This window comes from Geodermatophilus sp. SYSU D01176 (assembly GCF_054050015.1).
In genome coordinates this window covers 1-55,607 of the sequence record NZ_JBJGYN010000026.1, presented here as the reverse complement: position 1 = coordinate 55,607, position 55,607 = coordinate 1, and the positions used below count along the sequence as shown (strand labels likewise).

Annotated in this window: 56 protein-coding genes and 1 pseudogene; 22 read left to right on the top strand and 35 right to left on the bottom strand. The window is 70.1% G+C overall.

What is annotated here, in order from left to right; translation table 11 throughout:
* Positions 1-409: 409 nt before the first annotated feature.
* The 11 genes and pseudogenes from ACI78Z_RS15050 to ACI78Z_RS15000 all read right to left on the bottom strand — a co-directional run.
* Positions 410-1,384: pseudogene (locus ACI78Z_RS15050) on the bottom strand (recombinase family protein); the annotation flags it as partial.
* 56 nt (positions 1,385-1,440) lie between these two features.
* On the bottom strand, positions 1,441-2,130 hold the full coding sequence (locus ACI78Z_RS15045) for an ImmA/IrrE family metallo-endopeptidase (protein ID WP_457037343.1): 690 nt from the start codon (positions 2,128-2,130) through the stop codon (positions 1,441-1,443).
* A 19-nt stretch (positions 2,131-2,149) separates the two neighbouring features.
* On the bottom strand, positions 2,150-2,524 hold the full coding sequence (locus tag ACI78Z_RS15040; RefSeq protein ID WP_457037342.1) for a helix-turn-helix domain-containing protein: 375 nt from the start codon (positions 2,522-2,524) through the stop codon (positions 2,150-2,152).
* A gap of 76 nt (positions 2,525-2,600) precedes the next feature.
* Entirely contained in the window at positions 2,601-2,924 is a 324-nt protein-coding gene (locus ACI78Z_RS15035) for a hypothetical protein (RefSeq protein WP_457037341.1), read from the bottom strand.
* Between the two features lie 18 nt (positions 2,925-2,942).
* Positions 2,943-3,761, bottom strand: coding sequence for a replication-relaxation family protein (locus ACI78Z_RS15030; RefSeq protein WP_457037340.1), 819 nt, complete (start codon positions 3,759-3,761; stop codon positions 2,943-2,945).
* A 124-nt stretch (positions 3,762-3,885) separates the two neighbouring features.
* Positions 3,886-6,045 carry a type IV secretory system conjugative DNA transfer family protein gene (locus ACI78Z_RS15025; protein ID WP_457037339.1) on the bottom strand — a complete coding sequence of 720 codons (2,160 nt, stop codon included), beginning with the start codon at positions 6,043-6,045 and terminating at the stop codon, positions 3,886-3,888.
* A gap of 400 nt (positions 6,046-6,445) precedes the next feature.
* Complete coding sequence (locus ACI78Z_RS15020) at positions 6,446-6,613, bottom strand: hypothetical protein (RefSeq protein ID WP_457037338.1); 168 nt, start codon at positions 6,611-6,613, stop codon at positions 6,446-6,448.
* 62 nt (positions 6,614-6,675) lie between these two features.
* Complete coding sequence (locus ACI78Z_RS15015) at positions 6,676-7,221, bottom strand: MT-A70 family methyltransferase (protein ID WP_457037337.1); 546 nt, start codon at positions 7,219-7,221, stop codon at positions 6,676-6,678.
* Positions 7,218-7,445 carry a hypothetical protein gene (locus ACI78Z_RS15010; RefSeq protein ID WP_457037336.1) on the bottom strand — a complete coding sequence of 76 codons (228 nt, stop codon included), beginning with the start codon at positions 7,443-7,445 and terminating at the stop codon, positions 7,218-7,220. The genes ACI78Z_RS15015 and ACI78Z_RS15010 overlap by 4 nt, the downstream gene beginning before the upstream one ends.
* Complete coding sequence (locus tag ACI78Z_RS15005; RefSeq protein WP_457037335.1) at positions 7,445-7,786, bottom strand: hypothetical protein; 342 nt, start codon at positions 7,784-7,786, stop codon at positions 7,445-7,447. Before ACI78Z_RS15005 ends, ACI78Z_RS15010 begins: the two co-directional genes overlap by 1 nt.
* Positions 7,787-7,914: 128 nt before the next feature.
* The gene (locus ACI78Z_RS15000) at positions 7,915-8,796 is read right to left on the bottom strand and encodes a helix-turn-helix transcriptional regulator (RefSeq protein ID WP_457037334.1); all 882 of its coding nucleotides are present in this window, start codon (positions 8,794-8,796) and stop codon (positions 7,915-7,917) included.
* A 466-nt stretch (positions 8,797-9,262) separates the two neighbouring features.
* On the opposite strand from ACI78Z_RS15000, the gene ACI78Z_RS14995 reads away from it, so the two are divergent.
* The 9 genes from ACI78Z_RS14995 (at position 9,263) to ACI78Z_RS14955 (ending at position 22,265) form a co-directional block, all read left to right on the top strand.
* Positions 9,263-11,941: a type I restriction endonuclease subunit R gene (locus tag ACI78Z_RS14995; RefSeq protein WP_457037333.1), complete on the top strand. Its 2,679-nt coding sequence runs from the start codon at positions 9,263-9,265 to the stop codon at positions 11,939-11,941.
* The gene (locus ACI78Z_RS14990; RefSeq protein WP_457037332.1) at positions 11,938-13,401 is read left to right on the top strand and encodes an N-6 DNA methylase; all 1,464 of its coding nucleotides are present in this window, start codon (positions 11,938-11,940) and stop codon (positions 13,399-13,401) included. Before ACI78Z_RS14995 ends, ACI78Z_RS14990 begins: the two co-directional genes overlap by 4 nt.
* The gene (locus ACI78Z_RS14985; RefSeq protein WP_457037331.1) at positions 13,398-14,771 is read left to right on the top strand and encodes a hypothetical protein; all 1,374 of its coding nucleotides are present in this window, start codon (positions 13,398-13,400) and stop codon (positions 14,769-14,771) included. Before ACI78Z_RS14990 ends, ACI78Z_RS14985 begins: the two co-directional genes overlap by 4 nt.
* The gene (locus ACI78Z_RS14980; protein ID WP_457037330.1) at positions 14,768-16,882 is read left to right on the top strand and encodes a GmrSD restriction endonuclease domain-containing protein; all 2,115 of its coding nucleotides are present in this window, start codon (positions 14,768-14,770) and stop codon (positions 16,880-16,882) included. The genes ACI78Z_RS14985 and ACI78Z_RS14980 overlap by 4 nt, the downstream gene beginning before the upstream one ends.
* A gap of 9 nt (positions 16,883-16,891) precedes the next feature.
* Positions 16,892-19,222, top strand: coding sequence for a hypothetical protein (locus ACI78Z_RS14975; protein ID WP_457037329.1), 2,331 nt, complete (start codon positions 16,892-16,894; stop codon positions 19,220-19,222).
* An 8-nt stretch (positions 19,223-19,230) separates the two neighbouring features.
* Complete coding sequence (locus ACI78Z_RS14970; protein WP_457037328.1) at positions 19,231-20,841, top strand: hypothetical protein; 1,611 nt, start codon at positions 19,231-19,233, stop codon at positions 20,839-20,841.
* A gap of 131 nt (positions 20,842-20,972) precedes the next feature.
* On the top strand, positions 20,973-21,392 hold the full coding sequence (locus tag ACI78Z_RS14965; RefSeq protein ID WP_457037327.1) for a hypothetical protein: 420 nt from the start codon (positions 20,973-20,975) through the stop codon (positions 21,390-21,392).
* Positions 21,382-21,822: a TIR domain-containing protein gene (locus tag ACI78Z_RS14960; RefSeq protein ID WP_457037326.1), complete on the top strand. Its 441-nt coding sequence runs from the start codon at positions 21,382-21,384 to the stop codon at positions 21,820-21,822. The genes ACI78Z_RS14965 and ACI78Z_RS14960 overlap by 11 nt, the downstream gene beginning before the upstream one ends.
* Positions 21,819-22,265, top strand: a complete 447-nt coding sequence (locus tag ACI78Z_RS14955) for an HIT family protein (RefSeq protein ID WP_457037325.1) — start codon at positions 21,819-21,821, stop codon at positions 22,263-22,265. Before ACI78Z_RS14960 ends, ACI78Z_RS14955 begins: the two co-directional genes overlap by 4 nt.
* A 2,087-nt stretch (positions 22,266-24,352) precedes the next feature.
* On the opposite strand, the gene fdhA is transcribed toward ACI78Z_RS14955, so the two are convergent.
* From fdhA to ACI78Z_RS14935, 4 genes are all read right to left on the bottom strand, one after another.
* Positions 24,353-26,116 (bottom strand): formaldehyde dehydrogenase, glutathione-independent, encoded by a 1,764-nt coding sequence (gene fdhA / locus ACI78Z_RS14950; RefSeq protein ID WP_457037324.1) that lies wholly within the window; start codon positions 26,114-26,116, stop codon positions 24,353-24,355.
* A 148-nt stretch (positions 26,117-26,264) separates the two neighbouring features.
* Positions 26,265-26,516 carry a helix-turn-helix domain-containing protein gene (locus tag ACI78Z_RS14945; RefSeq protein ID WP_457037323.1) on the bottom strand — a complete coding sequence of 84 codons (252 nt, stop codon included), beginning with the start codon at positions 26,514-26,516 and terminating at the stop codon, positions 26,265-26,267.
* Between the two features lie 194 nt (positions 26,517-26,710).
* Positions 26,711-27,103 (bottom strand): tyrosine-type recombinase/integrase, encoded by a 393-nt coding sequence (locus tag ACI78Z_RS14940; protein ID WP_457037322.1) that lies wholly within the window; start codon positions 27,101-27,103, stop codon positions 26,711-26,713.
* 147 nt (positions 27,104-27,250) lie between these two features.
* Positions 27,251-27,445 (bottom strand): helix-turn-helix domain-containing protein, encoded by a 195-nt coding sequence (locus tag ACI78Z_RS14935; RefSeq protein WP_457037356.1) that lies wholly within the window; start codon positions 27,443-27,445, stop codon positions 27,251-27,253.
* Between the two features lie 17 nt (positions 27,446-27,462).
* On the opposite strand from ACI78Z_RS14935, the gene ACI78Z_RS14930 reads away from it, so the two are divergent.
* From ACI78Z_RS14930 to ACI78Z_RS14920, 3 genes are all read left to right on the top strand, one after another.
* The gene (locus ACI78Z_RS14930; protein WP_457037321.1) at positions 27,463-27,732 is read left to right on the top strand and encodes a hypothetical protein; all 270 of its coding nucleotides are present in this window, start codon (positions 27,463-27,465) and stop codon (positions 27,730-27,732) included.
* Between the two features lie 472 nt (positions 27,733-28,204).
* The gene (locus ACI78Z_RS14925) at positions 28,205-28,342 is read left to right on the top strand and encodes a hypothetical protein (RefSeq protein ID WP_457037320.1); all 138 of its coding nucleotides are present in this window, start codon (positions 28,205-28,207) and stop codon (positions 28,340-28,342) included.
* Between the two features lie 184 nt (positions 28,343-28,526).
* On the top strand, positions 28,527-29,693 hold the full coding sequence (locus ACI78Z_RS14920) for an oxygenase MpaB family protein (protein WP_457037319.1): 1,167 nt from the start codon (positions 28,527-28,529) through the stop codon (positions 29,691-29,693).
* Between the two features lie 447 nt (positions 29,694-30,140).
* Here the strand turns inward: ACI78Z_RS14920 and ACI78Z_RS14915 are convergent, their stop codons facing one another.
* Together ACI78Z_RS14915 and ACI78Z_RS14910 are read right to left on the bottom strand one after the other, a co-directional pair.
* On the bottom strand, positions 30,141-32,843 hold the full coding sequence (locus ACI78Z_RS14915) for an adenylate/guanylate cyclase domain-containing protein (RefSeq protein ID WP_457037318.1): 2,703 nt from the start codon (positions 32,841-32,843) through the stop codon (positions 30,141-30,143).
* A 133-nt stretch (positions 32,844-32,976) separates the two neighbouring features.
* A complete protein-coding gene (locus tag ACI78Z_RS14910) occupies positions 32,977-33,357 on the bottom strand; it encodes a hypothetical protein (RefSeq protein ID WP_457037317.1) in 381 nt (126 codons plus the stop codon).
* Between the two features lie 95 nt (positions 33,358-33,452).
* Between ACI78Z_RS14910 and ACI78Z_RS14905 the strand changes: the two genes are divergently transcribed.
* Positions 33,453-34,403 (top strand): bile acid:sodium symporter family protein, encoded by a 951-nt coding sequence (locus ACI78Z_RS14905; RefSeq protein WP_457037316.1) that lies wholly within the window; start codon positions 33,453-33,455, stop codon positions 34,401-34,403.
* Here the strand turns inward: ACI78Z_RS14905 and ACI78Z_RS14900 are convergent.
* Together ACI78Z_RS14900 and ACI78Z_RS14895 are read right to left on the bottom strand one after the other, a co-directional pair.
* Positions 34,396-34,743 (bottom strand): hypothetical protein, encoded by a 348-nt coding sequence (locus ACI78Z_RS14900; RefSeq protein ID WP_457037315.1) that lies wholly within the window; start codon positions 34,741-34,743, stop codon positions 34,396-34,398. The genes ACI78Z_RS14905 and ACI78Z_RS14900 overlap by 8 nt on opposite strands.
* 113 nt (positions 34,744-34,856) lie before the next feature.
* Positions 34,857-35,150 carry a flagellar FlbD family protein gene (locus ACI78Z_RS14895; RefSeq protein WP_457037314.1) on the bottom strand — a complete coding sequence of 98 codons (294 nt, stop codon included), beginning with the start codon at positions 35,148-35,150 and terminating at the stop codon, positions 34,857-34,859.
* Between the two features lie 146 nt (positions 35,151-35,296).
* Here ACI78Z_RS14895 and ACI78Z_RS14890 point away from each other — a divergent pair, with 146 nt between their 5' ends.
* Both ACI78Z_RS14890 and ACI78Z_RS14885 read left to right on the top strand, forming a co-directional pair.
* Entirely contained in the window at positions 35,297-35,830 is a 534-nt protein-coding gene (locus tag ACI78Z_RS14890; RefSeq protein WP_457037313.1) for a class I SAM-dependent methyltransferase, read from the top strand.
* 106 nt (positions 35,831-35,936) lie between these two features.
* Positions 35,937-36,635: a response regulator gene (locus ACI78Z_RS14885; protein WP_457037312.1), complete on the top strand. Its 699-nt coding sequence runs from the start codon at positions 35,937-35,939 to the stop codon at positions 36,633-36,635.
* A gap of 55 nt (positions 36,636-36,690) precedes the next feature.
* Here the strand turns inward: ACI78Z_RS14885 and ACI78Z_RS14880 are convergent, their stop codons facing one another.
* From ACI78Z_RS14880 to ACI78Z_RS14835, 10 genes are all read right to left on the bottom strand, one after another.
* On the bottom strand, positions 36,691-37,122 hold the full coding sequence (locus ACI78Z_RS14880) for a hypothetical protein (protein ID WP_457037311.1): 432 nt from the start codon (positions 37,120-37,122) through the stop codon (positions 36,691-36,693).
* 27 nt (positions 37,123-37,149) lie between these two features.
* On the bottom strand, positions 37,150-37,749 hold the full coding sequence (locus ACI78Z_RS14875) for a TasA family protein (RefSeq protein WP_457037308.1): 600 nt from the start codon (positions 37,747-37,749) through the stop codon (positions 37,150-37,152).
* A 146-nt stretch (positions 37,750-37,895) separates the two neighbouring features.
* Complete coding sequence (locus ACI78Z_RS14870) at positions 37,896-38,612, bottom strand: response regulator (protein WP_457037310.1); 717 nt, start codon at positions 38,610-38,612, stop codon at positions 37,896-37,898.
* Positions 38,609-39,400: a signal peptidase I gene (locus ACI78Z_RS14865; RefSeq protein ID WP_457037309.1), complete on the bottom strand. Its 792-nt coding sequence runs from the start codon at positions 39,398-39,400 to the stop codon at positions 38,609-38,611. The genes ACI78Z_RS14870 and ACI78Z_RS14865 overlap by 4 nt, the downstream gene beginning before the upstream one ends.
* 25 nt (positions 39,401-39,425) lie before the next feature.
* On the bottom strand, positions 39,426-40,025 hold the full coding sequence (locus tag ACI78Z_RS14860) for a TasA family protein (protein ID WP_457037308.1): 600 nt from the start codon (positions 40,023-40,025) through the stop codon (positions 39,426-39,428).
* A gap of 170 nt (positions 40,026-40,195) precedes the next feature.
* A complete protein-coding gene (locus ACI78Z_RS14855; protein ID WP_457037307.1) occupies positions 40,196-41,419 on the bottom strand; it encodes a sensor histidine kinase in 1,224 nt (407 codons plus the stop codon).
* A complete protein-coding gene (locus tag ACI78Z_RS14850; RefSeq protein WP_457037306.1) occupies positions 41,416-41,805 on the bottom strand; it encodes a response regulator transcription factor in 390 nt (129 codons plus the stop codon). The genes ACI78Z_RS14855 and ACI78Z_RS14850 overlap by 4 nt, the downstream gene beginning before the upstream one ends.
* 224 nt (positions 41,806-42,029) lie before the next feature.
* On the bottom strand, positions 42,030-42,689 hold the full coding sequence (locus ACI78Z_RS14845; RefSeq protein ID WP_457037305.1) for a DUF3618 domain-containing protein: 660 nt from the start codon (positions 42,687-42,689) through the stop codon (positions 42,030-42,032).
* Between the two features lie 40 nt (positions 42,690-42,729).
* Positions 42,730-43,257 (bottom strand): phage holin family protein, encoded by a 528-nt coding sequence (locus tag ACI78Z_RS14840; RefSeq protein ID WP_457037304.1) that lies wholly within the window; start codon positions 43,255-43,257, stop codon positions 42,730-42,732.
* 3 nt (positions 43,258-43,260) lie between these two features.
* Positions 43,261-44,094 carry a hypothetical protein gene (locus ACI78Z_RS14835; protein WP_457037303.1) on the bottom strand — a complete coding sequence of 278 codons (834 nt, stop codon included), beginning with the start codon at positions 44,092-44,094 and terminating at the stop codon, positions 43,261-43,263.
* Positions 44,095-44,241: 147 nt separating this feature from the next.
* On the opposite strand from ACI78Z_RS14835, the gene ACI78Z_RS14830 reads away from it, so the two are divergent.
* On the top strand, positions 44,242-45,087 hold the full coding sequence (locus tag ACI78Z_RS14830; RefSeq protein WP_457037302.1) for a siderophore-interacting protein: 846 nt from the start codon (positions 44,242-44,244) through the stop codon (positions 45,085-45,087).
* A 5-nt stretch (positions 45,088-45,092) separates the two neighbouring features.
* On the opposite strand, the gene ACI78Z_RS14825 is transcribed toward ACI78Z_RS14830, so the two are convergent.
* From ACI78Z_RS14825 to ACI78Z_RS14815, 3 genes are all read right to left on the bottom strand, one after another.
* Positions 45,093-45,872, bottom strand: coding sequence for an enoyl-CoA hydratase/isomerase family protein (locus tag ACI78Z_RS14825; protein WP_457037301.1), 780 nt, complete (start codon positions 45,870-45,872; stop codon positions 45,093-45,095).
* A 2-nt stretch (positions 45,873-45,874) separates the two neighbouring features.
* The gene (gene ypfJ / locus ACI78Z_RS14820) at positions 45,875-46,807 is read right to left on the bottom strand and encodes a KPN_02809 family neutral zinc metallopeptidase (protein ID WP_457037300.1); all 933 of its coding nucleotides are present in this window, start codon (positions 46,805-46,807) and stop codon (positions 45,875-45,877) included.
* 77 nt (positions 46,808-46,884) lie between these two features.
* A complete protein-coding gene (locus ACI78Z_RS14815; protein ID WP_457037299.1) occupies positions 46,885-47,742 on the bottom strand; it encodes a formate/nitrite transporter family protein in 858 nt (285 codons plus the stop codon).
* 140 nt (positions 47,743-47,882) lie between these two features.
* On the opposite strand from ACI78Z_RS14815, the gene ACI78Z_RS14810 reads away from it, so the two are divergent.
* The 6 genes from ACI78Z_RS14810 (at position 47,883) to ACI78Z_RS14785 (ending at position 52,439) form a co-directional block, all read left to right on the top strand.
* Positions 47,883-48,296, top strand: a complete 414-nt coding sequence (locus ACI78Z_RS14810; protein ID WP_457037298.1) for a hypothetical protein — start codon at positions 47,883-47,885, stop codon at positions 48,294-48,296.
* 110 nt (positions 48,297-48,406) lie between these two features.
* Complete coding sequence (locus tag ACI78Z_RS14805) at positions 48,407-49,636, top strand: glutathionylspermidine synthase family protein (RefSeq protein ID WP_457037297.1); 1,230 nt, start codon at positions 48,407-48,409, stop codon at positions 49,634-49,636.
* A 74-nt stretch (positions 49,637-49,710) separates the two neighbouring features.
* On the top strand, positions 49,711-50,172 hold the full coding sequence (locus ACI78Z_RS14800) for a nitroreductase family deazaflavin-dependent oxidoreductase (protein WP_457037296.1): 462 nt from the start codon (positions 49,711-49,713) through the stop codon (positions 50,170-50,172).
* Positions 50,173-50,232: 60 nt separating this feature from the next.
* Positions 50,233-51,201, top strand: a complete 969-nt coding sequence (locus ACI78Z_RS14795) for an ABC transporter substrate-binding protein (protein WP_457037295.1) — start codon at positions 50,233-50,235, stop codon at positions 51,199-51,201.
* A 102-nt stretch (positions 51,202-51,303) separates the two neighbouring features.
* Entirely contained in the window at positions 51,304-51,789 is a 486-nt protein-coding gene (locus tag ACI78Z_RS14790; RefSeq protein WP_457037294.1) for a hypothetical protein, read from the top strand.
* Between the two features lie 137 nt (positions 51,790-51,926).
* Positions 51,927-52,439, top strand: coding sequence for a DUF2127 domain-containing protein (locus tag ACI78Z_RS14785; protein WP_457037293.1), 513 nt, complete (start codon positions 51,927-51,929; stop codon positions 52,437-52,439).
* Here ACI78Z_RS14785 and ACI78Z_RS14780 read toward each other — a convergent pair.
* The 3 genes from ACI78Z_RS14780 to ACI78Z_RS14770 all read right to left on the bottom strand — a co-directional run bounded on the left by ACI78Z_RS14780 (position 52,378) and on the right by ACI78Z_RS14770 (position 55,432).
* Positions 52,378-53,439, bottom strand: coding sequence for a winged helix DNA-binding domain-containing protein (locus ACI78Z_RS14780; protein ID WP_457037292.1), 1,062 nt, complete (start codon positions 53,437-53,439; stop codon positions 52,378-52,380). The genes ACI78Z_RS14785 and ACI78Z_RS14780 overlap by 62 nt on opposite strands.
* Positions 53,440-53,535: 96 nt before the next feature.
* Positions 53,536-54,969, bottom strand: a complete 1,434-nt coding sequence (locus ACI78Z_RS14775) for a hypothetical protein (RefSeq protein ID WP_457037291.1) — start codon at positions 54,967-54,969, stop codon at positions 53,536-53,538.
* 85 nt (positions 54,970-55,054) lie between these two features.
* Positions 55,055-55,432, bottom strand: a complete 378-nt coding sequence (locus ACI78Z_RS14770) for a hypothetical protein (RefSeq protein WP_457037290.1) — start codon at positions 55,430-55,432, stop codon at positions 55,055-55,057.
* Positions 55,433-55,607 lie beyond the last annotated feature (175 nt).

Genomic DNA, 55,607 nt, shown 5'->3' with positions numbered 1-55,607 from the left:
GGATCTTCGGCTCGGCGATGCCGTAGGCGCGGTAGCAGTCGCCGGCCAACGCCAGGGCGTCGTCCAGCGTCTCCAGGGCCAGCTGGAACCGGCCTTCGGCGTCTTGCAGGTAGCGCTCGGCGGCCGCCAGGCCCTGGCTGATGCGCGCCTGTTCAGCCTTCAGGAGATCGACCGGGAGGGCACCGGCGTAGAAGGCATGGAGCAGCTTCTGGCGCTCGTCCAGGAGCTGCCGACGGCGCGCCTGCTGCTGGTTGCGCTCGTCGAGGAGCCGCTGGTTGGCGGTGGTGAACTCGGCCCGGAGGTGCTCCCGCAACCGGTCGGCCACTGCCGGATCGAGCCGGACCGTCTTGTAGTGCTCCTCGACCAGGTCCTCCACCAGGTCGATCGGCAGGGCCCGCTGGCGGCAGCCGGTCCGTCGCTGCTGCCGGCCGATACACATGAAGTACTCGTAGCGCTGGCCGTGGCGGTTCGTGACGTGGCTGACGATCAGGCGCGAACCGCACTGGCCGCAGAAGACGCTGCCCTTGAGGTAGTGGTGATGTAGGCGCTGCTTCTCACCGGCATAGCCCTGGGCGGCCAACACGTCCTGGACGGCCTGCCAGAGCTCGGCGGAGACCAGCGGCTCGTGGCGGCCGGGGTACTCGACGCCGCGGTAGACGACAACGCCCTTGTAGTAGGGGTGCTTCAGCAGGCGGCTGAAGTGGCTCAGGACGAGCGCCTTGCCGGGACGCTCCTTGGTCGGGCGGGTGGTCAGGCCGCGCTCGGTCAGTTCCGTCAGCAGGCTGCGCAAGGTCCAGTCACCGCTGGCGTAGGCCTCGAAGGCCCAGCGCATGAGCGGGGCGCGTTGCTCGTCCAGCTCGACGGTGCGGACCTCACGGCCGTTGTCGAAGTAGATGACGTTCCGGTAGCCGACCGGCGCCCGGCCGGTCGTGCCGCCGGCTTCGGCCTTCTGGATCAGGCCCTTGGAGACTTCGTTGGCCAAGTTGCGGGAGTAGAACTCGGCGATCGAGCTCATGATGCCGTGCAGCAGCATGCCGCTCGGCGTCTCGTCGATGTTCTCGGAGACCGAGACGAGACGGGCGCCACTCTTCTGGATGGCTAGGTTGATCACGACGTCGTCAGCCCGGGAGCGGGCCAGGCGGTCGACCTTGTGGACGACGACGTAGCTCACCGGCTGGTGCTCTAGGTACTGCAGCAGCCGTTGCAGCTCCGGCCGGTTGGCGCTGCGGGCGCTCTCGCCGCGGTCGACGAACTCGGCGACGATGCTCGCCCCGAGGGCCTCGACCTTGCGGTAGCAGGCCTGGCGCTGGGCCGGGATGGAGAAGCCTTCCGCCTCGCCGCCGCGCTCGGCCTGCTCCTTGGTGCTCACCCGCAGGTAGACCACCGCCGTGGCCGGCTCGCCGGCCTGCTGGGTGACAGTCGACAGCGGCTTCGAGGTGGTCACACCGCACTCCTCAACCAGGGGCGCTTCAGGCGGGTGTAGGCAGGCGATTGTCCGTCATCCGGCCTTGGGCCCGTCGAGGCTGTCCCCAGGCCGAGGTGCTCAAGCCGGCGGGCCATGGCCGGCGCCGAGACGGCGAACAGCCGGGCAAGTTCGCCCACCCGCTGCCTGCCGTCCGCCCAGGCCCGGTGCACCCAGCGCCGGGGCATCAGCAGGGAGGCGGCGAAGTAGTCGGCCGCCAACTCGGCCTGGGCATCGGCCCTGAGGCCCGGCCGGTCGACGTACAGCTCGTCGCGGTAGCGGTGGTCGATGGTGTGCTTGTACTCATGGGCCAGGCTGAAGCGCTGGCGGACGAGCGGCTCGGAGCCGTTCAGGACGATCAGCCAGCGGCCGGCCTGCCAGGAGGTGCAGCCGGAGACCGGCAGGTCTGGATCGATGCGGACGAGCACCCTGGGCAGCTCGGCGATCAGGGACGCCGGGGTCGGCGGCCGGGTTAGGCCGGCCAGCTCAAGCAGGGCGGTGGCCTGCCACTCGGCGACCTGGGCCGCTTCGGCCATGTCGAGTGCCCGGCGCGGTGCCTTGGCGCGCAGGACGGCCAGGACCGCCCGCTCGCCGTGCGCGCTCAGCCGCGAGGTCGGCAGCGACGTGCCGTCCCGGGCCTGGTTAACTGTTATGCGCCTTCTCCTCATATCTCCCTCCTTTCATTGGTTAGTGCATATCGGGTTCCTCGTCCTCGCCGTCATGTGGGCCCCGGTTTAGGTCGCCGTAGCGGGCGACGTAGTTCGTCACCTCGTCGATGACGGCGTCCGGCAGGTCATACTTGGCCCGCAGGTACAGCGGCAGCGGCGGCAGCTGGTCGCGCGCCCGTTCGTCGAGCAGGCCAAAGACCGTGGCTTCCGGTAGCTCCAGGGCGGCGGCGATGCGCTGCAGGTTCTCGGTTGACGGCTGCCGGACCTCGCCGAGCTCGATGCGGGCAAGATAGGACTTGTGGAGGCCCGTCAGGTCGGCCAATTGGCTGAGGCTGATGTGGGCTTCCTGGCGGCGATTCCTCAGTAACGTACCGAGCGGTGTTTCGTGGTGCATGGGCGGATTTCCTATCTAATGCCTGTATTATCGTCCATTCGTCGCAGGCCTGCAACGATTTTATATTGACTACCGCTTAGCTATAGCCGTCGAAGACATAGGTGCCGCCGTTGTCCGGCGCATCGACGACGTGGTAATGGCCGGCCTGCTCGAAGTCGGCCACCACCGCCGCCCCGTCGAGCCGGACGTAAGCCCGCAGCCAGTCGGGCAGTCGCTGCAGCCGCCGGTCGGCGCCGAGCTCACTCAGCAGCTGTTGGCCGAAGGCCTGGCGGTCCGGGTAGCGGCCGAGGTAGGCCTGGTGGAAGCGCTCGACGTCCTGGCTGCCGGTCCAGTACTGGAAGGCGTCCCAGGCGACGCGCGTCTCCTGAGCGGCCTGGTCTTCTGCTTGTTCGTGGTTCATGGGTCCTCCTTTCGTTGCTTAGTGATCTGGGACGTCGGGCCCATTGGGCGGCGGCCGGCTGTCCAGCTCGCCCCCGGTCAAGGCCGCCAAGGCTTCGGACTGCAGAGCGACGGCATGCAGCTCGGGCGTCAGGCGCGAGGAGTGCAGCAGCCGGCGCAGCTGGGCGGCCCGCCTGTCGCTCGGCACCAGCCAGACCACCCGGGGGAAGGCCTCGGCCGTGGCCGCGACGCCGCCGCGGTAAGCGGTCTCGTATTGGCGCAGCTTGCCGACCAGCGCCGGGGAGTGCTCGGTGCCCCGGTCGAGCTCGACAAAGGAGTGCAAGGCCTCCTCGCCGAGGCCGATGACGACGTGTAGGTCGGGCTTCAGCCAGTCGCCGTCAGGCATCCGGCGCCAGGAGCGGGGCTCGGTCTCCAGCGTCAGCAGCTCGAGCTGTCCCCGCTGCTCGGCCTGGCGGAGGAGGACGTACAGCTCACTCAGCGCCAGGGTGTGGCTGAGGAAACCGTCGCGGACCTCGTAGAGCCGGCGACGCGGTGCTCCTGGGTGGAGCAGCCGGACGCCGGCCGGACCGAGGCCGTAGGTGAAGCCGCTGCTGCCGGCCCGCACCCCGCCGACCTGCCGCTGCAGCCGGGCCAGCAGACCGTGGCGTACAAGGCGGGCCAGCAGGCGCCGGGCGGCCCGGGCTGCCGTCTCGCCCTGGCCGACGTGGAGCTCCTGGAGCTGCCGACCGCTCATCAGGCGGCAACGGTCGATGTCCTGCAGCACTGCCGAATCGCGCGGACTGAGCTCCTGCCGCAAGCGCTCCAACCGCGCCGCCGAGAGGCGGGGGACGGACGTCATGACGGACCTCCGTGCCACACCTCTGTCCCGTCCCGAGAGAGGGGCGAGACCATGCCTGACCAGGGCGAAGTGCCGGGCGTCCAGCACGCGGCCGGAGAGGCGACCGGACACCATGGTCGGCGGCTCATGAGGGCCTCCGACTGCGGCCGATGGGTCGGTCACCACCGCGCGGACCGTCGATGAGGGCCTGCAAGGCGGTGTCCGTCTCCAGGCGGGGGACGCCGTAGCGCTCCCGGCTCAGCCCACGGATGGCCGCCGGGTCGCTGACCACCGGCGGCGCCGGCCGGGTCTCGCCGGACATGTACGAGGTGACGGCGGCCCCGACGCTCAGGCGGAGGTAGACCTCGTGGGCGGCCAGGTGGGTGAAGTCCTCGGGGGTCAGCTCCTTGTGGCCGCGGGCGAGCACCCGGGCGTCGTCAGCGGCGGTCTGGAAGACCACCCGTGTCCGGGCGTTCGCCAGGGCGCCGCTGCGCAGCGCGGGCGCCAGCTGGTCGAGGTGCTGGCAGGCCAGGGAGAACATGACGCCGAGCCCGCGGGCCTGGGCCAGCATGTCGCCCAGGTCGCCGGGGAGGCTGGCGTAGTCCTGGAGCTCATCGACGACGACCGAAACGAGGTGGCGCCGCTCCGGCGGGATGGCCTGGCGGCCGAGGGCAGCCTGCCACAGCTGGTTGAGCAGCAGGGTGCCAAGCAGCCGGGCACTGTCCGGTCCGATGACGCCCTTGGCCAGGTTGGCCAGCAGGATTGGGCGGCGGCTGGAGAAGAGGTCCGGCAGCGCGAAGCGCGGCTCCACCTGGCCCAGGACCGCCCGCAGCGCTGGCCGGGCGGTCAGGGCGCGCACCTTGTTCAGCACCGCCGCGACCGTCTGGGCCTGCGCCTCGTCGCTTAGCCGCTCGAAGGCGGCCCAGATGGGCGAGACGCCGAGTGGGTCGTCGAGCGCCCCGACCACCCGCCGCCGGAAGCCAGGGTTGGTCAGCAGCGGCGGCAGGACGGCCAGGCTCATGCCCGGCGTCCGGGCGAGCGTCAGCAGGCTGGCGTGCAGCAGTTCGGCCAGTCGCGGCCCCCAGCTCTCAGCGTTCAGGCGGGCCAGGACGGTCAGTAGCTGGTCGGCCACAAGCTCCGGGGCGGTACGGGTCGCCAGCGGGTTAAGCCCGACGGGCGCTTCGTCAGCCGGGTCAAGCAGGACGACATCCGCCTGGCGGGCGGGCGGTACACGGGCCAGCACGTCACTGATCAGGTCGCCCTTCGGCTCGAGCACCACGACGGCCCGTCCGGCCGCCATGTCCTGGGTGATGAGGTTGAGCAGGACGGTCGACTTGCCGGTCCCGGTCGGACCGAGCGCCCAGAGGTGCTGAGCGCTGTCCTTCGGCGTCAGGGCGATCGTGCGCCCGTTCAGAGGCTCAACGGCGATGATGCGGCCCGTGGTCGGTACACCGGGCGGTACGGGCAGCAGGCGCGACGGCCGGCGGGCGACGGGCGGCAGTGGCAGCTCGCCGAGCGGCCAAGCCAGCAGCGCCGTCAGCTCCTGCACGTTGCAGGCCAGGCCCCAGAACAGCGGAGTCCGGACGGTGGTCACGGTCGAGGGCTTGACGGGTCGGACGCCGAGCCGGGCGCCGGGGCCTTCCGCGGTGCGCAGGGCGCCGAGCAGCTGGCCGAGGAGGCTGAACCGACGCTCACGGTTGGCTGCCTGGACGGCGATGCGACCGACCAGGCGCCAGCCGGCCTCACCCTGTTTGCTGCGGAGGGCGCGGCGCGCTTCGGCGTCGAGCTGGGCGGGCGCCTTGAACGGCGCGCTGGCGAGGGCCCTGGGCCAGGACTCGCTGAGGACCGGACTGTGCCTGCTTGGTACGACGACCGGCCGCCGTACCGGGCCGAGCAGCCACTGCAAGGTGACTCTCTCGCCCGCGCCGGCCTCGGCGAGGGCGGTGAGGACGGCCTGACTGACGGCCGCCGGCTCGTCGGTCCGCAGCGGCAGGCGGGAGGAGGACGACCACAACCGCCAGGCCGCCTGCGGCTGGCCGACCTGTGGACCGTCACTTGGCTCAAGCGTCAGGCCGGGCACCGTGCTGCGGGCCTGGGCCAGCAGGCCGGTCCGCCGCTGCGGCGGCAGCCGCAGGAAGTGGTCGACATGACCGGCGTGCCCGACGGCCTGGAAGGCGACTGGCCGTTCGCGGTGATCGCTCCCCAGGCCGTGGAAGCACCGAAGCAGGGCTGTCAGCTGCCCCGGCTCGACGACGACCGGGAAGCGGTGCCGGAGCCACTTGGGCATCGCCGCGGCGGCGCTCATCGCGACTGCTCCTTGGGTGGTGGCGTCGCTTTGGGGGTAGGGCTGTCAGACGAAGCCGCCCGGTGGGCTGCTGCGGCATCCGCTTCGGCCCGTGCGCTCGCCAGCTCGATAAGCGCCCGGCTCAGCTTGCGTAGGTCCGGTTCCTTCCGCCGAATTGCGCGAATGCGCAGGCGTCTTTTGTTCGACATAGCTCTACCCCCTCTCGTGTCTTAATGTCATCCGTCGCGGACGTGCGACGATATGAATACCAGTATGCGTTGCAGGCCTGCGACGTTCAATAGTGAATGGCAATTCCACAATACCGAGCGGTCGTTGTCCTTCTCCGATGAAGCGAAACGATCGGAATGTGTCCACTGCGGCCTCTGGGCAGCAGCTCCGGGCAGGAGCCGCCACTGCATGCTCACCAGGAGCGGTGGTTGCGGTAGATCGAGATGCCGGTGACGGTGATGCCGCCCAGCACCACGACGGCGACCATGTAGGGGATGAGTGGGCGGATGAACTCGACGGCCGCCTGGAGCAACAGGGCACCGATGACCAGCAATGCCAGGAACTCCCAGCCGCGCCGCATCTGCCCGGCCTCCCGTTCAGGTCGATCGGCGCCGGACGGAGGGCCCGGCGTCGACCGACGGCTTACAAAGCGACATCGCAGTGCACCTCATTGCCCCAGACGTTCCAGCCGGGACGCCGCCGTCGGGCGAACAGTTCGAGGTAAGGCCCCGGGCTGCAGCGCTCGATGACGGCGTACTGCTCCTCGGGCTTGCAGGAGTGGCCCTGCACCGGGGCGTAGAACCAGGAGCCCTGGCCGCGGAACAGGATGGGAGCCTTGCCCCGCGTCCCGAGGAGCAAGTGCTCGGTCTGGGTGCGCAAGTACTGCCCCATGCCGTAGTAGGGCTTCACCCAGGTCAGGATCGATCGGTAGGTGAAGCCCCACTGCTCCATGACCGTCTTGCCGGCGAACAGGCTGGCGTTGGTCACCCACAGCCAGAGGTGAGCCTGGTCCGCCGCCAGCTGGCCGACCGGCAGCCGGGCGATGGTCTCGACCGACAAGAGCGGGTAGTGCTGGACGGCGCCGCGCCGGCAGCCGCCGACCTGGAGGATGTCCCACGGCGGGTCGGCCAACAGGGTGGCGTAGCGCCCCGGCTGACCCGCCGTGGGGACGGGCTTGGTGTCGGTCACGTGGTGCTACCCGGCGGTCGGCCCGACCGGCGCAGGGCGTCCCGGGCCTGGAAGTACAGGTCATGGATGCGCTGGACCTGCTGCAGGGCGACGAACTCGCCCTGCACCACTTGGCGCCAGGCGGCCAGCCGGGCCCGTTCGGCCCGCACCCGGTACAGCGCTAGGCCGTAGCCGGCGGCCAGCAGACCGATGACGCTGGCGACGAGGATGACCGTCTCGACCATCAGAAGGCCCGGCCGGTGACGTAGACGGCCTCGTCGATGCCGTCGGCAGCGGTGTCGACGATGCGGCGGGCCCGCTGGCCGCCGGTGAACTGGTTGCGGGCCACCGCCGCCGCTTCCTCGTCCTCCAGGTCGGCGACCGCGCGCAGTCCCTGCTGGGCGACGTAGTGGATGCCGCGGATGCGGGCTCCGTTGACGATGGCACTGCCGTACTGCTTGGCAACGCCGTAGGTGACGGCCTGCTCGACAACCCTAGGCATGGCCGGGCGGCCGACCAGCTGCCCTTCGATGACCTGCTCCGCCGGGGTCAGTGCCCGGTGGCGACTGGACCAGATGCCGAACATGGTGGGTCTCCATCCCCTTGAGGCCCGCCCGGATGGCGGGCACCAGGGGATCGTTGATCCGTCGGCCTGCTGTTTGCTGGGCTCAACAGGCGAGGACAGGTGTTGGCGGCGTCAACACTCGCCAGGCCCTACTGGTCCTCATCCCACTGCCAGGCGACGCCGAAGGAGGTGCCGACCTCCGGCCGCTGGAAGTCCGCCGAGACGCAGTGGTTGCCGTCTGGCCGCAGCCGCGTCTGCGGTGTGACGGCATCGGGAGCGAGGGCATCATCGGCCAGGGGCCCGAAGCGCCAGTAGTCAATGGGAGGTTTGGTGCCCCAGAAGTTGACGTGCAGGCTGACCACCTCCGCTCGGTCGGTCACCGTGGCGATGATGTGGTGGGCAGGGGCGGGGTCATGCTCGACGAAGTACCGGATGCCAAACCGGTGGCGCTCGCTGCGCTTGAGCGTCCGGCCAAGGTCGAGCCGCCGCAGGTACACGGTCCGGCTCCGGCCGATCTGGGCGAGGCGCCGCTCGGCGGCCAGGACGCCGCCCCACAGGACCTCGGTCTCCGTCTCGAAGTCGGCGGTTCCCTGGTGCTCCAGCTTGAAGGTGAAGTCCCGTGCCTGGGCAGTCGCCCGTAGCTGGCGCAGCTCCAGCACCTCCTCCGGGGCCCGGCTCTCCCGGAAGACGTAGACGACGTCGAGCCGCTCGATGACGAAGGGGCCGCCGAGGAGCTTCTCCGGCGCCGGCGGGGCCGGGGCCTTGGCTGGCTGCCGCTGCTGGCGGCGCCTCACCGACCGCCGGAGCTGCTCCTCACGGGCACGTTCGTAGGCCGCTCTCAGCCGCGCCTCGGCCGGCGGGAAGCGGAGGGTGAAGGCGCTCCAGAACTCAGCGGAAGGTGCACTGCGCCCCGCCTCCAAGTTGGCGATCGTCGGCCGGGACACGGCCAGGCCCAGACTCTCAGCGAGCGCTGCCTGAGTGAGGTCCTGGCTCTGCCGCCAGGCGCGCAGCTGGTCACCGAAGTCCGACACCCCTTTGCTCCCTCTGGCTTGTGCCGCGCCGTCGGCCAGGCATCGACCGCCCAGCTGGCTAGATCATGGCGGCTGCGACAGGCTGCCGGCGGCCTTACCACTGCGGACTTGCTGGGCGTCGACCGTGGTGAACCAGCCGAACCGGATGAGGCCCAGCCCATCGCGGACCTGTGATGGCCAGCGACGACCAGTCCGGCCAGCAGCCCCGGTCGACGGTCGTGATGCGCAGCTGTCCCGGTAAGCCCGCCGCCGGCCAGTCGGCTTCGTCGTAGGGCAAGCGCCGTGGTGCCCGTCAGCGCCGCATGGCAACAGCTGGCGGTTGTCCGCGGCCGCCGGGCACGTACGTGTCTGCCCGTCACGCACATGGGTCACCGGTCCGACACGCTCGAGAGCCTGCCCGGCGGCGTCGGAGCGCACGCTTATGCTTTCTCGAACGTCTAATGGCCGGTATAATGGGGGAAATACCATGACCAACGAAGCCACCACCCGTAGCGAACGGATTGACCCTCGCCTGAAAAAGGCCGGTTGGCCGGTTGTGTCGCTCAATTCAGTGAATAGTGAAGCGCCAGCCATGCCCACTGCAGTCGAGGAGTGGCCGACCGCCAGCGGTCCGGCCGACTATGCGCTCTGTGTCGATGGTCAGGTGCGCGGCGTGGTCGAGGCGAAGAGGTTAACGGTTGGGCCACAGGGGGTTCTAACCCAGGCGGAGCGCTACTCTCAGGGCATCACCCAAGTGCCACGCTACCAGGGCAAGTACGGTGTGCCTTTTCTCTACTCGACCAACGGTGAGCGCGTATTCTTTGCTGACGTCCGCCATGAACTGAACCGTTCGCGGGAGGTGAGTGGCTTCCATAGCGCCGCCGGGCTGCACGAAATGCTGCAGCGCGACTACGACGGTGACCTAGCCAAGCTCGACTCACTGCCTGTCCACCCCCGGATGCGTTCCTACCAACGGGATGCAAATCAGGCGATTGAAGACGCGCTCCGTAAGCGGCGCCGCAAGATGCTTGTCACCATGGCAACGGGCACCGGCAAGACGCTTATGACTGTCAATGAGGTCTACCGCCTCATGAAGACGGGCGCGGCACGCCGGGTCCTGTTCCTCGTCGACCGCAAGGCTTTGGCCGCCCAGACTGTCCGGGCCTTTAAGAGCTTCGAGCCCGAGCCAGGCAAAAAATTCGACCAGCTTTATGAGGTTTACTCGCAGCGCTTCCAACGCGAAGACTTTGGTGACGATGAAGCGTTCGACCCGACCGTCCTGCCGAAGTCGTACCTGACGGAGCCCAAGATCGGTTCGTCGTTTGTCTACGTCAGCACCATTCAGCGCATGACAATCAACTTGTTTGGCAACGCGGCTGTTTTCGCCGACGGCGAAGAACAGGAAGACGACGCAGAGAAGTTGGACATCCCTATCCACGCCTTTGACTTGATCGTGGCCGACGAGTGCCACCGCGGTTACACTTCCCGTGAAGCGGCCATCTGGCGCAAGACCCTCGACCACTTCGACGCCATCAAGATCGGCTTGACCGCCACGCCGGCGCAGCACACCATGGCCTACTTCGAGAAGCTGGTGTACCGCTACGACTACGAGCGGGCCGTGCGCGAAGGCTGGCTCGTCGATTACGACGTCGTCCGCGTCAAGTCGCACGTGCGCATGCACGGCGTTTTCCTAAAGGAAGGCGACGTCGTCGATAGCGTTGATCCCGAGTCAGGCGAGCAGCAGTTCGATTACCTCGAGGACGAGCGGGCCTACGACACCACCGCCCTAGAGCGCGATATCACTGCCCCGGACTCGAATCGCAGGATTCTGCAGGATCTGAAGCGCTACACCGACGAGTTCGAGGCCGAGCGTGGCCGCTTTCCGAAGACACTGGTTTTCGCCGTCAACGACTTGCAGCACACCTCGCACTGCGACCAACTGGTGTCTCAGGCCCGGGAAATCTTCAACCGCGGCGACGAATTCGTCGCCAAGATTACCGGCAGCAAGAGCGTCGACCGGCCGCTGCAGCGCATCCGCGAGTTCCGCAACCGGCCGAAGCCGATGATCGTCGTGTCGGTCGACATGCTGACAACCGGCGTCGACATCCCTGACCTGGAGTTCCTGGTCTTTCTGCGGCCAGTAAGGTCGCGTATCCTGTTCGAGCAGATGCTCGGCCGCGGCACCCGGTTGGGCGACAAATGCCGCGACAAGGACCGCTTCGTCGTCTTCGACTGCTTCGACGGCACGTTGCTGGAGTACTTCAAAAACACGACGGACATTACGGCCGATCCTCCGGCTGCGGACGCCAAATCGCTGGCCGAAATCATCGACGACATCTGGAACAACCGGGATCGGGCCTACAACACCAATCGGCTGATCAAGCGGCTACGCCGACTCGACAAGGTGATCCCGGGTGACACCCGTGAGGCCTTGGCGGCCTACATCCCGGACGGCGACCTCGGCACCTTCGCCGAGGGGCTGCAGGCCCGTCTGGATAGCGCGTTCCTGCCGACGATGCAGCTGCTGCGCAACGAGGGCTTTCAGGACCTACTGATCAATTTCAAGCGGCCGCCGCGCACCTTCATCGTGGCCCACGGCGTCACCGACACCGTTGAGTCGAGCTGGTTGATCCGGGGGGCCGACGGTCGGGAGTACAAGCCCGACGACTACCTTCAGGCCTTCGAGCGCTTCGTGCGTGACAACGCCACGCACATCGAGGCCCTGCAGGTCATGCTTGACCGGCCGCAGGACTGGAGTACCGATGCCCTCAACGACTTGCGCGATCTGCTGACCAAGGCGCCGGAGCGCTTCACCGAGGCCAACCTGCGCAAGGCCTACGAGGCTAAGCACCACAAGGCCTTGATCGACATCATCTCGATGGTCAAGTGGGCTGTTATCGACGGCTCGAGTCTGCTGACGGCCGAGGAGCGCGTCGCCGCAGCCGTGGCACACGTGGCGGCCGGTCGACTGCTGACCGACGATCAGAAGAAGTGGCTGGAGTACATCCGCCAGCACCTCGTCCAAAACCTGACGATCGACCGCGAGGATTTTGACAACGTACCTGTCTTGGCCAACCGCGGTGGCTGGGGTCGGGCAAATAAGGTCTTCGAGGGACAGTTAGCTGAGCTGCTCTCGGACGTGCACAAGGAGCTAATTGCCGCATGAGTGTTGACGTTGTTCAGAAACTATGGGGATTCTGCCACACCCTACGCCACGAGGGCGTGAACTACGGCGACTATATCGAGCAGGTTACCCTCCTGCTATTTCTCAAGATGGCCGACGAACGCGGCATAGAGTTGCCTACCTACAAGACGGTCGAAGTCCACAGCGGCCGCACGGTCGAAATCTCGTGCGACTGGCCGACGCTGACCAAGTTCAGCGGCAGTGATTTGATTGAGCACTACGATAGCGTTCTGAAGGAGCTCGGCAAGCAGCACGGCATCCTAGGCGAAATCTTCGCCGGCTCGCAGAACCGTTTGCGCAAGGCGACGAGCTTCAAGCAGTTCATCGGCGTCATTGACGAGACTGACTGGACGTCGCTTGACGTCGACGTCAAGGCGGCAGCCTTCGAGGGCCTGCTTGAGAAGGCGGCGGCTGAAGGAAAAAAGGGCGCCGGTCAGTTTTTCACGCCGCGATTGCTCATCCAGACGATGGTTCGCTGCGTCCAGCCTGACCCACGGGTCAGCAAAAGCTTCGCCATTGGCGACCCCGCCGTTGGCACCGGTGGCTTTCTGGTGGCCGCCTACGAGTGGCTCCTGCACCAGACCGGTGGTGCCTTCGAGCGCCAGACGGCCAAGCGAATCCGTACTAAGACGTACTTTGGGACTGAGATCGATGAGCGACCGCGTCGCTTGGCGCTGATGAACCTCTATCTACACCAGGTAGAGCCGCACATTAGCAACGCAGACTCTATCTACGAGGCACCCTCCGATCAGCGCTTCGATGTCATCCTGACCAACCCGCCCTTTGGCGTGAAGGGTGCTAATCAGGCCCCGGACCGTGATGACTTCGTGGTCCAGACGAGCAACAAGCAGCTCAACTTTCTGCAGCACATCCTGACCATCTTGAAGCCAGGTGGCCGAGTAGCGGTTGTCGTGCCTGACAACGTTCTATTTGCGCAGCAGGCCGGTGAGATTTTCAAGGTACTGATGGAGGATTGCGACCTACACACCGTCCTAAGGTGTCCTCGCGGGACGTTCAGTCCGTATACCGAGGGTACGCAGACGAACGTCCTTTTCTTCACGAAGGGGCGACCAACTGAGCGTACGTGGATTTACGATGCTCGGGCAAATGTGCCCAAGGTTACCAAGAAGAGCCGTCCTCTCACTCAGAATCACTTCGCCGAGTTCGAGCGATGCTACGGTTCCGATCCGAATGGATTGGGCTCGCGGACACCAGACGACTCTCCCACAGGCCGTTGGCGCTCATTCTCCATCGCCGAGGTGAAGGCTCATCACTACAAACTTGACGCCTTCAAATGGCTTCGCGATGACGAGCTAACTGGCGGTCACGACCTTGTGGATCCGCTGGAGCTGATCACAGAGGCGATGGGAGAATTGCAGCTTGCGCTCGACGAGCTCGGTGACCTCCAAGCGTTGCTCGACGCGGGCGAGGAGTCCGCGTGAAGATATTGCATGGTGACCGCGTTAGCCTGAAAAGCATCGTAGAGGACACCATCGGTGGCCTCTGGGGGAGCGAGCCTGCGTCCCAGCGTGAAGATGACGTCGACGTCTTGGTTGTTCGAGGTGCTGACTTTCGCCGTTGGGAGACGCGACGGGCCGAGGATGCTGCTCCAAGGCGCATCCCAGCCAAGGCTCTTGATCGGCGCCGCTTACGTCCAGGCGACCTGGTCTTAGAAGTTTCAGGCGGAGGACCGGGGCAGCCTGTCGGCCGAGTCTTGCTGATTGACGAGGAGGCGGTGGCCTCGGCTGCGATGCCGCTGATCTGCTCCAATTTCTGCCGCAAGCTGCGTTTGCGGACGGGGGTGCACCCTGACTTTGTCAAGCGTCAACTCGACTTGCTCTATGCGGCAGGGCATACAGAGCAGTTTCAGACGGCTACAACGAATATCCGAAATCTCAAGGTGGACGACTTTCTTGAAGGTACGGAGGTCTTGCTGCCTGATAGTGCTGAGCAGGAGACTGTCTTAGTTGAGCTTGCAGCGGTCGATAGAGCACGGGACAAGGTTCTGCAGCGTGTACACGCGGCAACTGAGGTGGTCAGTCGCTTGCCGAGTGACTTGGTCCTGGCGGCAGGACTAGGCAAGCTGTCCGAGACCTGGCGTGTTGCTCATGCCAATGAATCCGAATGGGATAACGCTGCGGTCCTGACTTCCTTGCCGAAGAAGCGCCAGCAAGTGCTGCATGACTTCAATGAGGATCGACCACCAGAACTGCCTGAAAGCTGGTCGTGGGTTCCTCTTGCCGCTGTAGCGGAGTCGGTATTGGGTAAGATGTTGGACAAGGCGAAGAATAAGGGAGAGTCGCTTGCGTATCTTCGCAATGTCAATGTGCGATGGCGTGGGTTCGACCTGAGCGACCTCAAGGAAATGCGGTTCGAGGCACATGAGGCGGACAGGTATGGGCTTGTGTCCGGAGATGTCCTCGTCTGTGAAGGCGGTGAGCCTGGTCGTGCAGCTGTATGGCGTGAGACTGCCTCCAATATGCGCTTCCAGAAGGCGCTGCACCGAGTTCGGTGCGATGGGGCGCTCCTGCCGGATTGGCTTGTGTTGGTGCTTCAAATGCACGCGCAGACCGGGCGCCTACAGGACTACTTTACGGGCTCGGGCATTGCTCACTTGACTGGAGTCTCGCTCGCTCGAGTCCCCGTGCCGTTGCCGCCTGTACCTGAACAGCAGGAAATCTTGCGTGTTGTGAACGTGGCGCTCGACCGACTTGAGGCGGTGGAGCGAAGGATCCAAGCGGCGTCGTCAACAGTTGATGGCGCACCTCGAGCATGGCTGGCGCGATCGCTCGCTGTGGAGAGCTCAGCATGAAGGCGACGGAGGCCTCCCTACTGCAGTTCCTTAAGAAGTCGCCGCAGTTCGTGATCCCGATTTACCAGCGAACGTACAGCTGGCGGCGTGACGAGTGCCTGCAGCTGTGGACCGACATCATGCGGGCTGGCCGTGAGAACAGCGTCAACGCCCATTTCGTCGGCTCGGTCGTCTACGTCGAGCAGGGGCTGTATCAGGTCTCCAGCCAGTCGCCGCTGCTGGTCATCGACGGCCAGCAGCGTCTGACGACGGTCACCTTGCTGCTGGAGGCGCTGTCCAGGCACCTCGCTGACACGGAGCCGGTTGAGGGCTTCTCGGCCAAGAAGCTGCGCAATTACTACCTGCTCAACCCACTTGAGGACGGCGAGAAGGCCTTCAAGCTGCTGCTGACTCAGACCGACAAGGACAGCCTGACAGCGCTGGTGCAGCAGCGGCCGCTGCCAGAGGGCGGCTCCTTGCGCATCGCTCAGAACTTCGAGCTGTTCGACGAGCAGGTCAAGACATTGAACGGTGACCTGGCGCCGCTCTGTCGGGGCCTGAGCAAGCTGGTCATCGTCGATGTCTCGCTAAATCGCGCCCAGGACAACCCGCAGCTGATCTTCGAGAGCATGAACTCGACCGGCCGCGAGCTCAGCCAGGCCGACCTCATCCGCAACTACGTGCTGATGGGGCTGGAGCCGAAGCACCAGACTGAGCTGTACGAGCGGCACTGGCGGCCGATGGAACTGGGCTTCGGCCAGGAGGGCTACGGCGCCCACTTCGACTCGTTCATGCGGCACTACTTGACGGTCAAGACCGGTGACATCCCGAACGTCCGGGCCGTCTACGACGCCTTCAAGGCCTATGCCCGGCGGCCGGCCGTGGCTCAGGCGGGCGTTGATGCGCTGGTGGCCGACGTCCACGCCTACGCCGGCTACTACTGCGCCATGGCCTTGAAGCGCGAAAGCGACCAGGCGCTGGCCGAGGCCTTCGCCGACCTGCGCGACCTCAAGGTCGACGTCGCTTACCCGCTGCTACTTGAGCTGTACCGCGACTACGCCACCGACGTCCTGACGCGCGCCGACTTTGTGCGTGCGCTCCGTCTCATCGAGGCCTACGTCTTCCGGCGGGCGATCTGCGCCATCCCGACGAACTCCTTGAACAAGACCTTCGCCACCTTCGGGCGGTCGCTCAAGAAGGACCGCTATTTGGAAAGTGTCCAGGCCGGCTTCCTGCTGCTGCCGTCCTACCGGCGCTTTCCGAACGATGAAGAGTTCACCCGCGAACTAGTGACCCGCGACATGTACAATTTGCCGCGCCGCTCCTACTGGTTGCGCCGGCTGGAGAATCATGGCCGCAAGGAACGGGCCATTGTCGACGAGTACACGATCGAGCACATAATGCCGCAGAACGAGAACCTGTCCCAGCAGTGGCGGCAGGAGCTCGGTTCTGACTGGGAGCGCATTCACGCCGCCAAGCTGCACACCATCGGCAACCTGACGCTGACTGGCTACAACAGTGAGTACAGCGACCGGCCGTTCGTCGAGAAACGCGACATGGACGGCGGCTTCAAGCACAGTCCGCTGCGCCTCAACGACGGCCTTGGGGCGGTCGAGCGCTGGGAGGAGGCGGCCATCGACGCCCGAGCGGCTCGCCTGGCCTGCCTGGCAGCGACCGTCTGGAGCCGTCCGGCGATCGAGAACAGTGTGCTCGCCGCCTACCGGCCGAAGGCGGCGGGGGCTGCTCAGTCGCGCTACAGCCTCGATGACCACCCGCACCTTGCCCTCGGCCGCCCAATGCGCAACCTGTTTGAGACGTTCCGCACGGCCCTTCTCGAGCTCGACCCGAACATTTCAGAAGAGGTCCTCAAGCTGTACATCGCCTACAAGGCCGAGACGAACGTCGTCGACGTCGTGCCGCAGGCCGCCCGACTGCGGTTGTCGCTCAATATGCCGTTCCCTGAGTTGAACGACCCCAAGGGTCTGGCCAAGGACGTTACGAACCTCGGGCGCTGGGGGAACGGTGACGTCGAGGTTGGCCTCGCCAACGTCGACGACATTCCCTACGTGCTTGGATTGGTGCGGCAGTCACTCGATCGGCAGCTTAGTAATGAAGGGGCGGCGGCAGCCTGATTCACGGACATGACTGACGACGCCAAGCCCCGCCACAGCAACGCCGCGCGCGGCACCGCGAAACTGCCGGACCGCGGTGCTAATCCACTCTGGACTGAGGCGGCACGCCTTCGGCATGCAGGAGTGCTGGACGTTAGCCGGATCGTCGCCAGCGCCGCCGCCCAGGGGACTGTGGTCAGGTGGCGGGATGTCGCGGATCTTGCCATGGCCGAGGGCAGGGGCGGGTTCGGCCGTCCGCTGTACCTGCTCGACTTCCTCGAGGCCTTCGCACGGCGGCTTGCACCGCGCTCGGTCTTCGATCCGTATGTCACCTCGCCATTACCACTTGCAGCGCTGACCGAAGGGATCACCGCTGCGGCTGTCGGCGTTGTCCCGCACCGACCGCTGTGGGAACTCGGACGGGCCATGGCGCCGGCTATCGACTGGCGCCTGGGTGATCCGCTCCTGTCACTGCGGCGCGAGCTCCTTGACGGCTACGACCTCGTCTTCGTTGCACCGCCGCTTGGTCTGCAGCCGCCTAGCCGCGCCGCGGCCGAGCTGGCGACACCGGCCGGGCGGGACTTGGCTGGCGCCGTGCTCTGGCAGGCGCGTCAACTGCTCGCGCCAGGCGGACGGCTCGTCTACCACACGACCGACAGCCTGTTCTGGGACGCGGGCAGCAAGCTGCGCCAAGCCTGCGCTGAAGCCGGGCTGCACCTGACGGCGGTCATTTCTGTGGAGGCCGGCTTCGCGCCCGCCACGAACCTCACCTCGTCGCTTGCCATCTTCGAGCAGGACCCTGCTGACGCGCTTTTCGTCGGGCGACTTGACGCTAGGACGCCGATTACCGAGCTCATCGACAACCTGCTGACCCGCCGGCCGAACCCGGCCAATCTCCACCTTGGCGCCCTGACCTCACTGGACTACCCCGGCTGGGGGTCGTTCGTCCTGCAGCGCGAGCTGGCGGACGCGTTCGGGGCCGAGCAGCTGCAGCCGCTCGGCGATCTCGGGATAGTTCGCAGCCTGAACCTGCGCCCCACGCAGCCGTACGGGGCGCCGCCCAATGCCGTCTACGTGCCGACGCTCGGCGCCGGTGCGGTGCGCACCTCCCCGCCAGACCTTGAGGGCAAAAACCTCTACCGGCTGATTGAGGTCCAGCTCGACCCCGCGAAGGCGCGGGCTGACTACGTGGCTGCCCTGCTGTCGAGCCCTATCGGTCGGCGCCTGCGGGAAGCGGTGGCCACCGGCTCGACCCTTCCAAACATCAAGGCCTCGGCGCTTGCCGCCGTGCAGATACCCGTGCCGGCCGTTGCGGTGCAGGATGAGGCGATCAGCGCCGCCAGCCACCTGGCCAGCATGGAAGCAACCGTGGCCCGGCTCCGCGGGGACCTCTGGCGCCATCCTGAGCAGGCGCGGCGGGTCGTTGAGCGGCTGGAAAGCGCCGCGAAGGCCGACCCGGTGCGCCGCTGGCTCGAGGCGCTGCCGTATCCGCTGGCGTCTGTGCTGCAGCGCTATGCCGTGTCGCGTGACCCGGACGCCAGGGTGCAGAGTCTGTTGAACTTCTTCGAAGTTACAGCTCAGTTCGCCTGTGCAGCCCTGCTGAGTGTCTTTCGAGCTGACGCTGAGCTCTTTCGCCAGGTACAGAGGGACCTCAGCAATGCTGCCCCACCGGGACGGCAGCTCTTCGACCGCGCTGATTTTGGGCTCTGGCTCGGCCTTGGGCAGACGCTCGCCCGTAACGTCCGCCGATTGGCCGGTGACAAGGACTACAAATTGGTACTGGCCGAGGCCGCAGCGCCGGCTGAAGCCTTAGTGGGTAAGCTGTCTGAGAAGTCGTTTTGGGCGTCACTAGACCCTGCACGTCACGTCCGTAACCAGCGTGCGCATGGCGGCATCGTCAGTGCCGATCAACTGGCAAGTTGGCTGGGGTCATTGGAAGTGCAGCTCGGGCGACTAGAGCAGGCGGTAGGGGATGCCTTTGAAGACGTCGATCTGGCGCTTGCCGAGGAGGGTCGCTACAAAAATGGCGTGCACACTTACGCGCAAGCGCAGCGGCTCCGCGGGCCGAGCGCCATCTTCGAGCAGTTTGAACTGCAGACGCGGGAGCCGCTGGAGAGTGGCCAACTGACATTCGTGAGCCGCGACGCTGTCATCAGCCCCACGCTGGCCTTGGTGCCGCTAGTGCGTATCGGGCCGTCAGCCAGTCGTACCCGTCACGCCTGCTACTTCTTCGAGTCGCGTCGCGACGGGTCCGTGTCGTATGTGTCCTACCACTTCGAGGATGAGCCACGGATCCAGGTGCGCGACGATGATTTAGAGCATCTCGCCCAAGAATTTAACAGAAAGGCCCCCGGGTCATAATGCTGGATATGGCCCTCCCGCAGCTGCGGGCCTATCTAGGGGACGACTTCCTGCGGTACGTCCTCAACATCCCCGCTGAAGTGGCAATGGATAACTTTGTCAGCCATGCCTCAGCACCGCAAGCCCAAGTAGTGGTGGAGTTAGCGACCCTACTGCAGCCGGCCCTAACCGCGAATGATGACACGGCAGCCATGCAGGTGCCGCTCCTCCTTGGTCAGTATCTTACTGAGGCTGGCCAGGGTGTCCCGACCCTGCTACGGCGGCATGCCGGCGGCGCGCTGCCGCCGCCACCGTCGTCGTCCGATCCGGTCCTGCGCCAATTGCTGACCCAGTTGCAGGAGGCCTACTCGCTGCTGCTACTACCAGTCGACCGCTTCATGCACCGGCCTTCCTTGTCGTCATTGACCTTCAACCATCCAGGTCGTGCCGACTTGGAGGCGGCGGTGCTGGCGGACCCGGCTCTGGGCAAGCTGTTCACGGCTGAGCATGAAGGCTCGGGCTGGATGGGCAACGTCTTCCGGAGCACCGGCCAAGGCGGCAGTGTCCAGCTGTGGGGTTTCGCCGACCAGCAGATTGTCATTGCCTGGGAGTGGGCCCGCCTCGACGTGGCCACGCCCTCATTCGAGGCGGTGGCTGACAAGCTGGCCGTGAGCCTGCGGACGCTGCGGCGGGCAATCCAGGGCAAGTCGACGACCGTGCCCGTCCGGTTGGGCCTCACGGGCGTCCTGCTCCCACCAGAGACCGCTGTTCTGGACTTCGGCTGGGCCAGTATCCGCCGCGTGGCCGAGCAGGATCGGGCAATCATCCGACGGACCGGGCTGGCCGGCACGCTACAAACGACCACGTCGGACGGCACCAACGTGGTCATCGACTACGCCGGTGACGTCGTCGTCAGCTTCGAGGTGCCCTACAAAGTAGTCATTCGGGAGGACGACTTCGATGTCCTGACGCCATGGCCGGCTGAGCTGACGGAACTGCAGGGGCGGGTGTGGCAGGAGCTCGAAAATCTGCGCCTCGGCCTGGCCCTCGAGCAGGAAGACCAGCCGGCGCTGGTGGTCCTCAGTTGGCAGCTGACGCTTGACCCGCTCGCATCGGCGGCCGCACCGGCCTGGGTAGACACCCGGCGAGCGCCGAATCTGGTGCCCCGTCAGTTGACCGACGCTGACGTCGCGGCGTGGCAGAAGTGGTCTGGCCTGCTGCGCCAGCATCGGACGAAGAGCACGGCCATTGCGATCCGCCGTATGTTGCAGGCCTTATCCGAACGGACGCAGCAGGACGACGTCCTGGTCGACGCCGTGGTGGTCTGGGAAAATCTGTTCGGCGCGACACAAGAGACGACGTTCCGCATCACGACGGCTCTGGCCTGGTTGCTCGGTACGGATGCTGACGATCGAGCGGCGCGCCAAGTTAGGTACAAGAAGCTCTATGACCTGCGAAGCAAGATTGTTCACGGCTCCGATAAACTGAAGGAAGCTGCGGTGCCTCCAGCTGCCCAGGAAGCAGTGCAGATTTCCCTGGCGGCATTACGGGAGGTGCTTGCTGTCCGACAAGACCTTCTGCAGGAAAAGGACAGTGCCCACCGGGCCAACCGGTTGCTGCTCGATCAGCGACCGCAGTAGTCGGCGCAGGTGGACGGGCGCTCAATTGGGCGAACGAGGCGGTTGTCCCTATACGGTCGCGCACTTCCATGTCGGATAGGCCATTTCTATAATCAACCCAAGCGGGTATGATGGGGACAGGAGCAACTCTCGTGTCAATGGAGATCAAACTTAAACACCTAGATCACATCCAAGCCATTATTGGTAGGCTTGCTACCAATTCCTTTCTGTTCAAGGGCTGGGCGATCACGCTGGCTACCGCACTAGCCAGTTTTGCGGCAGTTCAGTCGAAAGTTGGCCTTGTGGTCATTGCGGCCGTCTCTACACTTCTTTTCTGGGGTCTGGACGGGTACTACCTCTGGCTCGAACGAGGCTTTCGCAAGCTCTACGAGACATCGGCGGCCTTGCACCCCAGTGCGGTCGACTTTTCAATGAAGATCGATCGGACACGGGCGGCGCGGACGTGGGCACGAAGCTGCGTCCGGTGGCACTTGGTCTCATTTTACGGCGCATTGCTGCTCATGGACCTAGTTGGCATCTACCTGCTGCGAGGGGCTACTGATGGCGCGTAGAGTCTTCTTCAGCTTCAAATACCAGGACGTCAAGCGGGCCATGGTTGTCCGCAACAGCTGGGTGACGCAGACCCGGCAAGCGGCCGGCTTCTATGACGCCGCAGAATTTGAGAAGGTGAAGCGGCAGGGCGACGCTGCCATCAAGGCATGGATTGACAACCAACTGAAGGGCACGTCGGTCACCGTTGTCCTGGTGGGCGCAAAGACCTGCTGGAGCCGCTGGGTGCGATACGAGATCGAGGCGAGTAAGGCTCGTGGCAACGGGCTGCTCGGTATTGACGTTAGCAAGATTGCTGGCCTCGACGGGCGGACTACGGACCGGTGCGGAAAGCTGCCGACCGGCTACCCATTCTACCTCTGGAACAATGACAACGGCTACCAGAACCTGGGCCGCTGGGTTGAGGCGGCAGCCAAGACGGCTGGCAAATGACGACGCAGGACGACGGCTGCGTCTTTTGCCGCATCGCTCGTGGTGAGGATGTCGCGACTGAGGTTGTGGCCGAGGCAGCTGACTGGCTGGCCTTCTTTCCGCTGAACCCGGCGACGCCGGGGCATACGCTTGTCGTCCCGCGGCAACACGTCAGCGACCTGTGGCAAGCTGAGCCACCGTTGGCTGAGACGCTGATGCGGGCTTGCATCGGCGTCGGTCAGGCGATTCAGGCGGCACTGGCGGTCGACGGCATGAACCTTATTACGTCGGCCGGGGCGACCGCCGAGCAGACTGTCTTTCACCTGCATCTTCATCTAGTGCCCCGCTGGCAGAACGACGGCTTTGGCCACATCTGGCCAACCGGTCATCGCTATGAGAACGCCGGCCTAGGCAACGTGGCTGACCGCATCGCTCAGACGTGGCAAGCGCGCCGGGATATGTGACAATGGCGGGGACAATGTCCTACAGCATGCATTACAGGCCCGTCAAACGGGCAGGCGTTGCAGGCGCAATATGGGCATCATGGAACGTGGCCGCAAACTGCCGGGTGATCGGCCTTTGCCAGTAACGGCTCGACTAGGTCGGTGGTCATGGAGTCCGGTCAAGCTGATGGTGAAGCAGGACGAGGGCGGCTGTGGTGATTACACCCATCCGCCAGACCAGAGGCTGACTCTACGGAGCGCCTCGAAGGACGTCCTCGAGGGGCAAGCAGATCGAAGCCCTCGCCGAGCATGTTGACGCAGATGACGATGCGGGGCGCCGTCAAACATTTACGCCAAGGCGGCGCGCTAAACGTTTCGGCGTGCGTCATGGGCCCGCCAGATGCTGCTGACTCGGGCCATTAGGACGTGGCTGTCGCCTTGAGCGAGGTCTTGGCGCAGCCGGGCCACGCTACGCTTGGCGACGGCGAGGTCGGTGTCATCGAAGTCAATGATCGCCGTGTAGGTGATGGGAGAAGTAGCCCGCCCACGGCACCCGTCAAGGATTTGGCGGGTGAGTTCCTAGTGGTCAGCCGCTTACTGCAGTAGGCATCAAGGGAGCGCCATTGTGTCGACGCCCCAGGTAATAAGGCGGCATCTGGCGGTGTGGAACCGACGTTGCCCAAAGTGGCCGGCCTTGAAGGCCGTGGCGAATGATAAGTCTGTCAACTGCAAAGTATTTAGCATCGCGTGTTCCGTTGTCAGCCGGTGGGCAGCGCGTCTCCGGTTCGCCAAGAGCTGATTCGACGCGAACGAAATGCACGAAGCGTTTGCATTCCTCCGGATTGTGTTTACAGGTGTGTCCCAGCCCTTTGACATGTACCAATCGTGTAAGGCGTAGCCGAGATATCTTGTATTCTCTACGCCGCGCGTGTTCAAGTAGCATCAGCGCAAGAAGACTATTTAGAGGATATCTATTCTCGAAGTGCAGGAGGGGGTGCGCAATCGAGACGCGGAGGGTGCGTGAAACCCCGTGCAGCAGTTTGTCTAAAGCCTGCGAGAAGCCTGCAACCTGATAAGCCTGCGCGATGGCATCCAACATCTCATCCTCTGCCTCTTTCGCCGCCGCGCACCACCCGGTGTCATCGCCCCACGCCCAGTGGCGCCATTCTTGCTCGCAGGCCAGACGCGAGCCCGCCGCAAGGCGCTTAGAGGCGTCTGGGGGGAGCTCGTTCACGACGTGGCGCGCACTCGGCAAGCCGGTTGCCACTCTGATGAAGTCCTGAAGCGCTCCGTCGCTTCCGCCGGAGACGAATATGAGCGGCGTTCCCTCGGGGTATGTTGCTCGGATCCTCGGCGGATTGCGTATGAGGGACTCGTAGTCATCTTCTTCCCAGAAGCCTTCAGACCTGAAGTGGCGATATACGGCTCCCGTCTCTTCGCCCCCGTGGCTCTCCAAACAGGTCCTTTCCCGGCCGGCTCCTCCTGCATATACGAGGAGTTTTGCACGGACGGACAATGGGCCTCCACCGCCACTGGGAATAAGCCATGCAACTCGGTTGGGATGCTTACCTTGAATTTCTACTCTCGTGTTCGTGACCAGTCGCACTGGTGAGGAATCCTTAGTTATCCCCTCCCTCCTTAATATGGATCGCCAATGCGTCGCCAGGCGGTCCGCGGTTTCCCGTGGGAAATCTAGCGGCATGGGAATGCCTGGCAAGATTTTGTCTGCCCAGTGGTCCTCTGGCCAGTCATACTGTGTAGGATCAATCAGTCGACTAGGAACCTTAGCCTGCATGGAGAAGGACTGTGCCTCCTTCTCGACAATCCATATGTTGACGCGGGGATTCTTGCTAGCCTCAATCCGCCTTGCTGCGCTAAGGGCAAACGTTACCCCAGCAGCCCCAGCGCCTATGACGACAACCGGCTCTTCGTCACCTTGGAGCCAACTAGCAGGGATGCGCTGCGCGAGCACGTATGCTCGCAGCATTTGATCTCTGAGACTGATTGGATCTGAAAGGCCTGAAACGGCAAAAAAGTGATCGTCAATCTCACAGGAGTGGAGAAACAGCTGGTTGTCCATCTTCTCTCCCCGGTGATGAGGCCTCCGCCTAGTCGAACCGATTCTCTGGTTCGTGCTGCAAGACCCACTCAGGAGCGCCCAGTTCACCCATGCGGCGCCCGTGTTCCTCCAAGGCTCGAATGCTTGCTTGGTCGGGAGGCGACTCATTTACCGTGACATTGAGCTCATCTTCTCGTATTGGAGGACGGAGTAGGTCTCGCAGCTTCTCCTTCCAGCCTTCCGAAGCAATGTAAGGGATGGCCCCGAGTTTCCAGTACGGGTAGGCGCCAAGCTGGTCTTTGCTGCCCACCACGGCCAGGAGGATTATGTCGCTTGAGACTTTTGGCAGGTGCTCTGCGAGCCAACTGTATGCCCGTTCGGGGCGCCATGTTTCGGTGTTTCGATGCTCGTTGCCGTCTGGGCGGGCTAGTTCAATGTAGTAGAAGCGGAGGCCGGTGTGATCGGGCCGATAGGGGCCCGGCGCATCTGGAGGGATACGGACAATCTCGAAGGTAGTCTCGTCCTGGGCAGTCAGCGTGTACTCACGTGTGGCCGGCGACCCGACACTGCGCTGACCCGCACGTGGGAAAGGTGGTGATTCAGGAATCAACCCATGCGGATCGATCATGTACGTCCTGGCCTCGCCCTGATCAAACTGGTGGTAGCTGGGTGGGGCTGCCTCGAGCGGGATGACCGTCGCGTTGAGTGCCCGAGCAATCTGCACGCGACCGCTGAGGATCGCCATCATCAGGCGGTGGTTGTACTTCATTACCGGGCACTGACCTGTGAAAATGGCGTGCGACTTGGCCCAGCTGAGCCCTATCCGGAGTGACAATGACCCGTGCCGGGCAGTTGCATCAACAGCGCTCGGGTCATCGGTCACATACAGGCCCGGGATCCCGAGGGCGCCGCCGGCCCGGGTAATGTCCATCAGGGAGTTGAGGACAGTCGCCGGCTGCTCGCGCAGGCCGCCCGCGCCGAGTCCGTGGGCCTCGAAGCCGACAGCGTCGATGCCACAGTCGACCTCGGGCAGTCCGAGGATCTGCTCGATTTGCTCCTTCGGGTCGCCCAAGGAGACGTCGACGACCTCGCAGCCGGATGCGTAGGCCTGTGCCAGCCGATCGGGATTGATGTCTCCTACGATGACTACTGCGGCGCCGAGCAGTTGTGCTGAGACGGCCGCCGCTATTCCCACTGGACCAGCGCCAGCGATGTAAACGGTCGAGCCGGTGGTGACCCCGGCAGTGACACAGCCGTGGTAGCCGGTGGGGAAGACATCCGGAAGCATTGCCAGGTCTCGGATCTTGTCCAGGGCCTGCTCACGGTCGGGAAACTTCAGGCAGTTCCAGTCCGCGTAGGGCACCATGGCGTACTCGGCCTGGCCGCCCGGCCAGCCGCCCATGTCGACGTAGCCGTAGGCCGAGCCGGGCCGGTCGGGGTTGACTCCCAGACAGACGGCGGTCTTGCCCTCCTTGCAATTGCGGCACCGGCCGCAGGCAACGTTAAAGGGCACGCTCACGATGTCCCCGACGTCGAGGAACTCGACGTCGGGGCCCTTCTCGACGATCTGCCCAGTGACCTCGTGGCCGAGCACCAGCCCCTCCGGGGCGGCGGTTCGCCCGCGCACCATATGCTGGTCGCTGCCGCAAATGTTGCTAAGAAGGGTCTTGAGAATTACGCCGTGTGGTGTCTTGCGTCCGACGTTGCGGGAGCTGACCCCGGGGCCGCCCTGTACTTCGAGCCTTGGGTAGTCCAGGTCGACGACTTCGACCTTGCCCGGACCCGCGAAGATCACAGCTCTGTTGCCGGCCATCCGGTGCTCCTACATGTAGGTACACGCGGCCACAGGAAGACTTCCAGTGTGAACCCGATGCCGCAAGGGGCAGGGTTACCATCGCCGGGATCGTCAGCTGCACCGCGTTTCAATCCCTCCGATGCTGCCGGGGTGGCGGAGTGTGCAGTCAGGCTCCTGGCTGCGAGTGCGGTCGCCGATGCTGGTCCCGTCGCGGCATGCCGGCCCGCTCCAGCGCTCGCAGAATGACGCTGTGGTGCCGACCGAACCGCTCGCCGATGCGGGCCAGTGACCAGCCCTGGCCGTACAGCCGGAGAGCCTCCTGAACCTCAAACGGCGGCAGGCCTTGCCGTCGCCTCGTTACCCCGTGGATGTCAAGCAGTCGCAGGACAGCGCCTTTGCCGAGGCCGTAGGTCCGCATCAGTTGCGTGGTCGGGAAGCCGGCCTGGTAGTGGGCGAGGAGCTCGGCAACCCGCTCGGGGCCGAGACGGTCTTCCGCCGTGTGTCGTCGGCGCGGGGGAGTGGCCTTCGTTCGTGACGGTTCACCAGCGGGCAGTGACCGCCAACTGCCCAGGAGGCGCTGGAAGCGGACCGACGGACTTGATAGCTGACCCTCTAGGTCCACCCCGATGACTCAGGCCGTTCTCCGAATCGGAGAGCGGCCTGAGTCATCTTCGCTGCCAACGTGGTGGCCACTGGCGCGGATGCGGTGCCAGGCCGGTCCCACAGCGCACGTCCCATGCGGTCTGCCGCGTCGCCGCCGAGGGCGGGCATCACGTGGCTGTAGGTGTCCGTCGTCGTGCGCATCCGTGCGGGGCCCAGGACCTCCATGACGACCCCGGGGTGCACGCCCTCCGAGAGCAACAGCGTGGCCGCCGTGTGCCGCCCGTCGTGCAGCCGGACCCCACGCACGTCCGCTTCGCGCAGGAGGGCCTTCCACGAGCGCCAGTCCGACGTGCGCTCGATCGGCCGTTGGGCCGAGCGAAGACCAGGTCGTGGTCCTGCCACAACGAGCCGGCGGCGATGCGCTCCTCGAGTTGGGTTGCCCGTGAGCTCGGAGCGCCTCGACGAGTCGGGCGGGCAGGGCCACGGTCCGGCGGCTGCGGTCCGCCTTCGGCTCCTCGTAGACGATGCGATCTCCAGTGATGTGGTGGGTCAGCGAGCGCGATGACGCTCCAGGTCGCGCACCGCCAGGGCGGCGAGCGCGGCCGGCCGTCCGGCGGGGTCGGCGGGGTCGATTCCGCACGCCCGTGCGATCCGGCCCAGCCGGTAGTCGACCGTGTTCGGGTGCACGTGCAGCGCTTCGGCGGTACGTCGGCGATCGTGTCCGGAGGCGAGGAGGGCGCGCAGCGTGGCCTCCCAGTCGGGTGCTCGTCCAGCACGCGCATGCGCTCGACCAGCAGATCCCGCGCTGGACCGGGGCGCGTGAGCTGGTAGGGGACCACCCCGTCGTCCAGGAACCAGGCGCCCGGTGGCCGGCCGGTCGCGACGACCAGCTCGAGGACGTCCTCGGCCTGCGTGACCGCCGCCGGGACTCCGTCGGACGTCGTCACGACCGCACCAGCGTGCACCGGAACGCCGACGGCGTCAGCCAGCCGCCCGGCGAGCGCCCGGACCTCGTCCACCTCACCCGGTGACGGGTGCGCCGGCAGCGGCACCACCGCGGTACCGAACGGGTCGCCCAACAGGGCCAGCGCATGGCCCTCGGCGGGTTCGTCGGGAACGCGGCGTATCGCGTTGGCGCGCCGGACCATCGGTACCGCCGGGGCGCGGCCGTCGAGGGGCTCCGCTGGTGTGCCCCCCAGTTGCATGCTGAGCACCAGGTGGCGGGGGGCCAGTGGGATGCCGGCGCGCGCCGCGACGTTGCCAGGGTCGCTGCCGGTGAACAGCGCCGAGTAGACGGCGAAGCGGGCGTCGCGCTTCTCACCGCTGATCCCTGCGGCCTCGTGGTGGATGCCCCGGACGACGAGCGTGTAGACGATGCGGACGTACCGGAAGTGCACGTCGGTCAGCTCGAGGAGCCAGGGGAGTTCCTCGGGTCTGACCGAGCGGGCGAGCAGCTGCCAGGTCGCGGCCATCGCCCCGAGGTAGTCCTGCAGCAGCGACTCGATGGGCGCCCCCTCGGCCGTTCTGTTCGCCGCGGCCACGACGAGGTCGGGCGCCGTCGTCTCGGACCGTCTCTACGCCGCCGATGTCGGACTGCGCCGGCTGCACGTCGCCGTCTTCGCCCCGTCGCCCACGCGGTGACCGTGGCACCCGTGCCCGGTCCCGAGGTGGTCGCGACAACGACATGCTTGCGCGCCAGCGAGGCAGGGGCCCTGGCGGGTTCGCGGGGTCCTTGTCTGCGGGCCTCATGGGTAGCACGGTTGGGACGTCGCCGTCCGGCGCACCGCGCCAGCAGGTCACCGAGGTGGCCGCTCGGGAGGCCTTGATGCCGATCACTGGGGATGCGCTGGCCGCTCAGTACCCACGGCGGCTCATCGCACTGTCCCCGGCGCGGAGACGGTTCGGGTCCGCCGCCGACGTGATCGGCACGATGCTCCGGGTCGGGGATCCTCTCGCCGACGCGGCGGTCGCCGACCTGGCCGGCCACCGGGTGCCGCCGGCCGCTGTCACCGCCTTGCTCGAGGGTCGGTCGACGTCGGTGGCGGTCCCGGACTCACTGGCCGCACTGGCGGCCGAGCTCGAGCGCCTGCCCTCCTGGGTGCGACCGGAGCGGCTCCAGCGGGGCAGCGCTGCCTACCTGGGCATCGGGACCGTCTGGATGCAGCTGCTCCTCGGGCCGGGCTCGCTGGTCAACACCTACCGCTCGCCGGGGTTGGCCCGCGTCCTGACCTCGACCGGGCGGCTGGTGACCCGCGCGCCTCGGCGCATCCAGGAGACCGGGGCCTGGTTGGGCAGTGCCGTGCAGCCGGGCGCCCTGAGGGTGGGCGCGCCGGGGTACGTGGCCACCGCGCAGGTGCGGCTGTTCCACGCCCGCATGCGCGCTGAGCTCCTGCGGCGGGGGTGGGACGTCGAGCAGTGGGGGGTGCCGATCAATCAGGCCGACCTCGCCCGCACCCTGCTCGACTTCACCTACGTCCCGATCCGGGCGATGGGCCGGCTGGGGGTCGGCCTGCGTCCTCACGAGCGGGACGACGTCCACCATCTGTTCCGCTACATCGCCCACCTGCTCGGGATCGATCCCGCGTTGCAGGTGGACGACCACGCGGGGGCGACGAACCTGGCGGCGCTGCTGGAGATGGTCACGCCGCCGCCGGACGAGGGGTCCCGAGCGTTGGTGGATGCGCTGCTGGAGGCCTACGCCCAGCTGTTGACGCCGGTGCTCCGCACCCCGGAGGGGATGACCCGTGAGCTGGTCCTGGCACTCGCGCAGATCTTCCACGGCGCGCCGGTGTGCCGGAGGTTGGGTATGGCGGCGCCGGCGTGGTGGGCGGTTGCCGCGGTGCGCGCCCTCGGGATCGCGAACTCCCTCGCCCGGCTCGCGCACCGGGCGGTGCCCGCAGCCGGACGCCGGCAGGTTCGCCGCGCGCACTCGGCGATCCGGCAGCAGGCCGGCATGCTCACCGGTCCGACCGCCTACCAGCAGTTGCCGTGAGGCAGGGGACGTCATCCGGGTCGTGAACGCGAACAGGCTCCGGAGGTCGCCGGCACCCAACGCTCGCGATGAGCGGCGCGCCGGTCCCAGGTCCAACCGGCATGACGTACCGGACAGTCACCTCGGCGGACGGCGCCCTCATCGCTCAGGAGCCCTTCGGTCGAGCGCTGGCTGCAGCAGCGGGCCGAGGATCGGGTCACGAGGCCTCTGCCTGGTGCCACGATGGTGGCTGATCTGCGGCGTTCACCGTCGTCCGGAGGTGTTCGCTCAGCACGGGAGTACGGCTTGACCTGCGCAGATGAGGGACAGCGGATCCCTGCGGACTCCACCAGCCGCCCTGGCAGCGTGGGGGTCAGGGGGTCGAGTCCCCTCAGCTCCACCCCGCTGACCAAGGCCGTTCTCCCTCCGAGAGCGGCCTTGGTCGTTCCTGTTGCGCCTGGTCCCGCTTCACCTGCGAGCCGTACGGCCTCCGTCGACGGCGACCTCGACGCCGGATCCAGGCTCAGGAGCGGCCGGTGCGGACCGGATGACGTCGTCGAGTGTCCGGTCCAGGGCATCGAGGACGGTCCACGCCCGGCCCTCGGCCGCGGCGGCCTCGTACGCCTCGTCTCCCAGTGCGCTGCGGGCCCGCGTGAGGAGGTCCTCCAGCAGGGGAGTGAAGGCGGCGGACGCGGGATGTCCCACACCTTCCCGCACGGCGTGCGCCGCGGCCAGCGCCCGCGCCGCCACCTCGGGCAGCCCTGCGGACAGTGACATGGCTGCCAGGCCGTCCAGCGAGTAGGCCATCCCGCTGGGCTGACCCCCGCGACGGTTGATCCGGGCTCCGTCGACCACCGATGCCCGGGCCGCCTCTGCGTCACCGGCCATGAGCAGTGTGAGACCTCGCAGGCTCAGCGCCCGCCCGCGGATGGCGTCATCGCCGATCTGCTCGGCCAGCCCGACCGCGGTCGCATAGCAGGTTCCGGCGGTCGTCACCTCGCCGCGGTAGAGGGCGACGTTCCCCGCGGTCACCTCCATGTAGGCCTGCCCCAGCCGGTTCTCCACCGCCGACATCCGGGCGATGGCCTCCGCCACCACGGGCCCGGCCGTGCGGGGGTCCTCGGAGACCGCGAGGAAGGCGTCCGTCGTCGCCGCCAGGGCGTGGTCGAAGCGGTGATCCGGGTCGTCGGGCAGCAGCCGCCGGCCCGCACCGATCATCGACCGGGCCAGCGCGAAGTCGCCGAAGACCGTCGCGGCCAGCGCCCGGACGGTCAGCAGCCGCCCGCGCACCGCCGGTTCTGCGGAGGCGGCGCGTGACAGGGCCTGGTCCAGCCAGACCACGGCCTCGGCCTCGGCGTCGCGCTGGACGAGGTAGATGAAGGCGTTGCGGACGAGCAGGGCCACGGTCGCCGTGTCCCCGGCGTCCAGCGTCCGCTGCACCGCGGCACGGAGATCGGGCCGGTCGCGATCCAGGCGCTCCACGCCCTGCCGGTGCTCCTGCCCGCCCCGGGCGGAGAGCAGGGTCGCGGTCATCGCGCACATCCACTGCGTGTGGCGGCGCTCGACGTCCACCCGGTCGGAGGCGCCAGCCAGGAGCTCTCGCGCGTAGACCCGCACCGTCTCCAGCATGGAGAAGCGCGGCTCGCGTGGACCCTCGTCCGAGGCCACCACGAGGCTGGCGTCGACGAGGGCGGCGAGGGTGTCCAGCACCGCCGGCTCCTCCGCCCGGCCGCACACGGTCTCCGCGGCCTCCAGGCTCCAGCCGCCGGCGAACACGGCCAACCGAGCGAACAGCGCCTGTTCGTGCGGCTCGAGCAGGCCGTAGCTCCAGTCCATGGTGGCCCGGAGTGTGCGTTGCCGTTCCGGCAGGTCCACCGGTCCACCGCTGATGAGGTCCAGCCGCTCGAACAGGCGGGCCAGCAGGGTCTGGGGTGGCAGCAGCCGGATCCTGGCCGCGGCCAGCTCGACCGCCAACGGCAGCCCATCGAGGCGGCGGCAGATCTCGGCGACCACGTCCTCGTAGTCGGGGCCGAGCCTGAAGCCCGGGCGCATCGCCGTCGCCCGCTCGATGAAGAGCCGGACGGCTGCGGGCTCGGTCAGCGGCCTGACCGGATGGTGTCGTTCCGACCGGAGCCGCAGCAGCTGACGGCTGGTCACCAGGGCCACCACCGCCGGCACCCGGTCGAGCAGGTCGGCCAGGTCGCCTGCCGCGTCGACGACCTGCTCGACGTTGTCCAGCACCAGCAGCGTGCGCTGGTCCCCGACCGTGGTCCGCACCCCGTCGACGAGGCTGGCCCCGGCCTCGCGCCGGACGCCGACCGCATCGGCCACGGCGCCCATCACCAGGGCCGGGTCGACGATCGAGGCCAGCGGTACGAACACCGCGCCACCGGGGAACTCGCCGACGGCGGCGCCCGCCGCCTTGAGGGCCAGCCTGGTCTTCCCGATGCCACCCGGGCCGGTCAGGGTGATCAGCCGGGTGCGCTCGTCGGCCAGGAGCCGGACGAGCGACGCGACGTCCTCCTCCCGGCCCACGATCGAGGTCGCCGGGGTCGGCAGCCGGGAACCCCGGACGAGCGTCCTCGGCGGCGGGAAGTCCGTGCGCAGCCCCGCGACGTCGAGCCGGAACAGCCGTAGCGGGTGCGGGAAGTCCTTGAGCCGGTGCTCACCCAGGTCGTGCAGCGCGACCCCGGGCACCGCGCCGTCCCCGACCGACCCCGCCGTCGTCTCCGACACGAGCACCTGGCCGCCATGTGCCGCGGCCGAGATGCGGGCCGCCCGGTGGACGGCGAGACCGATGTACCCCGCTGCGGCCGTCACCGCCTCACCGGTGTCCAGACCCATCCGGACCAGCACCCGGCGCCCCTCCGGCCAGGGATGCGAGGTCAACGACCGCTGTGCGTCCGCGGCGGCGGCCACCGCGTCCACCGCACTCGGGAACACCACGAAGAAGGAGTCACCCTGGGTGTCGACCTCCCGGCCACCGTGGGCGGCGATGACTGCGCGGATCAGTCGACGATGGTCCTCCAGGAGTGCGGCGTAGTCGTCCCCGGCCTCCTGCAGCAGTCGGGTGGAGCCCTCGATGTCGCTGAACAGGAACGTGACCGGGCCCGTGGGGACCGGGCCGTCCCCCATCCCGGCGGCCTCGGCGGTGCTGCGCGGTTGGGGCACAACGTGCTCCTGGAGGTGATCCTGCTCCGGAGGATAGGAACCCGGCCGGGTGCCTGACCAGAGGCGATGCGCAGGGGTCCCGCCGTGCGGCGTGCCTCCAGTGAGGGGAGGGCGCCGTGGGTCGTCCCCGGGCTCAGGAGGCGTCGAACAGTGTGACCCGGTCCGGCCGGGCGGTGAACGGGTTGGCCCACTCCGAGGGCGTGCCGGTGATCGGCTGGGCGTCGGTCACGACGACGAACGGCTCGCCCGGGTAGACGGCGAGCACCCGCGTGGTCGAGCTGAGCGTCTCGGTGCGCTCGATCAGCTCGCCGCGGCGCAGCTGCTGCGTCGTCCGCTGCCCGCGCAGCTCCTCCCCGACCTCGGCGACCCACTCGGCGCCGTCCTGCGTGAAGGCGATCGACCGGACGCGCTGACCCGGGGGAGCGGGCTCGCACCCGGCGAACTCGGCGAGGGCCTCGTAGAGCCGCTCCGCCTGCTCGTCGTCGCTCGCCCGGGGGAGGAAGAAGGCCGTCATGCCCCGATCCTCTCCGCCGGCACCGACGGTTCCGGGTGGTGGTCGCCGTACCAGTACCGAGGCTGTTCCCGGCCGGTCTGTGACAGTGGGCGCCCGTGGACAGCATCGCGGCTCTGAGCACGTTCGTCGGGCGCTGGTTCGCCCTCATCGTCGTCGTGGCCGGCGGCATCGCCCTGGCGGTCCCCGACACGTTCGCCGGGAGCGGGGCGCCTGTCCCGTACCTCCTCATGGTGGTCATGCTCGGGATGGGCATGACCCTGCGCGGGTCGGACTTCGCCATCGTGGCGCGGCGGCCGTGGGGCCTCCTGCTCGGCGTCGCGGCGCAGTACCTGGTCATGCCGGGCGGGGCCTGGCTGCTGACCCAGGCGCTCAGCCTGCCTGCCGCGGTCGCCGCCGGCGTCATCCTCGTCGGCGCGGCTCCGGGCGGGACGGCGTCCAACGTCATGGTCTACCTGGCCAAGGGCGACACGGCCCTGTCGGTGGCGATGACCTCGGTGTCGACGCTGCTCGCACCGGTGCTCACCCCGCTGCTGGTCCTGTGGCTGGCGGGGGAGTACCTGCTCGTCGACGCCGGGGGGCTGTTCACCTCGATCGTGCAGATCGTCCTCGTGCCGGTGCTGCTCGGGCTCGTCCTGCGGCTCGTCGCCCCCCGGCTGGTGGAGCGGGTGCTCCCGGCGCTGCCGCTGGTCTCGGTCGTCGGCATCACCGCGGTCGTGGTGATCGTCGTCGCCGGGAGCGCGGACACGATCACCTCGGTGGGCGCCGTCGTCGTCCTGGCGGTGGTGCTGCACAACGGCCTCGGCCTGGCGCTCGGCTACGGCATCGCGCGGGTCTGCGGGATGGACGTCTCGGCCCGGCGCGCCATCAGCATCGAGGTCGGCATGCAGAACTCCGGGCTGGCCGCCGGTCTGGCCACGGTGCACTTCAGCCCGGCCGCCGCGCTGCCGGCGGCCGTCTTCTCCGTGTGGCACAACGTGTCGGGGTCCCTGCTGGCCGGCTGGTGGGCGCGCAAGGACCCCGCCGACCGCCTGACCCCGGTCAGCTGACCTGCGCGCGCCGATGCTCGGTGCGGTGCGTCCGGTTGTGCACCCACAGCACCAGGCAGCGCAGGGCCGCGTACCCCTCGGGGGAGGCGTAGCCCTGCTCGAAGCGGGCGGCCTCGATCAGTTCGTCGCTGTCCACGGAGCCGCCCGCGGCGAAGCGGTCGAGCACCTCGCCGGACAGCGACGTGCTGCGGAACAGCCGCGCGATGCCGAGGGCCACCGAGTCGGACACGGTCAGGCTGTACGGAGGGTGCGCCATGGCCGCCCGGCGGTCGAGCAGCTGGGCCACCTCGCTGTAGACCTGCGGGTCGCTGGCGGGCACCCCGCGAGCGGCGATCTTCACGGCGTCTCCTCGTTGGATCGGGTCCTGTCGATGAGGAGATCGGCCGTACGTGTCGGGGTGTCCAGCTCGACCGAGAGCGGGTCCTCCCTTCGAGGGGGGAACGGCCGGTGCGGTCAGGACAGCCGGACGGGCACCACCGGGCCGGGGGCGTGCGCCTGCGGCGGGACGTCGGGACCGCCCAGGCGCAGCGGATCGGGCTCCTCTCCTCGGTCGAGCACGTAGCAGGCCGCGATCACGCCGGCACGGTCCTCGACGATGCGGCCGATGACCTGGTCGACGGTCTCCCGGACGCAGTAGGAGCTGCCGTCGGTGGTGATGACGACGGTGTCGTACCCGCCCTCGACCCGCTCGATGTGGTCCGGGTCCAGGCGGCAGAGCTCACCGGTGCGACGGGTCAGACCGATCATGGCGGTCCTCCTGCTGGGCGGGGCATCGGGCCCCGAGGGCTCCCTCGGGCGCGAGGTACCGGGTCTTTCGGCACCAGTCGGTCCGCGGTTGAGCCCGGAGGCGGGCCACCCGCCCCGTCGGGGTGAGGAGCCCTACGGTCGCCGGCGTGGCTGCCTCCGCGCGACAGACCTGGGCTGCCGGCGTGGTCGCGGTCCGGCCGGGGGACCGGGTGCTCGAGGTGGGCTGCGGTCACGGGGTCCTCGTGGCCCTGCTGGCCGAGCGGGCGAGCGAGGTGCTCGGCGTCGACCGCTCGCCGGCGATGGTCGCGGCGGCCGGCCGCCGCAACCGCGCCGCGGTCGAGGCGGGCCGGGTGCGGCTGCATGCGGCCGCGCTGTCCGATGCCGACCTCGGCGTCCAGTCCTTCGACGTCGTCGTCTGCTTCGACGTGCGGGCCTTCTGGGCCCCGACCCAGGCCGCGACGTGGGACGTCGTCTCCCGGGTCCTCGCACCCACCGGCCGCGTGGTCGTGGCCTTCTCGGTCATGGCGCCGGAGTCGGAGGACGACGTCGTCGCGACGGTGACCCGGCTGGCCGGTGCGCGCGGCCTGGCCGTCTGCGCGGTGCACCGGCGCAGCGCGCCGCCCATCGGGTCGACCGCCGTCGACCTGCGTCGCGCCGCCGTGCCTCCTCCGTCCGGGTGAGGCCGACGGGCCGCGCTCAAGGCGACCGAGGGCACCGCCGATCACCCGGTCAGGTGACGCGCGGCCCACGGCCGGCGTCGGTCGCACCGGCAGGGGAGGAGACGTCGTGTCCGAGCGGTCCGTGCTCGTCGTCGAGGACACCGAGGAGATCAGGGAGCTGGTCTGCACGGTGCTGCGCCGGGCGGGGATGGACGTCCGCGCGGTCGCGTCCGGCGCCGAGGCGCTGGCCGAGGTCCGGCGCGCAGCCCCCGATGTCGTCGTCCTCGACCTCGGTCTCCCGGACGCCGACGGCACCGAGGTGTGCCGGCAGATCCGTGCCCAGAGCGAGTGCTACGTCCTCATGCTCACCGCACGCGCCGAGGAGGTCGACCTGCTCATCGGGCTGGCTGTGGGCGCCGACGGGTACATGGCCAAGCCGTTCTCGCCGCGCGAGCTGGTCGCCCGCGTGCAGGCCATGCTGCGCCGTCCCCGGGTCCCCGCCCCGCGTCCCGCGCCGGCCGAGGAGTCGGTGCTGCGGCTCGCCGAGCTCGAGGTGGACGAGGACAGCCGCGAGGTCCGGGTGGACGGTGCCGTCGTCGACCTGACCCGCACCGAGTTCGACCTGCTCGCCGCGCTGGCCTCGCGCCCCGGTCGGGTGCTGCAGCGCGAGACGCTGCTGCGCGAGGTCTGGCAGACCGACTGGGAGGGCAGCGTCCGCCTGGTCGAGGCGCACATGTCCAACCTCCGCCGGAAGTTGCAGGCCGCCGGCCTGTCCTCGCCGTCGATCCGCACCGTACGCGGGGTGGGCTACCGGCTCGTCGCCTGAGAGCGGACCCCGACACCCGGACGGGACCGCCACCGGTGACCGCCGGCCGACGTGCTCAGCACGTCAGCGCCGCCGTCTTGGGTGACGTCGCCGTCCACCCGTAGCTGGTCAGCGTGGTCACCGTGATAGCCACGGAGGTCGCTGACCCGACGAACTTGTCGACGATGACGGTGGCCTGCGTCTCCGTGGCGCTGACGGCACCGACGTTGTAGAGACGACCGTTGCTGAGGGACGCGTAGATGCGATAGCCGCTGACGCCGGTAGAGGCGCTCGGCTCCCAGGCGACCGCGATCCGCATCCAGCGGGTGCTGCTGCAGGACCACAACTCGGCGGTCACGTTCCCCGGCGCGGCGACCGTGGCCGTCCCGACGGTCGTCGAGGACAGTGCCGCCGAGTCGGCGAAGGTGGCGTTCGCTGCGGTGGAACCGGAGCCGAGGACGACGGCGACCGTCAGCGCGAGCAGGACCAGCAGACGGCGGGTGGTCACTGGGGCTCCTCCGGGTGGTGGGGTGGGTCAGCGGGTGGTGGCGGCGCGCTGGATGCCGGAGAAGGTGAGGGCCAGGGTGCTGGTCTTGCCCTGGAAGGTGTTGTCGGCGGTGGCCGGCAGGCTGAGGGTGACCAGCAGGTGGTCGGTGCCGCCGGGGGTGAGGCTGGCCGGGGCGTCGAGGGCGCGGGTGCCGGCGGCGGCGCCGGTGGTGTGGGTCTTGGCGGTGCCGGTGCAGCCGTAGGTGGTGGGGCCGGTCGGGGTCCAGGGGGTGGTGCAGGAGGTCAGGGTCAGCTGCAGGCCGTGGACGGGGTCGGTGGTGAGCACGCTGGGGGTGGTGGCGGTGACGTCGAGGCTGACCGAGGACAGCGGGCTGTTGCCGTCGTTGACCAGGGTGACGGTGCGGGCGATGGAGTCGCCGGGCAGCAGGCCGGTGGTGGTGGCCGGGATGGGGGCCGAGGGCTGGGTGAGGTTGATCGAGACGGTGCCGGAGGTCAGCTCGGCCGAGATGGGGGTGGTGGAGTCGGTGAAGGTGCCGAAGGTGCCCAGGCCGGCGACCGCGGCGGCGGTGCCGAGGACGGCCAGGGAGCCGAGGACCTTGCGGGTGGTGTCGGCGCGGTGGGTGCTCATCGGGGGTGCTCCTGCGTTCGGGGCCGGGATCGGGGTGATCCGGCGACGGCACCGACCCTGACCGGCCGACCGCAGGGCACCCGCCCGCCCACCGCAAGGAATCCGCAAGGAACGGACGGACACCGCACAGGAGCCGGGTTCCTCCTTCAGGCGCCGGCGACGCTGCGCAGCTCGACGACCAGCTCGTGGGCGAGGATGCCGCGCCGGGCGTCCTGCGCGATGGCCCGGCAGACCGCGGCGACCTCCGGGTGGCCCAGCTGGGCGCTGGTGCCGGCGAGCGTGGCCGAGGCCCGGGCGAGGGCCGTGGCGTCCCCGGTCCGGGCGCCGTCCGCGATGGCGGTGAGCCGGTCCGGCAGCGCGGAGGCGTAGACCCGCTGCAGCCGGTCCATCAGCTCGTCGTCGACGTCGGCGGCGGGCCCGGCGGCGGGCGCCTGCGGACCGGGTGCACGGCGGCCGAGCAGGTCCAGCAGCAGGCCGGCGTCGACCGGCTTGGGCAGGCAGGCCAGGGCGCCGGCCTCGAGCGCTGCGGCCCGCTCCTGCGCGCCGGCGTCCGCGGTCACTGCCAGTAGGTGCGCACGGCAGCCGACCAGCCGGAGGCGGCGCAGCAGGGCGGGTGCCTCGCCGGCCGGGCCGTCCAGGTCGGTGACGACCAGGTCCAGGTCCAGGCGCCGCGCCAGGCCGAGCGCTTCGCCGGTGCCGGTGGCCTCCCGCACGTCCCAGCCGGTGAGCCGCAGCAGCCCGGCGACCGGCGCGCGGCCGGTGGCGTCGGCACCGACGACGAGGGCTGTCCGGGAGAGGGCCGGCTCCGACCGCCGGCCCACAGGTCCGGGGGAGGGGAGCTCGACGGTGCGCTGCCTGCTCACTGCTGCCCCTCCGCGGCGGTCGCGCTGACCGGGCCCCAGGTGCCGCCGAGCAGCAGCCAGGCGCTCAGCAGGGCGATGGCGCCGTACACCGACAGCCCGCCGGCCCACGCGGTCCGCGGCGCGCTCGCGACGTCGCCGGTCGCGGGGTCCGGGGTGACGGCCTCGTCGCCACCGGCGTCGCGCTCGTCGGGAGCGGCGTCCGACTCGGGGCGCCAGATGCCCAGCAGCAGCCAGCCGGCCAGGAGGGCGGGGACGCCGTAGACCAGGGCGTGGTTGACGGCGGGGGTGCGCAGCGCGGTGATGAGGTGCCCCACGGCGGGGAGGACGGCCCGGACCTGATAGGCGGTGTCGCCCTGCAGCACGGCCGTCCACGGGTCCGGGTGGTCGTTGGCGTCGCCCTTGGTCCGGACGGTGACGGCCCCGTCGGGCGCGTGCTGGACGTCGATGACCCGGTGGGTGACGACGCGGTGGTCGTCGACGGGGATGTGGTAGCTGATGACCATGCCCTCGGTGACGTCGGTGACGGCCAGCGGGGTGGAGATGACGACGTCGCCGGGGTCGATGCCCGGGGCCATGCTGGCGGTCAGCATGGTCATGGTGCGGTAGCCCAGCAGGTGCGGGCCGGCGGCCAGGACGGCGAAGGCGAGGACCGCCACGGCCACCAGCAGCCGCACCGACCAGCGGCCCGTGAACGCCGGTGCGGCGCGCAGGGTGCGCAGGACGGCCGGGGCCGCCGGCGGCAGCGCGCGGGCTGTCGCCGGGGTGCGGAGCGGGAGGACGGCGGTCATGTCGGTCTCCGGGTGGTGGGGTGGGTCAGCGGGTGGTGGCGGCGCGCTGGATGCCGGAGAAGGTGAGGGCCAGGGTGCTGGTCTTGCCCTGGAAGGTGTTGTCGGCGGTGGCCGGCAGGCTGAGGGTGACCAGCAGGTGGTCGGTGCCGCCGGGGGTGAGGCTGGCCGGGGCGTCGAGGGCGCGGGTGCCGGCGGCGGCGCCGGTGGTGTGGGTCTTGGCGGTGCCGGTGCAGCCGTAGGTGGTGGGGCCGGTCGGGGTCCAGGGGGTGGTGCAGGAGGTCAGGGTCAGCTGCAGGCCGTGGACGGGGTCGGTGGTGAGCACGCTGGGGGTGGTGGCGGTGACGTCGAGGCTGACCGAGGACAGCGGGCTGTTGCCGTCGTTGACCAGGGTGACGGTGCGGGCGATGGAGTCGCCGGGCAGCAGGCCGGTGGTGGTGGCCGGGATGGGGGCCGAGGGCTGGGTGAGGTTGATCGAGACGGTGCCGGAGGTCAGCTCGGCCGAGATGGGGGTGGTGGAGTCGGTGAAGGTGCCGAAGGTGCCCAGGCCGGCGACCGCGGCGGCGGTGCCGAGGACGGCCAGGGAGCCGAGGACCTTGCGGGTGGTGTCGGCGCGGTGGGTGCTCATCGGGGGTGCTCCTGCGTTCGGGGCCGGGATCGGGGTGATCCGGCGACGGCACCGACCCTGACCGGCCGACCGCAGGGCACCCGCCCGCCCACCGCAAGGAATCCGCAAGGTGAAGGACCCCTTGCTCCCACCGCTCGTACGCTCGCGGCGGGACCCTGCGAGGGGGCCCGTCAGCGGGGCAGGGTGAGGGTGAAGGTGGTTCCCTCCCCCTCGACGCTGCTGACCTCGAGGGTGCCGTCGTGGGCGGTGGCGATGGCCCGGGTGATGGCCAGGCCCAGCCCGACGCCGGGTACCGCGTGCCGCCGGGCGGTGGAGGCGCGGAAGAAGCGGGTGAACAGCTGTGCCTGCTCGCCGGCGGGGATCCCGATGCCGGTGTCGCTGACCGCCAGGCGGGCCACGGGGACGGCGTCGTCCTGCGGGGCGTCGACGACCGCGCCGTCCCGGGTGCGCCAGGCCGCCCGTAGCGCCAGGCTGACGCGGCCGCCGGCCGGGGTGAACTTGACCGCGTTGGAGACCAGGTTGTCGCAGGCCTGCCCGAGGCGGACGGCGTCGCCGGGCACCACCAGGCCGGCGTCGGGCACGTCGACCGCGACCACGACGCCGGTCGCGCCGGCGGTCACCCGGGCGGTCTCCTCCGCGGCCCGGACGACGGCGGCCAGGTCGACGTCCTGCGGCTGCAGGCCGAACCGGCCGGCGTCCACCTGCGCGGTGAACAGCAGGTCCCCGACCAGTCGCAGCAGGCGCTGGGCGTTGCGCTCGACCGTGCCCAGGTGCGCCCGGGCCTCCGCGCCCAGCTCCGGGTCGTCGAGGACCAGCTCCAGGTAGCCCAGGATCGAGGTCAGCGGGGTGCGCAGCTCGTGGCTGATCAGACTCACGAACTGGTCCTTCATGCGCTCGGTCGCGCGGGCCTCGGTCATGTCGGTGCCGACGAAGTTCCAGCCGGCGTGGACGCCGCGGTCGTCGGTGCGCGGGGTCACCGCGACCGAGACGGTCAGCTCCCCGCCGTCCGCGACGACGTAGGTCCAGTCCCGGACGTCGCTGCCCTGCTCCTGCGCGGTGCGCACCAGGGCGGCCAGCCCGCCGCCGGCCTCCTCGAGCTCCTCTGGGAGGTGGAACTCCGTGATCGACCGCCGGCGGATGACGTCGGCGCGGGGCAGGCCCAGCATCCGTTCGGCGCCCGGGTTCCAGACGCGGACGACGCCGTCGACGTCGGTGCCGATGATCGACTGCTCGGTGACCGCGTCGATGACGCTGGTCATCGTCTGCGCCCGGGCCTGCAGCATCCTCGTCGCGACCTCGAGCTCGTCGTCGCGGTGCTGCATTTGCGCCCGCAGGGCGGCGTTCTCCGCGCGCGGCCGGGCCAGCTCCTGCAGTCCTGGGTCCAGGACGGTCACGGCGTCGCCCCGGAGGTCAGCTCGCGCACCCGGGCGATGAGTCCGGCCACGGAGAAGGGCTTGGCCAGGTAGGCGTCCGCGCCGGCGGCCAGGCCGCGGGCGAGGTCGTCGGGGGAGGCGCCGGCGGAGAGCAGCAGCACCGGGACGGCGGCGGTGGCCGGGTCCGACCGCAGCGCGGCGCAGACCTCCAACCCGGTCGCTCCGGGCATCGACACGTCGAGGACGGCGAGGTCGGGTGGGTCGGTGCGGGCGGCGGTCAGCGCCTGGGTGCCGTCGGGGACCTCGGTGACGACCGTGCAACCGGCGCGGCGGACGGCGAGGGCCACCAGCGCCCGGATGTCGTCCTCGTCGTCGGCGACCAGGACGCGCGGCGCTGGGGTCGGCACGGTCGGGGCTCCCTCCCTCGGGCGGTGACGTCCCCGACGACCTCGGCACCCCCGGCGGCGGGCTGCAGCGCGCCGGCGGCCGCCTCACCCGAACAGGGGACCGGCCGCAGACGCGCAGCGCCCCGCCGGGGAGGACCCGGCGGGGCGCGGTGACACCTACTGGAACGGCCACCCTCCAGGGGCCCGCGCCGAGCTTGCGAGGCGCGGGGAGGAGGGTGGTCCTTCTACTGGCTCTGCACGGTCCGGCGGGACTGCTGGGCCTGGCCCTGGACGTCCTGCGCGGCCGACTGGCCTTCCTGCTTGACCGTCTGCGCGGCGTCCTGAGCGGTCGACCTGACCTCCTGGACGGCCTGCTGGGCGGCGGGCTGGAGCTCCTCGCGGATCTCCTGCGCGGCCTCCTTGGCCGGCTGCAGCAGCGTGTCCTTGTGCTCGCGCACCGCGGACTCGGCCTGCTCGGCCAGCTGGCGCTCCTTCTCCGAGGCCGGCAGCAGGCTGGAGACCAGCCAGCCGACCCCGAAGGCGATGAGGCCCGCGGCCAGCGGGTTGCCCTGGGCCTGCCGGACGATCGTGTCCGGGGCCTGCTGCACCGCGTGGGCGGCCTGCTGCGCGGCCCCCTGCACGGACTCGGCGGCGCCCTGCGCCTTGTCCTGCACGGTGCCCGCCGCGTTCTGCGCCCGGTACTGCGTGGTCGACCGGGTGTCGTGGGCGCTGCCCATGACCCGCTCCTTGGCCCGGGTGAACCGGCCCTTCGCCGCGCTGACCCGGCGGTCCATGACGCGGGACGGGTTCACCTTCTCGTTGAGGGCGTCGACGTCGTAGCTCAGCTCGCGCTGGGTCTGCTCGATCTGCCGGCGGATGGCGTCGGGGTCGTTGCTCGTGGTCATGTTCCGTACTCCGATGTCTGGGAGGGCCGCAGGGTCGTGGTCAGTTGGGCTTCAGAGCGCTGGGGACCTCTGAGAGCGTGTCCACGGTGCGCTCGGGCTTGGGGTTCACCTGCTGCAGCTTCTTCTTGCCCATGGAGAAGGCCACCGCGCCGACGATGCCCCACAGGAGCGCCACGATGAGCGCGGCCAGGCCGGCGTCCATGACGTTCTCCAGCGCCCACCACAGGGCGTTGGACAGGAAGAGGACCGTCAGGAACCCGGCGAGCGCGGCGGCGGCCATCATGCCCGCGCCCTTGCCCGCCTTCTTGGCCTCGGCCTGGACCTCGGCCTTGGCCAGCGCCACCTCCTGCCGCATCAGCGTGGAGAGGTCCTTGGCCAGCTCGCCGAACAGCTGCCCGACCGAGGTGCCCTCGACGTTCGGGCGGCCCTCAGCAGTCGTGGGCGTGCCCACGGCGCCGCTGTGCGCGCCGTAGGCCTCGTCGGGGGAGACGGCGTAGTTGCCCTGGGCGTACGGGTCCTGACCTGAGGGCGAGCCGACCGGCGTCGCGCCGGAGTAGGGAGAGCTCATCGGTCAGACCCCCTGGCCGGGACGGCGGGTCGGGTCGTCCCAGCCGGCCGGGGTGGTCGGCGGGACTGCGCTGCCCGCGGGCGGGACGGTGCCGTACGGCGGCGGCGGGACAGGCGTGCCGGTGGTCGGCGCGCCGCTGTAGCCGGTGGTCGTCTCGTACGTCGTCGTCTCGGCATAGCCGGAGTAGGCCGGCGCCGGATCGACGTAGTTGGTCTGCGCGTAGCTGGTCCGGTACTGCTGCCCGCCCGTGGACGACGAGCCGTCGGTGTGCGCGGCCTTCACACCGCTGGTGAGGCGACCGGCGAGCACACCGGCGAGCGCGGCGCCCAGCAGGAAGGCACCCGGCTTGCGGCGGGCGAAGGCGCGGACCTCGTCGAGCAGCTCGGCCGGCTCGCGGTTCTGCAGCGTCCCGGCGAACTGCTCGACGTAGTTCGACGCCTGCTGGAGCAGGTCGCGCGCCGGGCCGGGGGCACCCTGGCTGGTGCCGTCGGCCAGGCCGCGCAGCTCCTGGGCCAGCGACGACAGGCCCGTGGCGGCCTTCTGCTGCTGGGCCACGGTCTGCTGGCGCAGCTGCTGGCGACCCTGGTGCAGCAGGTCCTGGGCCTGCCGCTGGGTCTCGTGGGCGACCTCCCTGGCCTGGTCGGCGGCGGTCGAGGCGACCTGGCTGCCGGCCTGGGCGGCGATCTGGCCCACGTTGCGGGCCTCGTCCTTCGCCACGTCGGTCGTCGACGGGGAGCCCGTCGTCGAGGTGGTCGTGGTGGTCCCGCTGGTCGCGCTGGTCGCACCCGTGCCGGTGGAGGGCGGCGGCGGGAACGGGGCGTCGATGGAGTGAGTCATCGTTCCTCCTCGGCAAACGTCTTGGTCGGCCGAGGCGATACCCGTCAAACGATCACCCACACATGGCCCGTCGCCTCGGGACCGCCCCCAGGAACGCCCACTAAGGTGAGCCTTGCCTATCGACGTTCGACCCGAGGGAGCCCTGCAATGGCCGACACGGCCCCGCGCCGCCCGCGCACGCCCCGGCTGGCCACCGTGCTGCGGACCTCGCGGCCGACCCCGCACCTGGTCCGCGTGGTGCTCGGCGGGGACGGACTCGCCGGCTTCGCACCCACCTTCACCGACTCCTACGTCAAGCTGGTCCTCCCGCCTGCCGGCGCCCCGTACGCCGCGCCGTTCGACGTGGACACCGTGCGGAGCGAGCAGCCCCGCGAGCTCTGGCCGTGCCTGCGGACCTACACCGTCCGCGGCTGGGACCCCGCCGCCGGTGAACTCGTCCTCGACGTCGTCGTCCACGGTGACGAGGGGCTGGCCGGCCCCTGGGCCCAGGCCGCCCGGCCCGGTGACCTGGTGCAGCTGCTCGGTCCCGGGGGCGCCTACGGGCCCGGTGCGGACGTCGACTGGCACCTGCTGGCCGGCGACGAGACCGCGCTGCCGGCGATCGCCGCCACCCTCGAGCGGCTGCCCGCGGGGGCCGCGGCGCGGGTGTTCGTCGAGGTCGCCGACGCCGCCGAGGAGCAGCCGCTGCCGCTGGCGCCGGGGGTCGAGCTGAGCTGGGTGCACCGCGCCGGGCTCCCCGGCGAGGCCCTGGTCGCCGCCGTCCGCGGGACCGCCCTGCCCGACGGGTCGGTGCACGCCTTCGTGCACGGCGAGGCCGGCTTCGTGCGCGAGCTGCGCCGCTTCCTGCGGGTGGAGCGCGCGGTGCCCCGCGAGCGGCTCTCGGCGTCCGGCTACTGGCGCCTCGGCCGCACCGACGAGGGCTGGCGGGCCGAGAAGGCGGAGTGGAACGCCGCGGTGGAGGCCGACGAGCAGTCCGTCGCCCACGTCGCCTGAGCGGGTCAGGCGCCCCAGGGGAACCGGGCCGGGCGGCGCTCGGCGAAGGCGGTGACCCCCTCGGCCAGCTCGCCGGCCGCGATCGTCTCCCGGTACCAGCGGTGGGCCTCGGCCTGCCCGTCGCGCCCGGCGCCGAGCGCGGCCACGACCTCCTTGGTGGCCCGCTGGGTCAGCGCCGAGCGTGCGGCCAGCACGCCGGCGAGGCGGTGCACGTCGTCGGCCAGGTCCGCCGCGTCGACCAGCCGGTCGACCAGGCCGGCCCGCAGCGCGGTCGGTGCGTCGACCAGCTCCCCGCTGAAGAGCAGGTACTTGGTCATCCCCGGGCCGACGAGGTCCAGCAGCGCCCTGGTCGACTCGGGCGTGTAGACGATGCCGACCTTCGCCGGCGTCACCCCGAAGACGCCGGTGGGGTCGGTGACCCGCAGGTCGCAGCAGGTGGCCAGCTCCACCCCACCGCCGATGCAGTGGCCGCGGACCATCGCGATCGTCGGCTTCGGGAAGTCGCGCAGCGCGGCCTGGGCGGCCAGGTTGTCCCGGCGCAGCGCGGCCATCGGGTCCCCGGGGTCCGGGCCGCCGAGCAGCTCGGCGATGTCGGCGCCCGCGCAGAAGCTCGGTCCCTCACCGGTGACCACGAGCACCCGCACGGCCGGGTCGCCGGCCGGTCCGGCGAGCACCTCGGGCAGGGCCGCCCACATGGCGTGCGTCATCGAGTTCCGCTTGGCGGGCCGGTCGATGGTGAGGACGGCGACGGCGCCGTCGGTCTCCACCCGCAGGTGATCGCTCATCCTCAGCCCAGGTCGTCCGTGGCGAAGGTGTCGCACTGCGCCGGGTCGCCGGTCTCGTAGCCGGTGAGGAACCAGCGCTGCCGCTGGTCGGAGGTGCCGTGGCTGAAGGCGTCCTGGTCGACCGTGCCGCCGCCCAGGTTCTGCTGGATGAAGTCGTCGCCGATGCGGGCCGCGGCGTCCAGGGCCCGGTCGACGTCGTCCTGCGTGATCTCCGCGATCAACGGCTCACCCGACTCGTCCGGCACGGTCTCGGCGTGGTTCGCCCACGCGCCCGCGTAGCAGTCGGCCTGCAGCTCCAGCCGCACCGTCCCGCTCAGCGGCCCGGTCACGCCCGGGGTGACCTGCTGGTTGATCCCGAGCAGGTGCTGCACGTGGTGGGCGTACTCGTGGGCGATCACGTAGGCGTTGACGAACAGCCCACCCTGGGCGCCGAACTGCTGCTGCAGCGTGTCGAAGAACGACAGGTCGATGTAGACGAGCTGGTCGGCCGGGCAGTAGAAGGGGCCGGAGCCGCTGGTCGCCCCGCCGCAGGAGGTCTGCACCGAGCCGTTGAAGAAGACGGTGTCGGTCGGCCGGTAGTCGGCGCCGAGCACGCCGGTCCAGTAGTCCTGGACCGACTCGATGTCGGCCACGACGGCGCACTCGACCGACGCGTTGGCGTCGGCGCCGGTCCGGCACTGCTGCTCGAGCTGGGTGTTGTCGGCGGTCTGCTCCTCGCCGAGCCCGCCGAGCTGGCCCCCGAGCTGGCTCAGCGCGGCACCGCCCCCGCCGCTCCCGCCGCCACCGAGGACCTGGAAGAGCACGAGCACCAGGACGCCGACCAGTCCGAGCCCGCCGCCGCCGACGGCCAGTCCGCGCCCGCCACCGAGGCCACCGCCGCCGCGGCGGTCCTGCACGCCCGACGGATCGAGGTCTGCTCCCTCGCTGTACCTCATGGCTGGGCACCCTCCCGGTCGTGTGGCACGCCGAGACGGTGCCATCCGTCAGCGGCGGTGCCCCCGGGGGGCGCCGGTCATGCGCGTTCGGCGGCCTCCCCGCCGGTCGGCGTCCGGCTGGGCTGCTCGGCCGGCTCGTCGCGGAGGAACAGGTACCAGTAGGACGTCGCCACGAAGACCACCGCGCCGACCAGGTTGCCCACCCCGGCGAGCAGCCAGTTGCGCAGCACGTCACCCCAGCCGATGTCCGGGATGCCGGCCCACATCGCCGCCGGCAGGAAGAACATGTTGGCCACCACGTGGTCGAAGCCCATGGCGACGAACGCCATGATCGGCAGGAAGACCGCGAGGACCTTGCCGGAGACCGAGGACGCCGCCAGCGACATCCACACCCCCAGGCAGACCAGCCAGTTGCAGCCGACACCGCGCAGGAAGACCTGCCACGGCGACTCGTGCAGCGCCTTGGCCTCGGCGATCGAGGCCAGCCGGTCGTGGGTGAGGGCCGCGCTCCCGGAGGCGCCGGGCGTCCCGATGACCCCGGTCTGGACGGCGAGGAAGTACGCCACGAACAGCGCGCCGAGCAGGTTGCCGACCAGGACCAGGGTGAGGTTCTTCCCGACGTCCCCCAGGGTCAGCCGTCCGTGCATCGCCCCCAGCGGGACCAGCATCATGTTGCCGGTGGCCAGGTCGGAGCCGGCGATGAGCACCAGGATCAGGCCCAGGGTGAACGCCGCGCCCATGAACAGCGTGGGCAGCGTGCCCCACGTGGCCGGGTCCAGGCCGGAGGAGACGGTGATCGCCACGAGGGCGCCGAAGGCGATGTAGGCCCCGCCGAGGAAGGCGCTGACCAGCACGCGGTCCCAGGTGCGGTGGATCTTCTTGGCGCCCGTCTCGCTGGCGACCTGCGCCATCTCGGGGGGTTGGCGGTCGGACATCAGCGCCTCCGTGCAGGAATCGGCCTGAGGGCCGAACCGTACGGCTCCGATCCGGTTCCGGCACCCGGGTGCGGCAGGGCCCATCCGACGAACGGCGCGATCTAGGGTCGGCCGACACCCCTGCGACACCGGGAGAGCACATGGCGGTCTCCAACCGCGTCCGCAGCGCCCTGACGACGACGGTGCTGGCGACCGCGGCCACCGGCTTCCTCGCCGCCTGCGGCACGGACGAGGAGGAGGAGCAGGAGCAGGTCGCCTACTGCACCGACGAGGACGGCGAGATCGTCGACGACGACTACTGCGACGACGACTACCGCGGCCCCGGAGCCGGCCTGTTCTTCCTCTACCTGGGCGGCTTCCGCACCGGTCTGCCGGTGGGCACCGTGCTGCCCAGCGGCGGCACCCGGATCGACCCCCGCGATACCGCGGCCCGCCAGCGCGCCGGGCTCCCCTCGACCGGCCGGGTCGCCGCCGGCACGCGGGTCACCGGCGGCATCGGCTCCGGGGTGGGCGGCGGCTCCAACACCCGGACCGGCGTCGGCGCGGGCAGCTGAGGGCTCGGCTCCACCGTCGAGATCCCGCGATCTCGCACGTTCCGAGCTCCCACAGCGCCGAGACCACGTGATCTCGACACAGGGACGACCGCGGGCGGAGGGATGACAGCATGAGGCGCATCGAGGCCGGGGTGGTCCGTCCCGGCTGGGAGGCCGAGATCGAGGCCCAGGGGCTGGTCTACAACCGCACCGAACTGCCCGGCGGCGAGGTGCGCAGCTACTGGCGCGAGGGGCCGTTCTACGACTTCACGATGGCCGAGGTCGAGCGGCTGGAGGGCTGGGTCGCGCAGCTGTTCGAGATGTGCGTGGCGGCCGGCGACCACGTCATCGAGCACGACCTGTTCGACCGGATGCACATCCCGCCGATCGCCCGCCCCGAGATCCGCCGCACCTGGGAGGCCGAGCCGCCGAGCGTCTACGGCCGCTTCGACCTGCGCTACGACGGACAGGGCCCGCCGAAGCTGCTGGAGTTCAACGCCGACACCCCGACCGGCCTGGTCGAGTCCGCCGTCACCCAGTGGAACTGGCACCTGTTCACCGGCCAGGGCGCCGACCAGTGGAACGCCCTGCACGACAAGCTCGTCGCCGCCTGGCAGCGCAACCTGCTGCGCTGGGAGCGGCGCACCGGCGTCCGCCCCCGGGTGCACCTGGCCTGGACGTCGGAGGAGCGCTCCGGCGAGGACCGGATGACCGTCGCCTACCTGATGGACACCGTGGTCCAGGCGGGGTACGAGGCGATCGAGCTCGTCGTCGAGGACATCGCGCTCGACGACGGCGACGGCCGGTTCTACGACCAGCAGGGCCGCCACCTCGACGTCGTCTTCAAGCTCTACCCGTGGGAGTGGCTGCTGGAGGACGAGTTCGGCCCCGCCGTCCTCGCCGACGCCGCCCGCCCGGGCGGCACCACCTGGGTGGAGCCGGCCTACAAGATGCTGTGGAGCACCAAGGCGCTGCTGCCGGTGCTGTGGCAGCTGTTCGGCAGCGATCCGGCGCTGTCCCCGCTGCTGCTGCCGGCCTACTTCGCCGACGAGATGCCTTCGTCCTGGCAGACGTTCGTGCGCAAGCCGCTGTGGGGCCGGGAGGGTGCCAACGTGCAGATCGTCCGCGACGGTCAGGTCGCGGTGGAGCTGCCCGGCCGCTACGGCACCGAGGGATGGGTGGTGCAGGAGTTCGCCCCGCTGCCGGACTTCGCCGGCGTCGACGGCCCGCACCACCCGGTGCTGGGCGCCTGGGTGGTCGACGGCGAGCCCGCCGGCCTGGGCATCCGGGAGAGCGACGGGCTGGTCACCGACAACCTGAGCTTCTTCGTGCCGCACACCATCGACCACTCGGCGCGCTGACCTGCGGCCCCGTCCCGAGGCTCGCCCCGAGCTCGCGAAGGGTGGGGACGGGGTCCTTTCACTACGGTCGGGACATGCCGTTGGAGGGTAAGTACGAGCCGAGTCCCGAGGCCTGGGTGCGCGAGCAGGTCGAGCGCTACGAGGCGACGGGGGGCCGGGAGGCCAACACGCTGCGCGACACCGGGATCCCGATCGCCGTCTTCTGGACCCGCGGTGCGAAGACCGGGAAGGTCCGCAAGAACGGCCTGATGCGGGTCGAGCACGGGGGCGCCTACGCGATGGTCGGCTCACGGGGCGGCGCTCCGAAGGACCCGGCGTGGGTCGCCAACCTCCGCAGGCACCCCGACCAGGTCACCGTGCAGGACGGGCCCGAGCCCTGGGATGGCGTGGCGCGCGAGGTGACCGGCGACGAGAAGCGGCAGTGGTGGGAGCGGGCCGTGGCCGTCTACCCGTCGTACGCCGAGTACCAGCGGAAGACCGACCGGGAGATCCCCGTCTTCGTCGTCGAGCGGGTGGACCCCACCAACCCGGCATAGGTGAGGCTGCCCTAAGTTCTCCCTCGGCGCCGGACGGTCCGGCGGCGGAGGAGGACGACTGTGCGGACGACGGCGCGTGGCGCGCTCGCGGTGGCGGCGGGGCTGGTACTGGCCGGCTGTGGCTCGGCGGACGGGGGGACGACGGCGTCGGCGTCGGCGTCGACCTCCGCGGCCGACGAGGTCCGCACGGTCGAGCACGCCGCGGGCAGCACGGAGATCACCGGCACCCCGGAGCGGGTCGTCGTCCTCGACACCGGGGAGCTCGACGCGGTGCTCGCGCTGGGGATAACCCCGGTCGGCGCGGTGCGCACCGGGGTCAGCGACGAGCTGCCGGCCTACATCGAGGACGCCGGGGTGGACCCAGCCGAGATCGAGAACGTCGGCACGATCGCCGAGCCGGCCCTCGAGGAGATCGCCGCGCTGGAGCCCGACCTCATCCTGTCCAACGCCGTCCGGCACGCCGAGATCTACGACCAGCTGTCGGCGATCGCCCCCACCGTCTTCGCCGAGGCGGTCGGGGAGACGTGGGAGGACAACCTCCGGCTGGCCGGGGAGGCCCTCGGCCGCTCCGACGAGGCCGACCAGCTGCTGGCCGACTACGCGGAGCGGGCCACCGAGGTGGGCGCCCTGTACGGCGATCCCGCGGCCACCGAGGTCAGCATGGTGCGCTTCCTCGACGGCTCGGCGGTCCGGCTCTACGGGGAGGGCTCGTTCATCGGCGACGTCCTCGGTGACGTCGGCTTCGCCCGGCCCGAGATCCAGCGCACCGCCGAGACCTTCGTCGAGGTGAGCCCCGAGCGGATCGACCAGGCCGACGGCGACCTGCTGTTCCACGCCTCCTACGGCGACGAGGGCCGGACCGCCGCCGGGCAGATCACCGCGGGTGGGCTGTGGCAGGGCCTGCCGGTGGTGCAGCAGGGCCGCGCGTTCGAGGTCAGCGACGACCGCTGGTTCCTGGCGATCGGCCCGCTGGGTGCCGGGCTGGTGCTCGACGACCTGGAGCGGTTCGCGCAGCAGCGGGAGAGCTGAGCGCTCCTGCCGGGTCGTGCGGCCGCGGAACTCCTGGTGGTGGGGGCACTCCTCGTCCACACTGCGGCGTCGACCCCGTCGACCGACCGAGCGAGGGCTGCCGTGCCGCTCAGCATCCCCGGGACCTGCGCCCGCATCACCGCCGAGCTCAACCGCCCCGGCCAACCCTTCTCCTACTCCTGCGAGGGCAACCGCGTGGTCGGGACCTGGGACGTCGCCGACGTGACCTACCAGGGGCTGCTCTCGGCCGGGACCATCGACGAGGACTACGCCATCACCGTGACCCTCGACGAGCAGTCGGGCACCTACGACGTCTCGGAGCGGAAGCGCGAGTCGGAGAGCGACGTCCGGCTCTCCGGCGGCACGATGGCGTTCGGCGGGTCGAAGCAGGTCTTCAGGGGCAGGTCGATCGGCAGGTCATGGGGCGGGGGCGCGGCCCTGCGGGCCACCTCGCACGGGCAGGCGGGGCGCACCTGGAGCTACGAGTTCGAGACCTCGCGGATCAAGCAACCCCTGTTCGACCTGCTGCACGACTCCGGGTGGCAGCCGCGGAAGCGGGGGTTCCTGGCGCGTCTGTTCTCCCGCTGACCGAGGTGCCGTCCACCGGCCACGGCTCGCCGTGCCCACCACCGCGGTGACCCCCGGAGAGCGGACACGACCCCGTCCCCTCCGCTGCCGGTCCCGCGGTCCCGTGGGCCTGGACGGTGCCGGTCCTCCCGAAGAGCATGCCCGGCACGACCACCGACCGGCTGCTGCGCGCCGCCCTGGTCCTCAAGGGACTCGACGGCGCGGTCGAGCTGCTCGCCGGCGTCGCCCTCGCGGCGGTGGACCCGCGGGAGCTCGGCGTGCTGACCCGGCGGGTGGTGGAGCACCACCTGCTGGGCAGTCCGCGCGGCGCCCTCGCCGAGCGCTTCGCCGCAGGGGAGGCCGCGCTGACCGGCGGCGACCGGACGTTCGCTGTCGTCTACCTGACCCTCCACGGCCTGGTGAAGGTCGGTCTGGTGGTCGCGCTGCTGCGGGAGCTGCGACCCGCCTACCCCGTGGCGGTCGGCGTCCTCGCGGCGTTCGTGGTCTACGAGGTGGACCGGGCGGTCCGCACCGGGTCGGCGGCGCTCTGGGGGGCCGCCGCGCTCGACCTCGCCATCATGGTGCTCGTCGTCCGGGAGTACCGGCGCCTCACGGCAGGGCGGCCGCCGCCTGCGGGATCGCCGCGGCGACCTCGTCGGGGAACTCGGTGAACGGCGTGGCGGTGACCGCCCGCTTCGCGCCGCGGCCGGTCCAGGCCCACGTGCCGAGCACCCGTCCGCGGTGGACGACGGTCGGCCGGAAGACGCCGTTGCCGCCGGGCACGATCCGGTCGGCGAACTCGGGCGGGACGGCGCAGCTGCGGTCGGCGTAGCCGAGGACGAACTCGTCGAACCCGGGCAGCAGGAACAGCCCGGCGGCCTCCGCCCGGTGCCCGGCCAGCAGGTCGGCGGTCTCGGGCGCCAGCAGGTGCTCACGGCCGTCGACCTCGAGGGCGGCCAGCCGGTCGCGGACGGCGGCCACCCCCGCCCGGACGTCGGTCACGGGCAGCCCGGCCCAGCGCGCGAGGTCGGCGACGGTGGCCGGCCCGTGCCCGCGGAAGTAGCGCAGCGCGAGCTCGGCCAGGCCGGCGTCCCGGTCGAGCCGCCGCGGCGCGGTCACCCACTCGTCGAGCAGCACGAACGCCTGCTCGCCACCGTCCATCGGCCCGAGGCAGAGGGTGCCGGTCTGCGCGAGGTACCAGAGCAGGTGGTAGCCGCGCTGCCCCGTGGCGGCGACGCCGCCGTCGGACAGGACGGCGAGCAGCTCCGTGCGGCGGCAGCGCCGGCCGCCGCTGAGGGCCCCGACGACCAGCTCGCGGGCGCGCTCGGTGTCGGCCTCGGTCAGCTCCAGCCGGGCCCGCCGCTGGGCGGCGCCGGCCAGCACCCGCGGGCCCAGCAGCTCGAGCATCCACGGCAGGTCCTCGGCGGGCAGCAGGTGCAGCGTGCCGCGCATCGGCCAGGAGCGGACGACCTCGCCGGCGTCCAGCGCCGCCTCCACCCCGGCCCGCGTGCGCTCCGCCGTCCGCAGCGCGACCGAGGTGATCGCCCCGGGCAGGTCCTGGCCCTGCACGCAGGTGAGCAGCCGCACGGCCTCGGTCGCCGTGGAAGGCGGCGGGCCGGCGATCCGCTGGGCCACCAGCCGCAGCAGCGCGAGGTCCCGGGCCGTCGTCATGACCGCAGCCTGGCAGGGGGGACCGACACCGGACGGCGGGACGCGCACGCCGACGGCCCGGGCGCCCGCAGCGGGGCGCCCGGGCCGCCGTCCGGATCAGGACGGGTCACGCCACAGCCGGCCGCGGCCGGCCGCCAGCAGCAGCCCGGCGACCAGTGCGAGCGCACCGGCGGCCGCCGGGACGGCCGGGCCCCGGGGAGTGGCCGAGGACGACGGCCGCGCGGTCACCGCCTGCGGCGAGCCGGTGCCGCAGGCGTCGCCGGACCCGTGGGCCCCGGACCGGTCGGCCCCGGACCCGCCGGCCGCCGTCCCCGCCGCCCCGGCCGAGGGGGTGCCGGCCCAGGCGGACCACTCGGCGGCCGTGCCCGTGCCAGCGCAACCGGCACCCTCTCCACCGGGCACCGAGTCGTGCCGGCCAGCGCCGCCGTCCGTCGCACCGTGACCGGTCCCGGCACCCTGGCCGTCCCGGTGGTCCACGCCGCTCCCGGTGCCCGGACCGGCCGGGCCCCCGCTCGGGGCCCGGCCGGCTCCGTTCCCGTTCCCGGTCCCGTCGCGGCCCGGCAGACCGGACGGGTCGAGAGGCAGGGTGGCGCGGACCAGGACGTCACTGGCGGTCCCGGTGCCGCCCTGGTCGACCGGGACGGCGACGACCGACCCGTTCCCGGGTCCGCCGCCGAGCACGCCGCCGAGGTCGAGGTCGACCGTGGTGCCGGTCAGCGTGTCCCCGCCGAGCAGGTCCGACAGCGCGGTGCCGGTGTCGATCGGCAGGCTCAGGTCCGGCTCGCCGGGACCGGGCCGGTCCGCCGCGGCGCCACCGTCCCCGAGCAGGTCGCCGACGCGGACGTCGACGTCGTCGCCGGACAGCGGACCCCGGCCGGGACCGCCGGGCAGCGGCAGGGCCACGGTCGTCGGCCGGTCGTCCTCCAGGCTCACCGGGACCTCCAGCACCGTGTCCGGGGACGTGGCACCGTCGACGTCGCCGATGGTGACCGTGTCCTCGAGGTCGAGGAGCACGCCGGAGCCGTCGGGGCCGGGGACGACCGGGTCGGCAAGGTCGACGTCGACGTCGAGGCCCGACGTCGGGTCGCCGTCCAGGACGCCGCCGAGGTCGCCGGTGACGACCGGCGCGGTTCCCGTCGTCCCTGCCGTCCCGCCGCCGGAGGTGTTCACCGGGACGGTCACGGTCAGGCCGTCCCCGGGGTCCGGGGGCGCGTCGGTCGCCTCGGTGACGCGGACGGGGACGCTGATGCCGCCGGTCCCGTCCTGCCCGAGCGCCGTCGTCCCCGGCTCGGTGTCCGTGTCGATCGGGAGGGCCAGGCCGTCGTCCCCGCCGACGGTGAGGTCCCCGCCGGCGCCGGTCACGACCGGTGTCCCGACGGTGGCGTCCTCCCGTACGGGGACGGTCGCCGTCACGCCGAGCACGTCGGCGCTGAGGTCGTTCTCGTCGGCCGACGCGACCCCCGCCCCGGCGGCCAGCAGGCCACCGGTGAGCAGGGCCGTGCGCAGGCCGCGCTGTACCCATCTGTTCATCGCTGATCTCTCCAGGTCTGAGTGGGACCGGCCCCAGACGGGACCGGAGATGTGCCGTTCCGGCGTCGCGGCCGGAGGGCAGCACTCAGTCGGGAGAGGTGGACGGGTCGGCGGGGAGGGCGCGCACCGCGTCGGGAGCCGCGTCGGTGGGGCCGCCCACGGCGGCGAGGACGGCGCCCGGCAGGTCGCCGGGCAGGGCGGCGCTGCCGCCGTCCGGAGCCGGACCCGGGCCGCCGGCAGCGCCCGAGGACGCCGGGACGGCCGGGACCGGCAGCGGCGCGAGCGGGGGTGCGGGCAGGTCCGGTCGCGAGTCGTCGGCGTCCGCCGCGGGGGCCGGGACGCCGGCGGGCGCCGGAGCCACCGCGCCGGCGGGCGTGGGCACGTCCGGTGCGGGCGCGGGCTCCGGCGACGGCAGGCCGGCCGGCGGTGCGGGCGGCAGGCCCGGTGCGGGCGGCCCGTCCACGACGACGAGGGCAGGAGCCGCGGCGCCGCCGGGCACCTCAGGGACAGGGAGGACCTCGGCGGCGCCGGGCGTCGGGGGGACCACGGGCGTCGGGGGGACAAGGTCGGGGGCGGCCGGGGGGTCGGCGCCCGCCGCGCCACCGTCGGCCACCCCCCCCACGCCCCCCCCGGCCCCC

Coding starts and splice junctions, on each gene's coding strand:
- ACI78Z_RS15045 (WP_457037343.1), bottom strand. CDS start 2,130: ATGAGGAGAAGGCGCATAACAGTTAACCAGGCCCGGGACGGCACGTCG.
- ACI78Z_RS15040 (WP_457037342.1), bottom strand. CDS start 2,524: ATGCACCACGAAACACCGCTCGGTACGTTACTGAGGAATCGCCGCCAG.
- ACI78Z_RS15035 (WP_457037341.1), bottom strand. CDS start 2,924: ATGAACCACGAACAAGCAGAAGACCAGGCCGCTCAGGAGACGCGCGTC.
- ACI78Z_RS15030 (WP_457037340.1), bottom strand. CDS start 3,761: ATGACGTCCGTCCCCCGCCTCTCGGCGGCGCGGTTGGAGCGCTTGCGG.
- ACI78Z_RS15025 (WP_457037339.1), bottom strand. CDS start 6,045: ATGAGCGCCGCCGCGGCGATGCCCAAGTGGCTCCGGCACCGCTTCCCG.
- ACI78Z_RS15020 (WP_457037338.1), bottom strand. CDS start 6,613: ATGCGGCGCGGCTGGGAGTTCCTGGCATTGCTGGTCATCGGTGCCCTG.
- ACI78Z_RS15010 (WP_457037336.1), bottom strand. CDS start 7,445: ATGGTCGAGACGGTCATCCTCGTCGCCAGCGTCATCGGTCTGCTGGCC.
- ACI78Z_RS15005 (WP_457037335.1), bottom strand. CDS start 7,786: ATGTTCGGCATCTGGTCCAGTCGCCACCGGGCACTGACCCCGGCGGAG.
- ACI78Z_RS14995 (WP_457037333.1), top strand. CDS start 9,263: ATGACCAACGAAGCCACCACCCGTAGCGAACGGATTGACCCTCGCCTG.
- ACI78Z_RS14990 (WP_457037332.1), top strand. CDS start 11,938: ATGAGTGTTGACGTTGTTCAGAAACTATGGGGATTCTGCCACACCCTA.
- ACI78Z_RS14980 (WP_457037330.1), top strand. CDS start 14,768: ATGAAGGCGACGGAGGCCTCCCTACTGCAGTTCCTTAAGAAGTCGCCG.
- ACI78Z_RS14975 (WP_457037329.1), top strand. CDS start 16,892: ATGACTGACGACGCCAAGCCCCGCCACAGCAACGCCGCGCGCGGCACC.
- ACI78Z_RS14970 (WP_457037328.1), top strand. CDS start 19,231: ATGGCCCTCCCGCAGCTGCGGGCCTATCTAGGGGACGACTTCCTGCGG.
- ACI78Z_RS14960 (WP_457037326.1), top strand. CDS start 21,382: ATGGCGCGTAGAGTCTTCTTCAGCTTCAAATACCAGGACGTCAAGCGG.
- ACI78Z_RS14955 (WP_457037325.1), top strand. CDS start 21,819: ATGACGACGCAGGACGACGGCTGCGTCTTTTGCCGCATCGCTCGTGGT.
- fdhA (WP_457037324.1), bottom strand. CDS start 26,116: ATGGCCGGCAACAGAGCTGTGATCTTCGCGGGTCCGGGCAAGGTCGAA.
- ACI78Z_RS14945 (WP_457037323.1), bottom strand. CDS start 26,516: ATGCGGACCTACGGCCTCGGCAAAGGCGCTGTCCTGCGACTGCTTGAC.
- ACI78Z_RS14925 (WP_457037320.1), top strand. CDS start 28,205: ATGGGCGCCCCCTCGGCCGTTCTGTTCGCCGCGGCCACGACGAGGTCG.
- ACI78Z_RS14920 (WP_457037319.1), top strand. CDS start 28,527: ATGCCGATCACTGGGGATGCGCTGGCCGCTCAGTACCCACGGCGGCTC.
- ACI78Z_RS14910 (WP_457037317.1), bottom strand. CDS start 33,357: ATGACGGCCTTCTTCCTCCCCCGGGCGAGCGACGACGAGCAGGCGGAG.
- ACI78Z_RS14895 (WP_457037314.1), bottom strand. CDS start 35,150: ATGATCGGTCTGACCCGTCGCACCGGTGAGCTCTGCCGCCTGGACCCG.
- ACI78Z_RS14875 (WP_457037308.1), bottom strand. CDS start 37,749: ATGAGCACCCACCGCGCCGACACCACCCGCAAGGTCCTCGGCTCCCTG.
- ACI78Z_RS14865 (WP_457037309.1), bottom strand. CDS start 39,400: ATGACCGCCGTCCTCCCGCTCCGCACCCCGGCGACAGCCCGCGCGCTG.
- ACI78Z_RS14860 (WP_457037308.1), bottom strand. CDS start 40,025: ATGAGCACCCACCGCGCCGACACCACCCGCAAGGTCCTCGGCTCCCTG.
- ACI78Z_RS14845 (WP_457037305.1), bottom strand. CDS start 42,689: ATGACCACGAGCAACGACCCCGACGCCATCCGCCGGCAGATCGAGCAG.
- ACI78Z_RS14840 (WP_457037304.1), bottom strand. CDS start 43,257: ATGAGCTCTCCCTACTCCGGCGCGACGCCGGTCGGCTCGCCCTCAGGT.
- ACI78Z_RS14835 (WP_457037303.1), bottom strand. CDS start 44,094: ATGACTCACTCCATCGACGCCCCGTTCCCGCCGCCGCCCTCCACCGGC.
- ACI78Z_RS14830 (WP_457037302.1), top strand. CDS start 44,242: ATGGCCGACACGGCCCCGCGCCGCCCGCGCACGCCCCGGCTGGCCACC.
- ACI78Z_RS14825 (WP_457037301.1), bottom strand. CDS start 45,872: ATGAGCGATCACCTGCGGGTGGAGACCGACGGCGCCGTCGCCGTCCTC.
- ypfJ (WP_457037300.1), bottom strand. CDS start 46,807: ATGAGGTACAGCGAGGGAGCAGACCTCGATCCGTCGGGCGTGCAGGAC.
- ACI78Z_RS14815 (WP_457037299.1), bottom strand. CDS start 47,742: ATGTCCGACCGCCAACCCCCCGAGATGGCGCAGGTCGCCAGCGAGACG.
- ACI78Z_RS14810 (WP_457037298.1), top strand. CDS start 47,883: ATGGCGGTCTCCAACCGCGTCCGCAGCGCCCTGACGACGACGGTGCTG.
- ACI78Z_RS14805 (WP_457037297.1), top strand. CDS start 48,407: ATGAGGCGCATCGAGGCCGGGGTGGTCCGTCCCGGCTGGGAGGCCGAG.
- ACI78Z_RS14800 (WP_457037296.1), top strand. CDS start 49,711: ATGCCGTTGGAGGGTAAGTACGAGCCGAGTCCCGAGGCCTGGGTGCGC.
- ACI78Z_RS14785 (WP_457037293.1), top strand. CDS start 51,927: ATGCCCGGCACGACCACCGACCGGCTGCTGCGCGCCGCCCTGGTCCTC.
- ACI78Z_RS14780 (WP_457037292.1), bottom strand. CDS start 53,439: ATGACGACGGCCCGGGACCTCGCGCTGCTGCGGCTGGTGGCCCAGCGG.
- ACI78Z_RS14775 (WP_457037291.1), bottom strand. CDS start 54,969: ATGAACAGATGGGTACAGCGCGGCCTGCGCACGGCCCTGCTCACCGGT.